Genomic DNA, 57,671 nt, shown 5'->3' with positions numbered 1-57,671 from the left:
TTCAAGTATCTAGATATATTTAAAGATAAATATATAATTGGGTATCGTCCCGAGCTTATTGGTCGTACAAATGCCTTTAAAACAAAAGTCTTAAATGATATTTGTAGTGAAAGTTCTGAAAACTGGAATCGATGGGATGACACTGAATCAAAAATATTAGAACAAATATCTTTTGAAAACACAGAGGAATTTAACCATTCAATTATTCTTTGGACTAAGAGGTATCCCTGTCCAAGTTGTAGATGTGTTATTATCGAGTTTGAGAAAAAATATAACGTCGATATAACAGTCTATTATGAAAAGAGATATAATAATAATCCCTGCGATAAAGGTGGTGGCTGCGATGATAATTAATTTTTATGGTGATCGAGATCAAAATGATGAAGACTATCGAAAATTTAAATACTTGGTAGCTGATATTTATCAAGAATGTATCGACAGTGGCTATACTAGGGATGGTGCTGCAGGTAAAACGAAATATGAGGTTGAACCTATGGCAACTAAACCAGTTAGCAAAATAATACTCTATATAGAATTATGCTATTATTTTGCAGAACAAGACCTGCAGAACTCATTTGAAATTGTTTATGAAAAACTAAAGAATATTAATTCTAAAGTGAGTATTCGTGAACTACCTGTGAAGATCAATATAAGTGAAAAATATAGAGATGAAATGGATGTAAAAGTAAGATTAATTATCAAATATCTGAAAGCAAACTTTCATTATGATGATAGAGATTCTGCATAAGAAGTATTTACAATGTCTACTTCTTGGATATTATTGAACAAGAAAGAGTGAACCTAACAAACAGGTTCACTCTTTTTCCTTAACCAAGTTTTTGAATAGGATGCTGTGCTTCCATCCTACCCCTTATTTTACTAAGAACATATATAATAGAGGTCATTATAAAACAACTAAACCCCGGCGACCACCCATCCGGAATCCCCAAATAAATCACCATACCAATCACTAAAACGTACAACGCCTCCCGATTAAAATTCGACTGCCCACTCGCCAGCCGAACAAGCGCACTCTCAGAAATTCTTCCTTTCCGAATAACCAAATAATCAGCCACCACAATAGCCGATATCGGAATGATCAGGATCCCAAGATAAGAAATATACTCCTGCGCATTATAAACCAGCTGCGGAAACGAACTTAAAATGATTCCAGCAACACTGAACAATAGTGCACTTTGAATCCGTGAAAGGGAAGGCAGTGCATTAAGCAAACTATATCCCCCTGTATACGCATTACTAAGATTAATCGAAATCATCGAAACCATCGCACAAGCCGTTATCACCAATAGAAACAGGCTTGAATCAGTAAGCTGCCCAGCTGCCACGAATGGATTCAGATCTTTGAACAAGCTGGCACTCAATCCTCCAAGGAGGGCGGTCATCATGAATCCGACGACGTTTCCTCCGTATAGTCCCCAGAATCCGTGGCGGTCGCTTTTGCTGTAGCGGGTGATGTCGGATGACGCGCTGACGCCTGAGATGTATTGGACGAAGACGAGGCTTGAGTAGAATAGGAACGTACCGATGGAGAATGGTTCCTGGCCTTGGCTTAGTGTTGTAAGGGAATCGGCACCTTTTGTTAGGAACAGGTAAAGGATAATTCCCTGGCCGATCACGAGGATCGGGATGAATAGTTTGGTCGCTTTTTTGACGGCTTCGAAGCCGATGAGGGCTAGAAGGGTCATGATGATGGCGAGTCCGATGGCGACCGGGATGAATGGTATGGTGTAGGGTGTTACTTTTTCCACCATGGAGATGATGACGAAGGTTCCTCCGATAGTTTGGACGCTGAACCAGTAGAGGGACGTCAGTGACCGGATGGGGGATGCGATGAGCATCGACAGCCGGGTTCCGATGATGGACCGCAGGACGTATTGAGCGGGCAGGCCGTAGCGGGAGCCCGGTAGTGACAGGAATGATACGAATAGGAAGGCGACGCTTGCTCCGAGTACGGTGGCAAGGAACGCTGCCTGAAAGGATAGTCCGCCTTCAAGGACGGCCAGAGCCGGGATGAGGAAGTTTCCTGCGTTTACGGAGAAGGCGAGCTGTATGATGAAGTATTCGATCCATGTGGTGGATTTTAATTCAGCAGGGACCTTTTCAAGTCCGAGTCTTTCGATCATGGGTTGTTTCATGAAAAAGTCTCCTTTGGGTATACTAAGATGCATGGTTTCTATTTTAAAGAATTTTTGGAAAAAAGCGAAGAAATAATCATTATATTTTTTAAAGAAAAATAGAGATATTTCCTTATTTATTTGTTAGAATGTAAGTGCTTACAGGGGTGAGTAATTGCCCTTCGCTATTATATATGAATAGTGTTATATTTAGGAAGTAAATGCTCCAAGGAGCAATAGTGCATTTAGGAGGTTGGCTTAGTATGCGTATTGGTGTACCAACGGAAATTAAAAATAATGAAAATCGGGTGGCTATGACTCCCGCAGGTGTTGTGAATCTGGTTCTTTTTGGACATGAGGTTTACATCGAATCAGGAGCTGGATTAGGCTCAGGATTTACAGACGAAGATTACGTAGCAGCAGGTGGACACATCGTTGATTCTGCAGCGGAAGCATGGTCCATGGAAATGGTCATGAAAGTTAAAGAGCCACTTCCAAGTGAGTACTCTTATTTCCGTGAGGGACTTATCTTATTTACATATTTACATCTTGCTCCAGAACCTGAATTAACGAAAGCGTTAATCGATAATAAAGTGATCGGAATCGCGTACGAAACGGTTGAACTGAATCGTGCCCTTCCATTATTGACTCCGATGAGTGAAGTGGCTGGACGTATGGCGACTCAAATCGGTGCACAGTTCTTAGAGAAGATCCACGGTGGTAAAGGTGTATTACTTTCAGGTGTACCAGGGGTTCGCCGCAGTAAAGTAACGATCATCGGTGGAGGAGTTGCCGGTACGAACGCAGCGAAAATGGCTGTCGGACTTGGTGCCAACGTAACCATCCTTGATCTTAACCCGGATCGCCTTCGTCAGCTTGATGATATCTTCGGTAGCGACGTAACGACGCTTATGTCTAACCCGCTGAATATCGAACAAGCTGTAAGAGAAGCGGACCTTGTCATCGGAGCTGTTCTGATTCCGGGAGCGAAAGCACCTAAATTGGTAACAGAAGACATGATCAAAGCGATGACGCCTGGTTCAGTTGTAGTCGATATCGCCATCGACCAAGGTGGAATCTTCGAAACAACGGACCGCATCACGACTCATGACGATCCAACTTACGTGAAGCATGGCGTTGTACACTATGCCGTTGCCAACATGCCTGGTGCCGTACCTCGTACGTCTACCATCGCACTGACAAACGTAACAGTACCTTACGCGGTTCAAATCGCAAACAAAGGCTACAAAAAAGCGTGCTTAGACAACGAAGCTTTATTAAAAGGTATTAACACATTGAATGGATATGTTACTTACCAAGCAGTAGCTGAAGCACACGCTGTAGACTACTCAGATACAAGAACACAATTAGAGCAACAATAACACCACGAAGCCGACTGCATGCAGTCGGCTTTCTTATGTAAATATAGGAGAGATTATGAAGGCCTCCGTGTTATGTACTTATGGTGATTGGAGTGCAAAACTTTACATTAAAAATAGAAGTATACAGAAAAAGCCACATCCTAAAATGTGGCCTTTTCTGTATTTTTTATTCTATTCGAGATTAGCATGTTTCCCATACATTTTAGTAGAATCCAATCCCTTTTTCTCCATGAAGCGCAGAATGATGGCATCATAAAATAACAACATCGTTTGCTCAAAAAGAGAGCCCATTGGTTGGATCGTTTTGTAATCACCTTCGGACTGGTCTTTCGTTACTCCTGGTAATGTAACGGTCAGATCAGCTAATTCTCCAATGGTTGAATCAGAAGATATGGTTATTGCTGCGACGGTACCTCCCAAGCTTTTTGCTTTTTCAGCAATGGCCACTAACGTTTTGGTTTCTCCTGAGCCTGATCCAATGATTAATAGATCATCCTTTTCTAAGTTGGCTGTTACTGTTTCCCCAACGACATAGGCATCAATCCCCATGTGCATCATACGCATCACAAAAGATTTCCCCATCAATCCAGATCTGCCCGCACCAGCCACAAAGATTTTCTTGGATTCTAGAATCAGGTTTACTAATTTCTCTGCCTCTTCATCAGAGATTAAGTGCACTGTTTGTCTTAATTCTTCAACGACTTTGGCTAAATATTGAGTAGACTTCATCGTTTCATTACCCTTGGTGAATTAATTCCTGCATTTCACGTGCAGTCGCTCGTTTATCTTCTTTGCTTGTAATCCCGCCACCTACAATGATGAGGTCAGGCTGTTCTTTAATAACTTCAGGTAGTGTTTCTAATTTGATTCCACCGGCAATTGCCGTTTTGGCATTTTTCACAACGCTTTTGATCGTGTGTAGATCTTCAAAGGAATTTTTTCCTACAGCTTGCAGATCATAACCTGTGTGTACACAGATATAATCGGCACCAAGTTCGTCCAATTCCTTCGCACGGGCGGCAACGTCTTTCACGGCGATCATATCAACAAGGATTTGTTTACCTTGTTTTCGGGCTTCTTCTACTGCGCCTTTGATTGACTCGTCTTCTGCCGTTCCAAGAATCGTAATGATGTCAGCACCTGCAGCAGAGGCTTGGCTTACTTCATATCCAGCTGCATCCATAATTTTCAAGTCCGCTAATACGGTTAAGTCAGGGAATGCTGCTTTTACTTCTTTCACTGCTTTAAGGCCTTCATTGATCACCACAGGTGTACCAATTTCTACAACATCAATATACTCTTCTACCTCTTTTACTAATGCAATGGCTCCTGGAATATCCACAAGATCTAATGCTAATTGTAATTTCATTTATATTCGCTCCTTCTAGAGAATTTTATTGGTTGTGCTAAGTGGTTAGTTGTAAATGTTTCTATATTAAAAGTTATTTACTCACTAGCATGCTGTTTAGTATACTCAGTATGTAATTGAATTTAAAGTACGCACATTTACCGCATATAGTGATAAAAAGTATACTAATGGATGATTAAAGGAGAGTTGAGGCAAATGCCAAATTTAGGAGAAAAAAATTTCAACTGTGAAAAAGAATTAACCCTCGCCGTAATCGGTGGTAAATGGAAAATGTTGATTTTATGGCATCTAGGCAAGGAAGGAACAAAACGATTTGGAGAATTAAAATCTCTTATGCCGGGTATCACTCAAAGAATGCTTGTCAACCAATTAAGAGAACTTGAAGATCATTTAATCGTGCACCGGGAAGTGTATCCTGTCGTCCCGCCTAAAGTCGAATACTCACTCACCGAGCATGGGGAAAGACTGTTGCCAATCTTAGAGGGTATGTATGAATGGGGCAAAGATTATGTCGAGAATATACTGGAAAAGGAAACGGATGATCAATCAGCGGTAAAATAGATAGTCTTTCTAACCAAGGGTTAACCTTGGTTTTTTTTTACTGTTTTATATGAGTAGAGACAACAACTTAATTGCTACTACTCGCTTATTTTTATAAAATTAGGGTATAACATAAAATAGCATACGAGAGTAAGAAAAATAGATAAGTTTATTTGGAGGAGATGCAAAATGAAGATTTCATATCATGGACATTCAGTAGTGAAAATTGAAACAAACGGTAAAACGATCCTGATTGATCCGTTCATCAACGGAAACGAACTGACAGATCTTAAAGTCGATGACGAGAAACCTGATGTCATCATCCTTACACACGGTCACAATGATCACGTAGGTGACACCGTCGAGTTAGCGAAGAAAAACGATTCATTAGTTATCGCCAACCACGAACTGGCTACTTACCTAAGCTGGCAACTAGTGAAAACTCATCCGATGCATGTCGGAGGAGCTTATGAGTTTGACTTCGGGAAAGTGAAACTAACTCAGGCGTTCCACGGATCCGGTCTGATCACAGACGGCAATGAAATCATCTACATGGGTATGCCAGCAGGCGTTCTCTTAATGATTGAAGGAAAAACCATCTTCCATGCAGGGGATACCGGATTATTTTCCGACATGAAACTAATAGGGGAACGTCATCCGATTGACCTTGCCTTCCTTCCAATCGGGGATAACTTCACAATGGGACCAGAGGACGCGGCGACGGCAGCAAGCTTCTTAAAAGCGAAGAAAGTCGTGCCGATCCACTATGACACATTCCCGCCGATCAAGCAGGATCCGCATAAATTCATCGACATGCTCGAGGATTCTGAAGGACAGGTCATGAAGGCCGGAGACGTAATCGAATACTAATAAGAAAAGGATGGTGCATTTGCATCACCCTTTTTCTCATGTTTACACAATATCCTCCACTCCCTCGCATATACATGATACAAGCCCAGAGAGGAGGAAGAACGCATGAAACAACGATATATCCTATGCTTACTCGTAACAGGAGCACTCATCTACTACGGAGCTCCCCGCATGTCCATTTTCGCTGAAGGCCTTCAAGGCACCTTTGCCATAGGCTGGCTCATCCTCGCCACATTCGTCGCAGCAGGAAATCTCGCAGCCCTGCTTTATACACCTAAAGGAACAAGTAAGGGTAAGAAGTTGAAATCGAAGCCGGTACGGAAAGTGAGATCGAGATCATTTGGATAAGTTTTTATAAAGGTTAGTTTGTTAATGGTTCTTTAGAAGCGAACCGCTAAGTTGATTGGAGCGGAAATCAACCAGCACTTTCTACTTTAGAAGAGACAAAGTTCACTAAATTAACGGGGCTTACACCAAAGTAAGCCCCGATTAAATTGAAACACCACGCTTTTCACATTATAATAAACATATAAACCAGGACGTTATAAAGAAGGGTGAAAAGCATTGGCTACTAAACACGAACAAATACTAGACTACATAGATACCTTACCAGTCGGTGAAAAAATCTCCGTCCGCCAAATTGCAAAAGCATTGACAGTAAGCGAAGGAACGGCATACAGAGCGATCAAGGATGCCGAAACCAAAGGATACGTCAGCACCATCGAGCGCGTCGGGACGATCCGGATCGAACAAAAGAAGAAAGATAATATCGAAAAGCTCACCTATGCAGAAGTGGTCAACATCATTGATGGACAAGTATTGGGTGGAAGAACGGGATTACATAAAATGCTCAATAAGTTCGTCATTGGAGCAATGAAGCTTGAAGCCATGATGAGATACACGGAAGCGGGGAATCTGTTGATCATCGGGAACAGGACCCAGGCCCATGAACATGCACTGAGAGCCGGGGCTGCCGTACTGATCACCGGTGGATTCGATACAGAAGATCATGTCAAGAAGCTCGCAGACGAACTGGAACTTCCAATCATCTCCACTTCCTACGACACCTTTACAGTGGCCACCATGATCAACAGGGCCATCTATGATCAGCTCATCAAAAAGGAAATCATATTAGTAGAAGATATTTTAACAAAAGCGGATGACACGGCTTACCTGCATATCAATGATACGTTGGAAGAATGGTACGAAAAGAATCAGTATACGTTCCACAGCCGTTTCCCGGTTGTAGATAACAACCTGAAAGTGCATGGGATGGTCACCTCGAAAGACGTCATGGGGCAGGAGAAGTATACGGGGATCGATAAGATCATGACGAAGCAGCCGATCACCGTCAGCCCCAATACAAGCGTAGCCTCAGCCGCTCATATTATGATCTGGGAAGGGATCGAATTACTTCCCGTCGTCAATGAACAGAACAGGCTCCAGGGGATCATCAGCCGTCAGGACGTATTGAAGGCACTGCAAATGATCCAAAGGCAGCCACAGGTTGGGGAAACGATCGATGATCTGATCAGTAACGCAGTGGAAGCTGCAGCTGAAAAGAAGGGCGATAAAGAGGTCTACCAATTCGCCGTGACGCCTCAGATGACGACGGGTATCGGGACGATCTCATATGGGGTTTTCACTACATTAATGACCGAAGCGGCCAATAGAGCGTTGAAGCCCTACAAAAAAGGTGATATCGTCATCGAAAACATGACTATCTATTTCATCAAGCCCGTCCAAATGGAGAGCATGCTCGAAATTCACCCGAAAGTGCTCGACGTCGGAAGGAAATTTGGTAAAGTGGATGTAGAAGTATATTGTGAAGGCGTAATGGTCGGGAAATCCCTGATGATTTGCCAGCTGATTGATCGACATTAAGGGAGTTTTTGGATAAACAAAAGCTATGTAATCAAAAAAAAGACCGGATGAACATCCAGTCTTTTGTCGCATTATTGCTTATCCAATTCCTTCGCTTCCCTTTGAGCATAAGGAAGCACGTGCTTGTACAGCTTATACCCAGCCCAGCAGCTCCCAAGTCCAATCAGGATAAAAAGACCGCCGATGAAATACGTCAGCGTTCCAGGAAATAAAAATAGCTGATTGATCCCAAACAGGGCAACAAATAGCCCGAGTGCGATGCTTGCCTTAGCCGATAGCCATTTCTTTTCCATTGGTCGATTCGTCCGGACCTGTCTGATTTTATAAAAGACATAAAAGGTGAATGCTACGACAATCAGTAGTGCGAGAAAATACATAGTTTTGTCCTCCATCGTTGACTTCTCTCGCTACTATTTTACAGATATCAGGACAGAATGCCAAATAAAAAATCCACTACAAAGGAGATTCCCATGAAAGAACAAATACTGGACCTCATCAAACAATATGAAACGATCATTGTACAAAGACATGTCCGCCCGGATCCTGATGCATACGGATCCCAAGGGGGACTTGTGGAAATGCTGAAAACGTCCTTTCCGGATAAAAAGATCTATGCCGTCGGGAAAGAAGATGCAAGCCTTCATTATTTAAAACGCCTGGATGTCATTGATGACCATGTGTTCGAAGGAGCGTTAATCATCGTTTGCGATACGGCGAATGAAGAACGGATCTGTGACAGTCGTTATAAGTTAGGGGATAAGCTCGTGAAAATTGATCATCACCCCAATGAAGATGCATACGGAGACTATTTATGGATCGATACATCTGCAAGCTCAGTAAGCGAAATGATCTATGAATTTTACTTGTTCGGTAAGGATAAAGGATTAACACTGTCTGATGAAGGCGCAAGACTTTTATTTGCCGGGATTGTCGGAGATACAGGAAGATTCCTTTATCCAAGTACAACCCAGAATACGTTTGATATCGCAGGCGAATTGATTCGCTTCGATTTTGACCGTAATGAACTATTCAACAAAATGTACGAGATCGATGCCAATGTCATCAAGCTGCACGGATTCGTCCTTCAGAACTTTGAAATGGATGGGGACGGCTGTGCAAGCATGGTCATGACGAAAGAAATACTGGAAGAGCACCAGGTCATTCCTTCAGAAGCTTCTTTACTGGTCAGCACATTGGGGAACGTAAAAGGCATCAAAGCGTGGGTTTTCTTCATTGAAGAAAGTGATCAAATCAGGGTCCGTCTGCGTTCAAAAGGACCAGTCATCAACACCATCGCCAAAAAATACAACGGCGGCGGGCATCCACTGGCAGCAGGAGCTTCGATTTATTCATGGGAAGAGAAAGAAAAAGTGATGAGCGATTTGAGAGACGTGTGCAGAAATCATAGGTAAGTTTTGGTGGAGCCGGCGGATGCCGGCTTCTTCTGTTTTGGGTAAATGAGTTAGTTTGATGTATATTGAAATCATGACCACCACATAGCTTGAATGTTTACGAAGAGGAGAGTGACAGATGGAACATAACGTATTTGAAGAGATGGCTAAAAGATACGATACAGAAGATAGAATTGAATTAGCTAAAGTAATCGTTAAGGAAGTAAAACAGGAATTACAAGATAGTAAATCAAAATCTCTGATCGACTACGGAAGTGGTACCGGGCTAGTCAGCTTAGCATTGCCAGACTATGTTGGATGTTGCGAAAGCGAAAATCTCTCAAAAAGGGATCACCAACGCTGATGTCCTTTATTCCGATTTTACACAAGGAACTCATGAACTTAAGGTAGACATCGTGTTAATGTCACTCGTCCTTCTTCATATTCCAGATATAAAAAACATCTTACAAGAGCTGTACAACATCCTGAATGATGGCGGCAAGCTCATTATTGTTGATTTTGACAAAAACGACCGTGTCTACCATCCGAAGGTTCACAACGGGTTTGACCATGAAGAACTGAAAGAGAGACTATCTGATGCGGGATTTAAGTCGACTGAAATCAAGACATTCCATCATGGACATCGCATCTTTATGAATGAGGATGCCTCGATGTTTTTATCGAGTAGTATAAAATAATTCAACATCTTTATATAAGGGAACGAACATCAGGTGAACGGAAGATGTCCCGTAGATTGTAATACCTGAATAAATAAGTAGTAAGAGCCGGCGGATGCCGGCTCTTTTTCATTCACTGAATCGAGCAGATAGGAAACCTCCATCTGAAAATAGGCTTATGCATCAGTAACAATACCCAGCAAAATGACATAAATTGTTTGGGAGTGTTCACATTTATAGTGAATGAACCTATATGACAGAAATTTTTCTTAGAGAGCTCAATTGTTTTTAGTCGGGAGAGACTGTGGGTAACTTTTTTAGGAGGTAATGAAGAAGATGAATAATTTTCATAATGAACTTCAACATTTGAATGTAGGTGATTTCCAGGCGACACAGCCCGTTTCCTGGGATCAAAACATGTATGATCCGAATGACGAACGGCTTTTCCTAGGATTTGGAGGCTGTTTTGGCTTTGGTTTCTCATGTTTCTTTAGCTGTTTTGGCTGCGGCGGATGCTTCCGTTGCGGAGGCTGCGGAAGATGTGGCGGATGTGGCCGGTGTGGCGGTTGCGGCAGATGTGGACGCTGCGGTCGTTAATCAGCTTTTAGAATATCGTTTTCAAAATGGATCCCTGTATGAGTTCATGCAGGGTTCTTTCTTTTATACATAAGGGACAAATTGAGACTCATACGATGGTAATGACAGCCAAAATACAAGAGATTAGCGGGGGTAAGGAGGAGCACTATGGGAAAATTGGACCCTTCTATGCGTTTAAAAGTGAAAAGGGATACGTTTTACCTCCCCGAACCGAACAGCGGTGTTTACTTCAGGAATAATCTATGCTCTTTCCGTATGGAAGGAAACGGGATTGATCAATGGGTTGAGAAGCTGCTGCCGATGTTCAACGGGGAGTACTCCCTTGAGTATTTAACGAATGGGTTGCCTGGACCTTATCAAAACAGGGTCATGGAAATAGCAGAGGTACTGCATGGGAATGGATTTGTCCGGGATGTAAGCAGGGATCTGCCACACCAGCTGCCCCGGCATGCAGTGGACAAATTCGCCTCACAAATCGAATTTGTCGATAGCTTGGTTGATTCAGGGGCTGCGAGGTTTGAAACGTACCGCGGGGCCAATGTCCTGGCGGTGGGATCTGGTCCTTTTCTGACTTCTTTGGTTTCATCCCTCATCGAATCGGGATTGGCAAAGCTGCAGGTACTCGTGACCGACGAGGTACCTACGAACAGACGCCGGCTGATCGAGCTTGTGGACCATGCCCGTAAAACGGATCCGGAATTAGAGCTCACGGAAGTCCGATTCAGTGAAGGCGGGTGGCGGGAGACCGTGGAGCCTTTCGAATCGATTTTATATGTAAGTGAAAAAGAAAACCATGAGGAACTCGACCTCCTCCATGCGATTTGCAGGACGGATCACAAGCTGTTTATTCCGGCCATTTGTCACAAGGAGAAAGGAATGGCCGGACCCATCATCCATCCTGATACTGAGGCAGGGTGGGAATCTGCATGGAGGCGCATCCACACAACGGCCTTGCGGAAAGATGAAGGGTTATTTGCAGAGTCGGCGATCCCAGGAGCCATGCTTGCGAACATGATCGTCTTTGAATTATTCAAAGAGATAACAGGAGTGGCAAAAGCCGATCAGCGAAATCGGGTCTTTCTCCTGGATAAAGAGACTCTCGAAGGAAGCTGGCATTCCTTTTTACCACATCCGCTGGAGACAGGACGTTTAGCAGCTGAAGCTGTTCATGGCCTGGAGACGCGGCTGGAACAGGGGTCGGAAAGGTCTGATCCTGAAAAAATGCTGTATTTCTTCAGTCTGCTGACTTCAAAAGAGACTGGGGTTTTTCATGTGTGGGAGGAAGGGGATACGAAGCAGCTGCCACTCGCTCAATGCCGTGTCCAGCCCGTCGATGGACTGTCTGAGGGTCCGGCAGAAAGGCTTGATGAGGTGATCTGCAGTGGCTTGACCCATGCAGATGCACGTCGCGAAGCCGGACTAAAAGGAATTGAGGCATACGCTTCAAGGCTTGGCAGTTTGATCGTTCCTCAGACAGGTGATTATATGGGCATCGGAGCTGGAGCGACGTTTGCAGAATGTGTGGGACGCGGGCTTCATCAGTGCCTGAATGATGTGCTGCGAAAAAGAGAATCGGTTCAAAAAAGCACCATTACCCGTCTTGCATTAGATACGATGGAAGATGAAACATGCCGTTTTTATGTAAAAGCATTGACCACCATGGAAGGACAACCGGAAATCGGTGTAGGGGAGGATGTGGCTGGATTTCCCGTCGTCTATGTCCGGGGTAAGAAAGGCTGGTATGGGAATACCGGTTTTACCATCACCATGGCGCTGAGGAACTCTCTGCAACATGCACTCTTTCAAGCTCAGAACGGTACGGATGCTGTGGACGCAAACCCAGTTTTAGTTACTTTAGATGAACATAATGTGCAAAGAATAACGATCCCAGCCGGTGAAGACAGGATCCAGCCTGAAAACCTGAAAGAAGCAATCAACACCTTAAAGCGGAATCAAAAGCAGATAGTAGTGTACGAACTGAGTATGGAACTTGCTTTTAAACAGGAGCTCGCAGGTGTGTTTGGTGTGCTGCTGCGAGAGGAGGAAGTGCAATGAGTTCGTTCGTGGTCATTGTGGGGGAGGGAATGCTTTCGGACCGTGTATGTGCGCAAATTTCAGCCCGGTACCCCGTTTTCAGGCAAAAAAACGTAGAAAAAAGCATCCCCGCCAATACCGATTTGGTGCTGACACTGGATGATACATGGAATCCAGGCGTTCACCAGATGGCAGAAGAAGTAATGAGGGGGGCTCAGGTTCCGTGGCTGAGAGGCTTCGTTTCCTTTGGAGAAGGAGTCATCGGACCACTGGTACAGCCCGATACACCGGGATGCTCACAATGTGTAGATGTGAGACGTCTCCTTGGCGGAAAGGAACGACATGAGATGCGTGAAGTCCAAAGGAAACTCGCGGAAGACGGTGGAATGACGAAAGATCCGTGGGCTTCGAAAACCGGTATCTTGCACATGGCTCACATCATCACGTCAGAAGCTGTCAGGATCCTTGAGGGTGGCGAGGCACATTCAAAAGGACGGGTATGTCATACCGATTTGAGAACGTTGAACAGCTCCTGGCACTCCTTCGTTCCAGACTCGTTATGCCCGGTTTGCAGCGAGATCCCAGACGATTCGCCGGAGTTAGCTCATGTTTCCCTCAGGCCCAGCCCGAAAATCCGTGCAGACAGTTTCCGCTGTACACCCCTGGATGAGCTGAAAAATGTGCTGATAAACGATTATCTAGATAATCGGACCGGACTTTTTAACAGTAAAATGTATGACTTGGTGACGCCATTTGCCGATGCGAGCGTCAATATGCCAATGTTCTCCGGTGATGAGGGGACGGCGGGAAGGACCCAAGTCTATTCAGACAGCGAGCTGACCGCGATTCTTGAAGGCTTGGAGCGCCACTGCGGGTTGGAGCCCCGGGGCAAACGGACCGTCATCCATGACTGCTACCGGAACGTGGAGGATCATGCACTTGATCCCCTAAAGGTCGGCGTGCACACCGACGAACAGTACGCAACGCCAGGTTTCCCATTTGAAAAGTTCGACCCTGACAGGGAGATTGACTGGGTGTGGGGATATTCACTCATGGAAGAGCGGCCGATTCTCGTACCTGAGCTCCTTGCCTATTACAGTCTTGGTTGCGGCTCATCCGGTTTTGTTTATGAAACGTCCAATGGCTGTGCCCTTGGCGGGAGCAGGGAGGAAGCGATTTTCTACGGAATCATGGAGGTAGTCGAACGGGATTCATTCCTTATGACCTGGTATGCAGAGCTCAACCTGCCTCGTCTTGATCTCCCTACATCAGGGGACGAAGAGCTGCAGTTAATGATCGAACGGATGCGGGCGGTCGCAGGATATGATCTCTATTTGTATAACTCCACCATGGAGCACGGCATTCCAAGCGTCTTTGCGATGGCAAAGAACCGAAAGGATGAAGGATTGAACCTGATCCTCGCTGCAGGTGCCCATCTGGATCCGGTGAGAGCGGCGAAAAGCGCGATTCAGGAGCTAGCCGGGATGATGCTGAATCTCGATGAGAAATTGGAGAAGAACAAGGGGAAATATGAAAAAATGCTTTACGATGATTCCCTTGTAAGGCAGATGGATGATCACGGCATGCTGTACGGATTACCACAGGCTGAAGAACGATTCACATTTTTACAGGATGACAGCCGGTCCCTGCGAAGTTTCCAGGAAGAATTCGATTGGAGATCTGAACACAGCGATCTGACGGATGACCTGAAGGACATCCTTGAAAGATTCCGAAGCCGGGACCTTGACGTCATTGTCGTCGATCAAACCGCACCAGAACTTGAAAAGAACGGACTACACTGCGTAAAAGTCCTGATTCCGGGCATGCTTCCCATGACATTCGGGCATCACCTTACCCGACTGACAGGATTGGAAAGGGTCCTGAACGTCCCGGCGGAACTGGGATATAGGGACCGGCCATTGACATTTGATGAGCTCAATCAAAAACCGCATCCGTTTCCTTAAGGTACGAGGAGGTGAGGAGGATGAGTCTGGAAGAGTTTCTGCACAATCTGCAATTTGATATCAATCGGGCCAATCAGCCTAGCTGGGAAGTGGACTGGGACGATGCCCCCCTTCCCTATAAGTTGTACCGGGGATTGCAGGCGGTACCATTGTCTACAGAAGTACCGCTGTCACTCCCCGAGGGACAGCCGCCCTTACAACCCCCTTTGGAAAGGATCGGTCATTTTCTCTGGTACGTCTACGGCATCACCGGGGTAAGTCAGTCGGTACATCCCGATGAATATCAGGAAGAGGAGGATTACCCCATCCACTCGTATCGGCGGTTTGCTCCATCCGGAGGGGCATTGTATCCGAATGAATTATATCTCTATTTAAAGCTCAACGATTTGCCCCATGGAATCTACCATTATGACGCCGCCCACCACCGCCTCGTCCTACTCCGGGAAGGGAATTTCGATTCGTACTTAGAACGGGCACTCGGCAATCGCTGCGATATCTCATCATGTTTTGCTACGGCCTTCGTCTCCACAAGGTTTTGGAAAAACTTTTTTAAATACAACAACTTTTCCTACCGGCTGCAGGGACTGGATGCCGGTGTCGTAACGGGGCAGCTCTTGGAAACGGCCAAACGGTTCGGATTCGAGTCTGGGGTGTATGTTCAATTCCTCGATTCAGCAGTCAACCGTTTGCTTGGACTGAGTGAGGAAGAGGAAAACGTCTATGCCGTCATCCCGCTTTCCGTTACAGCAACGAATTGGGCTGGAACCGGGATGGGAAGGACAGTCACCGATGAGGAATTATGCGGCGAGCTGCCCGCACTACCTGTAGAACACTACGAAAGATCTGAAAAGGTTAGGGAGTTTCCTAGGTTACTAGCAGTGAATGAAGCTTCCAAAATACATTCAACAGGTGATTTTCATGTACTTGGAAAACAACCGGATTTTAGAACCGGTGAAAAAGAAATCCATCTGCCGGAGATCGAGTCCTATACGTATGATTTTGTTGAAGCATGCAAAAATCGCCATTCACCTGAAATGGATTTTGTCATGGAGAGAGTCAGTCAGGAACGGTTATCTACCTTACTCAAACTGGCTACCCATTCATACGCATTCAGAAGTGACATAGAGAACGTCTATGTCGGCAAAGAAAACCGTGTTTCGATTTATGGCTGTTTGTATAATGTAGAAGGCATTCCAAATGGGGCATACGCCTATGACAGTGACCGTCATTCCTTGCGGGAAATCGGAACAGGGGATTATCGCCTCCAGCTGCAATCAGGGCTGTCACTGGATAACGTCAATCTGCTTCAGGTGCCCCTATGCCTTCACATCATCGGAAACAAAAATCACTATCAGGACGCCCTTGGATACAGAGGCTACAGGATCATGCAAATGGAAGCGGGAATGCTTGTACAGCGCCTGCTATTGGCAACGTCAGCCGCCGGGTTTGGCGGACATCCCCTGCTTGGGTTTGATACGAAATTGACGGATGAAATTTACAAACTGGATTCAGAGGACAGGACTACCTTGATTCAGATCCCGATCGGACCTTATCGGGAGAAGGCTTGGATGAAGGGGAGTTTGTTGAGTTAAAAATGATTAAGGGCAGCCACGGGGACAGGTACATTGGCTCTTTAAATAGGAGCCGCGGTACCTGTCCCCGTGGTTCTTATGATAAGCAACTTTTTAGTTGCGTATATTTGACGTGCAACCCCATAGTTGCATATAATCAATATATGAATTGGGACAAAGACGCAATATTTAAAGCACTTAGCGATTCTACCCGACGGCTTATATTGGACGAGCTATCCGAACGTAACGAGCTGACGTTATATGAGCTTACGGCACGCCTCATTATGAAGCACAACCTCTCCATTTCACGACAAGCGATAGCTAAACACCTTTCTGCTTTGGAAGAGGCGGGGCTTGTCACATCAAAAAGAAAGGGGAAATATCGAGTACTTATCTTTCATAACGAACCACTGAGAAACTTACTGAAAGGTTGGGTAGAATAATTTTAAAGTACCTTAACCGGGATTAGAGATGGATGAAATGCTTTCTGATTGTTAGCAAAGCATGATGAGTTGCAGATAACATAGGAGGGGAAAATATGAGAATCATCGTTACAAGTATATTCGTAGAAGATCAAGATAAGGCATTAGAGTTTTATTCGGAAACGTTAGGTTTTGTGAAAAAGCATGACGTCCCTACAGGAGAACACAGATGGATAACGCTTGTTTCTCCAGATGAACAAGAGGGAACTGAGCTTTTACTCGAACCGAATGAACACCCGGCGGCAAAAGAGTATCAACAAAAGTTATTTGAGGACGGCATACCCGTCACAATGTTTGGCGTTTCGGATATTCACAAAGAGTATAAACGATTAGTTGAAAAAGACGTGCAGTTCACTATGGAACCAACAAAAATGGGCGAAATCACAATAGCCGTTTTCAACGATACTTGCGGCAACCTTATTCAGATCATTCAGCAGTAATATGGGCAACCATGCAACTGAAATGAAAGAGAAATTTGTTCGGTAAATGATCAATTGAGGTCTCTTCGCAAAGATATTCACGAAAAATATTCTTTATGTGACTCGTTAGGTGGGATGAAAATGGATAATCAAATCAAGTTGGAATTTGAAAAATCAAAATCAGGCGATAAAGATGAGCGTTATGAAGCTTATCAAAAGATTCTAGCTGTAACGGATCAAAAAGTGGATTGGGCCTATGAAGTATGGGATCAACTAGTAGAGGATTTAACCCATAAGGATAACCATCAACGTTCCCGGGCTGCACAATACTTGGCTAATCTAGCTAAAAGCGATCCAGAGATGAGAATGATGGAAGATTTCCCTAGGTTGTGGGAAGTAACAAAAGATGAAAAGTTTGTTACAGCCAGACACAGCCTCCAATCAATTTGGAAGGTGGGAGCTGCTGGTACACCGCAAAAAGAAATGGTGATGGAACATATGGCTGAACGTTTTAAAAATGGAACAGACGAAAAAAATTTCACTTTAATTCGTAATGACATCCTTCAAAACATGAAAAATTTATATGACCATTTTAATGCTGAGAGCATCAAACAAACGGCTTTAGAATTGATCGATACGGTTGATGACAAAAAGTACGAAAAAAAATATATGGCTATATGGAAGTAGTCAAACTATTTCAAGGTTTTGAAGCTGAAGATAGGAGTGTCTTCAGCTTTTAATTTATTAATGTGTGATAGAGCGGGGACGGTTCCCGCTCTACTTTTTTATTTTTATTGGAAAACGGGGGCCAGGATGAGAACCGTACCCAGTATCCTGATTTAAACGTATATTACCGCTTTTCATTCTGCTCTCAATTTTTTTAAAGAGGTCAGCATATGGTTAATGTCTTCATGGGATACACGGAAAAATTCCGCTTAATTCGTCATTATAAGATTAAAAAGCTGAAATAGAAGGAAAAATTCCGCCTATTGATCCAAAAAATACAATAACGGATGATTTTTCTATGCTTAAGCGGAAAACCTCCGCTTATTTACCCTAAAACAACTTTCATTCTGAATGTAAGCGGAAAATCTCCGCTTATTTTACTTTTTCGAAACGGCTTGTACCTGTGCCCATAGCGTTTAGTTGATGATCAGTTTGTGGTTTGTAGCTTTCACGTCTTTACAAAACAATAACTTTCTATTAAAAATGGGTCAAAACTGCTGTGCTACCTTGAAGATGACAAAAGCACAGGGAGGTTTTCCATGTCTTTAAGTAAATTGATGTTGGCAGCAATTGCAGCTGGGGTTTTCTTCATCGGATCATCATTTGCGTCATCTTCCACCGACCCTGGAGAGTATATTTCTGTGCAGCTTCTGGGAGTCAATGATTTTCATGGCCAGCTGGAAACGGTTCGAACAAGGAATGGAAAGCAGGTAGGCGGTGCTGAATACTTGGCTGCCTATTTAAAAAAGCAACGGCAGGAAAACGAAAATACCCTGTTGGTCCATTCAGGTGACATGGTTGGTGCAAGCTCACCTGTGTCATCTCTTATGCAGGATGAACCTGCCGTCGAATGGATGAACGAAGTCGGATTTGACATCGGGACTTTAGGAAATCATGAGTTCGATGAAGGAACGGAGGAGATGTTCAGGCTCCTTGATGGCGGCAAACATGAGAAAACGGGCAACTTTGAAGGGGCGGCTTTTCCTTACACAGCTGCCAATGTCATCGATAAAAAGACAGGGAAATCCATTTTACCACCATATTTGATCAAAGAAGTCGATGGGGTGCCCATCGGGTTTATCGGAGTTGTTACGACAGAAACGAAAGATATCGTCCTGCCAAGCGGGATTGAAGGTATTAAATTCACGGATGAAGTCACTGCCATCAATCAAAGCGTAAAAGAATTGAAGGCAAAAGGAGTTCGGTCCATCGTCGTCCTCGGGCATGTTTCCGCCTCTTCAAACGAAGACGGAACAAATCCTGCCCAAGACGCCGCTGAATTTGCCCCCCGCATCGATGATGAAGTAGACATCATCTTCGGCGGACACAGTCACGGCTTTGCCAATGCGTCAGTTGATGGGAAATTGATTGTTCAATCGTACTCATATGGAACAGCCTTTTCTGACGTAGATCTCCTGATCGACCGTGAGACGAAGGAAATTGTCAATAAGCAAGCATCCATCCAATCCACATATCACGATGGAATCGAGCCAGATAAAAAAATTAAAAGGATGGTCGATTCTTATTCCGCAGACAAACAGATGATGCTGGGCCAGAAAATGGGTCAGGCTGAAGCCTCCATCACGAAGGAAAAAACCGCCAGCGGGGAGCGGTCGATTGGAAATCTTATCGCAGATTCACACCGGGAGAATATGAATGCCGACATCGCATTCATGAATCCGGGTGGAATCCGGGCGAACCTGGAAGAGGGTGAACTTACGTGGGGAGAACTATACACCATGCTTCCGTTTGGCACCAACCTGGTCAAACTATCATTGACCGGCGCCGAGATAAAAGAAGCACTGGAACAGCAGTGGACAGGGGATTTTCAAACCATCATGCAGACATCGGGGCTCGACTACACCTACGATAAAGACGCACCACCTGGCCAAAAAGTCGTTGCCATGACCGATAGAGATGGAAACGCCATTCAGCCGGACCAGACATATACCGTAGCCCTCACCAATTATCTTGCAACCGGCGGAGACGGGTTCACTGCTTTTAAAAAAGGCAAGGATTCTGTAGAAGGTCCGCCGACATTGGACTCCTTCATTACCTATATCATTGAATCTGGCGGAAGCATAGCACCGCCTGAGACAGATCGGATCAAGGTACAGTAGATGAAAAACAGTAGAGCGGGAACAGGTCGCGCTCTACTGTTTTTATTTTGGTGCCACGGGGACAGGTCCATTGGCTCCTTGAGTAGGAGTCGTTACCTGTACCCGTGGCTTTCATACATGAACCAGTGATACCCCTAATAAGATATAGTATGAGTACATTTCAGGGGGAGGTCACATGGAGAACACAATCATAAGGAATGTCAGAGTGTTTATCGCAAGTCCCTTTTTCAGTAAGGAACAAGTCGACCGGGTACAAAGGCTTGAACAATCTCTCATGCAGAATCCATATGTATCAGAAATCTTCTCCGCACGATTTCATCAATACGAACATCTTGAATTTGGATCAAAAGAATGGAGGCGGAAAGTGTTCCGAAACGATCTAAGAAATTTAAGGCGTTCCGATGTCCTGGTGGGAATCCGCGATTACGAAGGCAAGTATGTGGACAGCGGAACAGCATTTGAAATCGGGTACGCCTACTCCCTGCAAAAGCCGATCCTACTGATTAATGAAAAAAATTCAGTCATGAATTTAATGATGGCTGATAGTTTACACGCTTACTTTACGAAGGTGGAAGAACTGGCGACGTACGATTTCCATCGAATGCCGAAAGCTCCGTATGAGGGGCCGGTGATATGATAAAACCTTTTCCCGTCGCTCCTTTAATATGGAACGGAGCGATCTTCATTTGAAGAAATCCGGAGGAAAGTCCTTGTTTTAGATGTTATTCATTGTCAGTTTTTCACTGGCGTATATTATCCGGATAGTAAAATAGGAAACTCTCAGTGAATTTGTTAGTTGAGTTGATAGTAAATGAGCTTATCCAGAAGCGGATGGGCTTTTTTTATCTGAAGTTTTCCTTGAGTAAGTTTCGTGGATTTGAAATAATTGGAATTGAGACGGTGTTGAACCAATAAGAGGTCACGCAGACTATTTATAGTCAATGTTCAATTACTAAGAAAAAATGTAACTCTTATTCTATAAGGAGGCAAAAACTGTAGATCCAGCCGGGACAGTCCGACCAGCTATTTTTATTCAGCAATCGGGAATAGGAGTGATGCCAATGTACCCTAACAAACAAAATAAAAATCAACAGCTCAAAAAGGTGCAAGGAGTGTACAGAAAGAAGAGGCGCGAAAAAACAGAAGTTAAAGAATACAAGATTGGAACCATTGGAAGCATCGTTGTAACCATATGCCTTATTGTGTTCCTCATCTTTTTTATCATGAGTATGTTGTTTGATATGGGTGTGTCGGTACCAGAAATATTCGGGAGATGAAATCCCATTCACCTATCCCAGTAAAGGGGTAGGTTATTTGAAGAAGGGACCACGTGTGTAGTAATGGAGAACAGACTCATAAATGTAAATTAAAAGTGAGGTTTTAATGAATCGATTAAGGAGAAAATTTAATGATTACAAGAAAGATGTCAAAGTTACACTTAGTTCAGTTTGAAAAGAAAGACATCCCAGGTTTAATTGAACTGTCTAAATCAGTTGGATGGGATTATGATCTACACGAGATTGGTACAGTGATGTCTTCAGGCAAAGTATTCGGCCATAAGAATACTGAGGGTGAAATTGTTTCAAGTGCAGCCATAGTCCCTTATGAAACGAGTTTTGCCTCTATTGGTATGGTCATAGTCAAGGAAGAACATAGAGGATTGGGATTAGGAAAAGAAGCGACGCAACAATGTATGAATTCCCTTTCAAGCGACGTTGCGATCATGCTCATTTCGACTGAAGACGGAAAGCCTCTCTATGAAAAAATGGGGTTTCAAATTGTTGACCGTGTGCACAAGTACATATGCGATACTTATTCACCTTCTAATCTAACCAATACAACAGTTACCATTGAACATTTTAATGAAAGCGACTTACATAAGATAATTGAGTTGGATGAAGCGGCTTTTGGGGATAAAAGAAGCAATTTCCTTAAACATAGAATCAATCAATCCGAGGCATGTTTAGTCGTAAAAGATAAAATTGGGGATATCATAGGTTTTGGATTATCCATAGTAGGACCTGTCAATCTTATAATAGGTCCCATTGTGGCACCGGATGCTAGGGTTGCATCTATGATTTTAGATAAGCTGGCTATAGGACATCAAGGCAAATTAAGGATCGATATGCCATCAGGAAATGAAGTATTTATGGAAGCCGTTGAGAAATGCGGGTTTGTAAATGTGAGTAATCCACCCATTATGATGTTTAATTCCACTAAGATGCCCCAGAGAAATGGTGAATTATTTGGAATTGCTGCTCAGGTATTCGGGTAAGAGAAACGCTGTATGTAGTCAGCTTTTTTATTTTCGATTATCGTGCAGTTCAGCAGAAGAAGTAAGCTTATATTTGATAGTTGGCCGAATGAGGGGATAGATGAAATGATGAAAGAAATGTTAGTCCAAGTAAATGGTTGTAAACTATATGCGAAATTGGTGGGAGAAAATGATGGAAAACCAACTGTTGTAATGGATGCTGGATATGGTGATTATTCCAAGGCTTGGGATTCAGTAATCGAAGATCTTACAATGCTCTCTAATGTTCTCATTTATGATAGGGCGGGACTTGGGAAAAGTGAAACAAGTTCTAATCCCAGAACCAGCAGTGAGATGGTAAAAGAATTGAAGGAACTTCTTATTGAGGCCCAGATTAAACCTCCATATCTATTAGTAGGGCACTCATTTGGTGGAGTAAACTTGAGAATGTTTGCAACTGAATATCAGAATGAAGTGTGTGGACTTGTCTTGGTTGATTCTACGCCTGAAGATTATAGAGAAAGATTTCTCCCGACAATGTCAGAGGACTTTCAACAAGCATACAACAAGCAATTCATTCATGAAGGAAATTATGACGAATTTATGGAGAGTTTAAAGCAGTTGAAAGACACCAGACGTAAATTAAATGTCCCGCTAATGGTTCTTTCAGCTGGAAAAAAAGCTCATTATTCGGAGGAATCACAAGAATTATGGAATGATATGCAGAGAGAGATACTTGAAATATCCTCTATAGGTGAATTGGTGATAGCTGAAAACAGTGCTCACTACATACAAAATGATGAACCGGAAGTGGTAGTAGGTGCTGTGAAAAAATTGATAGACAGGGTTTGAAGTCAGGTTGTGAAAAATAACACTTTAATTAGCCGTGGCAATAGCTAGTAATGATCGATCCTTCAGCTTTATCGAAACGCCATTAACAGTTTATATAACAAAAGGAGAAATTGAATTCGATGGATATATCCTTGAGAAACAAGTTATTGGGCGAAAGTGAACTGAAGTCCATTTTAACTGAATATAAAAATGAAAGATGCAATTGGCAAGAGGTAGATAAAACGTTGGTATTACAATCTATGATGGAGCATATTGGTTCAACGGATGGTGAACTCCGTGATCAGTTGATTTATACCTCTTTTTATAGATTAATTGTTGAAAGCAATCAAATTGAAGCTGAACTCTTAACTGTACTCTTAGATGCTTGTATGAATGAACGAATGTTTAAAGGAATTGGTGAAAAGGATAGCGACACCGTATTTACAAGAGCGTTCACTACCCTGTTAATAGCATTAATATTATACAGAGATAATCAAGCGGATTTTCTACCCCAAAACCTAATTGATACGGTTAAAGAAAAGTTGATTACGTACATTGAGCTTGAGGAAGACTTAAGAGGGTACGTCCCTGGTAAAGGGTGGGCTCATAGTATCGCCCACGTAGCTGACACATTTGAAGAGTTGGTGAAAAATCCAAAGCTTGATAAAGAAGATTATCCAGTGATAGTAAGAGTATTGTGTAGCAAAGTCCTTATTTCCGATAGTGTGTATGTTCACGATGAGGATGAACGGTTATTAACCCCGATTCTTGAAATGATAGAAAGAGGGTTAAATGTAAAAGAAATAGAACAATTCCTCCAAGAGATACCTAATCAATTAAAAATCCAAAAGGCAAAAATCGAGAATGAAAAGTATTGGTTCCTGGTTTTTAATATTAAATCATTTTTAAAAAGTTTCCACTTTAAAATCAACGATCAACCTAAACTATTACCGCTTCAGAAGAAGATTGAAGAAACACTAGCGAAAGTCTTTTGAGTGAGCCTGTATATTTTTTGTATTTTCATAGACTAGTCAAAATCTAGGTAACGGGTGATTGCTTAAGATAGCAGTTTCCCGTAATTGTGCATGTAAGACTTCATACATATAAAAAAGGGGCTGTATAGGTTGGAACTCAAACTTGGTGACTTTTCCATTGTTCTCCCGCCTTTCCACATTACAATCATTGCAATGATTATTATTTTCTTTTTAGTAAGGTGGAGTAAGCAATTAGAAACACGTCGTTATACCGTTTTTATTTACTTTCTGATTAGCACCCACATCGGTCCAATCTTTTCCAGGGATACAAAGGAAGGTTTCTTCGAGCTATGGTTTCCTTTGGGATTTGTAGTTGTTTTCCTTTACTTGTTGCTAAGTAAGAGAAACCATCCATCCAAAATGAAAGCAAGTATTTTAGGACTTTGCATAGCATTATATCGGCTGGTTCTCCAATATGTTAGTTAGTTTATTGGTAAGGGGACAGGTCCATTGGCTCTTTGGATAGGGGCCGCGGTGCCTGTCCCCTTGGTTCCCTTGAACTTTTATATAATCTAATTGTGGAAGAGGTCAAAACATGAAAATCACCAGAATGGATCATATCAGTATAAACGTAAACGATCTACCAAAGGCTAAAGAGTTTTTTATTGATTTAGGACTTGAGGTGAAAGCTGAATGGGAAATGGATGGAGAACTGTTGGACAAGGTCGTTGGCCTTAAGGATGTGAAAACGTCATGTGTAGGGATGGGGGTGCCGGACGGTCAGACATGGATAGAACTCGTCAAGTACCGTACACCGTCTGATGAAAACGGTATTCAGCAAACATTTCCCAACACATTGGGTATCCGCCACATTTGCTTTGCTGTTGAGGATCTTGACACCATGGTTGCCCATTTGAAAAGGAAAGGTACGGTGCTCTTTAGTGAAATCCAGCAATATGAAGACAAATATAAGTTATGCTATGTCCGTGGTCCAGAGGGGATTATTTTAGAGCTGGCGGAGGAAATGAGATGAAACGATAGAGGTGAAATGAATTGAAAAGAAAGCTCCAGCCAACACCAGACATATTACAAGAATGGATAAAGACATATGTACCAGATAAAGACTTGTTTTTTATCCGAGGGACGGACCTTGCTCGTTTTAAAGAATACCTCACGAATGTCCTGGTCATCCCCCACGAAGAGTTCCAAAACCATTCATCTTATAAACAGTACAACTTGCGAACAGCTATGAGTATTGGAATCTGTCAAAGGATGTTGCCTTTGTACTTGTGACACCTTCCGGCTGGGTGAATCATCTACCAGTTGAAAAGAGAAACGAGCTTTTTTATATTCAAGTGGAAGTGGGAAGGGGCTTGATTCATCCCATCTCTGACTTTTCTGGAGACGCATCATCCCTTCGAAACAGTGTTGTCGAAGTGAAGGGAGAGGAGTATGCTGTCCTTCATAAAGCGATGTGGGAAGTACTTTCTTATCGATGCAAGGAAGACCTCATAACAGACATTGCCCAAGAATGGGAGGATTGGACTTGTTATGATCCTCCGACCTTAACCCCTCCGCACCTATTACCGTATGCCAACACCTTTCCAATCAGAGCGGGAAGTAATTGTTTATCGGCAACTCTCCTCGCCATCACCCAACAGGAGTGGATCGTCCATGAATGGGTCCACCCTCAAACGTTTCTTCAACGTTTAGCACTTGAAGATTATCATGTCATCCCGTCTAAAGGGTTGAGGGCAGGGGATGTGGTGACGTGGGGAAATGCAGACGGAATCATTCAACACGCTTCTTACTGCATAGACGGTCAGTTCTTCTTTAACAAACGTGGGCAGACCTTTTTTAATGCGTGGAGTGTTTTGCATGGTGATGATTTAAAAGGGGACTGGGGTCATTTAAGTATGAAGATCTATCGGAAAAAAAAAGAGTATGAGCTGTGATGGGAGACATTTTTCATTCCAAGAATCAGGGCAGAAAGGAAGGGATTGAGATCATATGGGCGGATTAAAAAAGATCGTCAATCTCCTTAATGGATTTAAGCAAGTTTTTTATCATTATGATGATGAAGGTTTTTCGAGTGCTGAGAAAGAATACATTGATACTATCAAGAAAGCCAATCCCTATGGAATTTTTGTACTGATCTTTGGTGGGATTTCATTTGCATTTGGACCCCAATATGTCATTTTCCCTGTCGTAACGTTGACAGTGGCTTTATTGACAATCTGGACCTTTGATAAGGAAACAGAAGACAACACTTGGACATTTCTCCTGGGGACGGTTCTATCTCTCACAGGATTGTATATGCATATTGTGGGAGCGGTTCACATTCTCATACTTTAAGGGAGGGAAAGGGTAAGGTGGAAATCATCAATAGCATACAAGAGGTTTTATCAATGGGGCTTGCATTTGTAGTTTACCTTGCCATACCAGCACTTATTATCTTTAAAGCTATTAGAAGAAAGAAACTCCCCAGTAATCATTACACCCCTTTAGACGATATCCTGGACGGCAAAGTGAGAGATCTTGAAGAAGAGAATGATAACAAGGATAGACTAAGAGATTAACATTTCATATTATACATTAACAACAATCTGGAATTATATTGGGAATTTGAAGGGGAAAAGTAGATAGAAAGCGAACTATTTGATAGACCAGTAAAAAGGAGAGAAGGATTTGAGTAAATCATTCATTGAACAAGTACACTATATTAGAATTCCTGTTAAAGATGTAGAACGTTCTGCACACTGGTACAGAGATGTATTAGGACTCCAGTTAGTAAACATGACAGAGGAACTTGCAGCTATCAAAGTAAATGACGGACCTTTCTTACTGATCCTAATCCCAACAGAAGATGAAACCTTTGCCCATTTTACAGTGAATCAGGAACAGGAATTCAGCATTGGTTTTACAAGTCCCGAGCTGGTTGAATTTCATCAACACTTAATGGATCACCGGGTAAAGGTCGATGAGATTAAAGAAGATCACGGACATGCATTTTTCCACTTTTATGATCCAGATGGCAATAAGCTGCAAGCACACTGGTAACAGGTCATGCAGAAAGAATACCTTTTTTTATAGCCTTATGTCGGTTGGGAGATCAGGTTGAGCTCGAGAGCTGATAAATAGCCGGAGAAATTCCGCTTAATTAGTCATTACGATTGAAAAAGGCTGAAATAGAGGGAAGAATTCCGCTTACTGACTCAATAGAGCCAATTATAAGCAATTTTTCTGTGCATAAGCGGAAAATCTCCCCTTATTTACCCTAAATACATGTTCCATTCTGAATGTAACCGGAAAATCTCCGCTTATTTTAATATTCCTAATAAAGAAACCCGCCAAATCTAACTACACGGCGGGTTCTTCTATTTAAAACGGTTTTCCAGAAGCCCTTTTCAACATTATGACTGGCTCGCTTTGACCATTTGTCGTATGGAGCCAAGATGATAGGCGGAGTGGGCGATCGCTCCAAGCATACCTGATAAAGTCTGTTCATCTAAAGAGGTCACGGAATCAATCGTTGTCAGCAGGGCGGTGTAATCTTGTTGAAGTTCAGAGGTGAATTGTGTCCAGGTATTGGTGTCTACGCTCGTGATCTTCCAGGAAGCTTCCCAGTCCTTGTCGGGTACTTCTCCATTCAAATAGGATCTTGCCACCCATATATAATAGCGTGTGTGATCGGTTTGAGCGGCGATGGTCGTTCCGTTGACCGGTGTCGAAGCATCTTCTGCCGATAATCTTTCGAGAGTTCCAAACAAGCCACTTCCAGGTTTCGATTCTGTGTACCAGCTTCCGTTTCCTTCAGGTCCTTCAAATGTTTCCTTCAACATCGTCTTAACAGCTGCCAACATCGGATTCTCCATTGTAGTACCTCCTGAAATTAGATTTAACCATCAAAATAAATTTAGGTGGTTATAAGTTTACTCCGGTTGTTTCTAACTGTCAATATGTATTATGATGGTTAGAGTAAAGGAGTCATGATCATGTCGGAAACAAACCCTTATATGATGGTCGGTGAACGGCTGTGTATGGATTTCATCAATACCGTCAGCTGGCGGGAAAGCGCTGAGAAAAGGCGGGATTGGTTTACGAGTTACCCTGAATTGGTTGACTGGTCCGTCCATGCCGAAGTGTTGACTGCCCAACAGTCACAGAATCTTCTTATTGAAGCAGGTGAAAACCCTTCTCAAGCAGAAGAGACCCTGAAGCAGGCAATCGAACTGCGGGAAGTCATGTATCGAATATTCAAGAGCATTTCCCAAAAAAACTCGCCGAACGAGGAGGATCTGAAACGCTTCAATGAATATGTGAGCACTTTCTATCGATCGTTGCAAGTCATCCCAGATGAGGATCAATTCACGTTGAAGTTCAACCACCCAGAGAAAAACCTGGACGCTATGCTGCCTCCCATTCTGCAATCCGCTGTGGATTTACTCGTTTCAAAAAATGAATTGGAACGGGTTAAGCAATGTGAAGGGGACCCTTGTGGCTGGTTATTCTTTGATACGAGCCGGAATCGAAGCAGGCGCTGGTGTTCCATGGCTGATTGCGGGAATCGGGCGAAGGTGCGGAGGTTTTATCAAAAAGAGAAGTGACTACATGGGATCAATTTCCCTCTGGGATCTAAAATCATGTTGTTCTCTTCTATAAAAAATCAAGACCAAGGAATCACCTTGGTCTTTTTTTACGTAGTGTTAAAAATTATTGAAGCCAAAACATGCACACGTCCGTCTAATACATAGTCATACACAAAGGAAAAGAAGGTGAGTTCAATTATTGAATTAGTTCACAAAGCCCAGGAAGGCGACGAAGAGGCTTTTCTGACAATGTTTCAAGAATACGAGAAAGATATCTATCGAATGGCATATGTCTACGTGAAAAATCAGGAGGATGCCCTTGATGTCGTTCAAGAAACGGCGTATCGCTCATTCAAAAAGATAGGCACACTAAGGAACCCTGCCTATTTCAAAACATGGTTAATAAAGATTACCATAACCTGCGCAACGGATATGCTGAGACATAAAAAGAAAATCATTCATTTGAATCCGGAGTATGCTCATCCTATCAATTTGGAAGACAATGATATTCCTCTTTCATTATCCCTGCATGATTTGATTAACACATTAAATGAAAGTGAAAAAAACATCATACTCTGGAAGTTTTATCACGGATATACCCTTAAGGAGATTTCAGAAATCGAGGAGTCACCATTGGGTACAGTAAAGTCTGTTTTATATCGGGCGCTGGCAAAACTCCGAAAACAGGTCAGGAGGGTTGATATGTATGAGTAACCATATTAGACGTGAACTAGAAAAAATTGATATTCCTGATGACTTACATAGTAGGGCAAGATTAGGCGTCGAGAAAGCAAAGGCGGAATTCAATGAGGAGAGTCATACCCCTGCAAAGGAGAACAAACTCAGTCCAGGACGCTCTCCATTGCGCAAAAAGTCCCTTTATAAAAGACTTTCTATCATTGCAGCTGCACTTTTACTAATTGCATCTACGTTAACATTCACACCAGTGATAGCGGCCATTCAAGAAGTATATGACAAAATATTCTCAAGTAAGCATATTGATGATTCAGGGGTGAGGAATGCCGTCATATCAGGAGATGGACAAATTCTTGATCAAACATATATTGATGAAGAACATGACATCACTGTCCATTTCGACCGTGTGTTGACGGATGATAAGGAAACAAAACTCCTTCTTACCTATCAAAGTGAAAAGACCGATTTAGAGGACTATTATATTGATCTATTCGAAGGTGTGAGCTCCATCAATTTAATCGTTGGAAATGAAAAAAGAAAATTGAAAAATGTAGGCTGGGGAAGCAGATATTATGACAGTAAGGAAAACAAAGTAGTATCAGCCCTTTCGTTTGAATCAATAAAGGATTATAAGGGAAAGGACATCCGGCTGGAAATTGATCGATTAACGATTTATAAAGATAGCGGTCGTGATAGCGTGGAAACAACCTGGCCATTACATTTCACCATCAAGCCGGCTGCGGTATCAGAAAGAAGAACCGTAGAGGTCAATAAAACATTCACTTACAAAAGGGAAACCTATACCGTTACCCGGGTAGAGTTCTCAAAGCTTGAAACAAGGGTAGTGGTTACGGGGTCCGACACAAGGAGCCTGACAGATGAAAATGGTATGGGATACGACGTGATGAGTAAACTGGAACGACAATTCCTCAATGCAAGGAAAAACAGTAAAGAATACGGGTATAGTGTCAACGAAAAGAAATCAGGAGTGTTTATAAAATCAGGCGGCAAAAAAGTGGAACCGATTTTTAGTAAAGGCGAAGTGGAAGGAGAAAATGACGAATACATTATGACGTTTGCCCCGGTTAAGAATCAAAAGGACTGTATTCTTGAAGTAGGTGACGCTGTAGAGATACCTCTGAATAAATCCGGAAAGGTCTTACAAAAAAAAGTAGAGGATGAACAATCTGAAATAAATGCATTGTTAGCTGAAAGTGGATATACATTAGTGCCACTGACAATAGAAGAAGAGAAAAAAATCAATCAATATCTGGAGGCATTTCCAAAAGAACTTTCCATTAAGAGAAAAGCTATTGGGAAGCTAAAAGGTCATGAAAACTCGAAAATTCTAGAAATCAGCATATCCGAACAATCTGGTGTGCTTAGTAGGAGTGAGGCTCAGGATTCAGAAACAGCTAAAAAAATAAGGGAAGAAAATGGATTCTCTTTCATTCCGATTTATTTGAATCAAAGATAAGATGGAGAGCAGTAGTCCCCTTTTGAGAGGGGGCTATTTTTTTATACTTTGTCATCTGAGAAAAAACGGAAATTCAAAGGATAATCTCCGTAATGCCCTCTTCAATTATCGGGCAAACAAGCAGCGTTTCTTCCTTAGGTAATGAATGCACCTAAATTATTTAATAGGGGATTGTACAACCTGAAGGAGTTTGAAATAATTGAAATAACAAATTTTTCTAAAAAAATAAAGGGGCTTACAATGAATCATTACGAAAATACGTACCTAACCATAGAAGAGCTCCTTTCATTCCCAACCTTATCAGACATACATATAAGTGATGACGGTAAAAACGCAGCATTTGTCAAACGGACAGCTGATTGGGAAGAGAATACATATCGGAATGACATATGGCTATATGAAAAAAATAAGGGAGGATGCTATGCATTAACAACCAGTGATATAGAGGGTTCATCTCCCTTATGGTCCCCTGATTCCCGACAGGTTGCATACCTTCGTTCAGTTGGTGACGGGGGTGAGAAGAAAAATCAGATCTTTGTTGAGTCATTGGATAGTTATAGTAGTTTTCAGATGACGGACGAGAAAGAAGGAATCAGTCAATTCAAGTGGGACCCTTCTGGCAAGGGCTTTTATTATGTTGCACCGTCAAAGGAACCTGAGGAAATCAAGAAACGTAAGGAGATTTATGGAAATTACCATCATATAGGCAAGGAATACCAGAATCATAGTTTATATTACATAGAAATAAACGATTCTAGCAGTGAGTGTCAGGAAAAAATCGAAAGCAGCATTACGTATCAACTAACTGACGATAAGGATTTTCATATCAGCGAATTTGATATCTCAAGTGATGGGGAAAAGGTTGTATTTATGGCTACACCAAGTCCGGACGGGGAAGATGATCAGAATAAAGATTTATACATACTAGATAAGAAATCTAGAAAGTTACATAAGGTGAGTGGAAATAAGTTATTGGGAGGGAGCGTTTGCTTTTCTCCTCACTGCACCAAAATAGTTTATACAGCAAGCACAAGAGAGAAGGCTCATTATAAGACACATATAAGAGACCATACACTGGAGATCTATGATCTTATTAGTGGAGAGCACAACCAGCCTTTAACCGATTTTGATAGTACGGTCATGCCCATTCGGTGGACAGCTAAAGGGATTCTCTTAAAATGGCAGGATAAAACGAATTACCTTATTGGGCTGTTATCTGAGGATGGTAAGCTAAGCATGGTTAGTGAAACAAAGGACTGCTTTATACAGGATGTTTCTATAACAGAGGATGGGGAACATCTCGCCTATAGTAAGGCCACAACCAATGAAACCTTTGAAATCTATTTCGACGATAAAAGAATAACAAATGAGAATTGTATGTTTAAGGGGAAACTCAAAAGTAACAGGGAAGTCATCTCATGGGAAAGTAGTGATAATCTGGAAATAGAAGGGGTGTTATCAACCCCGGCAGACTTTGATCCCCATAAACGATATCCCTTGCTGCTACTCATCCATGGTGGTCCTGGGTGGGCATCCTTCCCGATCCATTCAGGTTGTTTCAATGATAAATATCCTGTTGAGCAGTTTATTGAAAAGGGCTTTATCGTGTTAGAACCAAACTACAGAGGAAGTTCAGGATATGGGAATGACTTTCTAGTAGCAAACTATCGAAACCTGGGAATCGTTGACTACAAAGATGTGATATCCGGGGTGGATGCACTCGTAGAAAGAGGGATGGCGGATAAGGATTGTGTAGGGGTAATGGGATGGAGCCAAGGTGGATTTATATCAGCCTTCTGTTCGATATACAGTGATCGATTTAAGGCCGCTTCAGTCGGGGGAGGAATTACGAACTGGCGCAACCACTATGTGAATACAGATATACCTTCCTTTATTAAGATGTATTTAGGGGATAACCCGTGGAATGATCCAGAGATCTATGCGAAAACATCACCCATGACCTATATTCAATCAGCCTGTACGCCCACCTTGATCCAACATGGAGAAAAGGATGCGAGGGTCCCAACTCCAAATTCCTATGAGCTCCATCAAGGATTAAAGGACATGGAAGTAGATACAGAATTAATCATATTTAAAGGAATGGCTTATAGTGCTGACCAGCCAACTATGAATGCGGCCATTATGAAGCATAATTTGATGTGGTTTTCACATTATATTCTTGGAGAAAGCATGAAAGATTTTAGGGTTCTGTGATTAATAGATGGATATACTCACAGGATACATGCAGATGAAACAGTCATTCATCATATGCTGTTTATAAATAATAGGCATATAGTCAAACTCGTTGTGTCTATACAAACTTCATGAAATCTCTTATCAGCTGCTTTCTTAAGCTTTATCGGTATTTCATTATATGGAAAATTAATGGGATAATTCGAGCTTCAATTACTCTGTTATCGTCTAACAAAATATAATAAAAAGCTTTGTGTCATGTAGGGGGAGCTGAATTGAAAAACAAATTAAAAAAATCGCGAACAGATAAGTCCATAAGCGGTGTCTGTGGAGGGATAGCGGAATATTTCGGTATTTCTTCTTTCGGAGTAAGGCTACTATTTCTTTTCTTACCAGCTAATGTACTTATATATTTAATTCTTGTTAATACAATGCCTGACACTCCTCGGTCATTATGATACTTCAATTGATTTATTCATGTATTGGAGGCAATTGCTTAATAAGGGAAGTCACTTTTTTTCTAACGAGGAGATCGTTCTATTAGGTTTTCAAATTATTTACCAAGCTAAGGAGATGAGATGGAAGTGACTTGGAAAGGGTTTCTAGATCAAATATCTTTAAATCAAGATATCAGACAAAAAGCTGATTTAAAGGTATTGATAGAATTCCCATTAGCAGAACCAAAAACAGAATTGTTAATCAGCTTATTTGACTACATAACAAGTATTTATGGTTCCGAAAAATGCACTATTCTTTGGTGGTATGAACCAAACTGCATGAATGGGAAAAACATAAGTAAACCATATACAAAAACCATTAGCCAGAATGACTTGAAATATTTAAAGGATTTATGAGAAAGAATTGCAGGTGATTATCTATTGTTCTTGCCTGAAGAATTCAATTTGAAAGTTGAAACCAGTGATGAGGAAGAGTTTATTGGGGTATGTTTAACCAAATACAATCAATTGATACTAAAAACTCCTGATGCAAATGAAGTATTGCATTTACATATAAATGAATGAACTTTTTATTCAGCTAACGGACCAGATTGTTGAAGATGTAGTTTAGCCCTAGTAGCTTTTCGCGGCAAAATCCCTCCTTTATTGTTATGGTACAATATGTAATAAGTCTTATAACGGAAGTTAGTTACTGATATATACCGCCAAAATATATTATGAAACATGCTTGAACAAGGAGTGGTGTCAAATGACTAATAATAAAAGCACAGAAATAAAACGCTCATCAAAAGCAGAAAACATTCTATCTCAGATCAATAGTAATACGAAGCTAGGCGACATACGAAAAATCGCGAAGGACATTAAAAAAGATCACGAATTAGCTATGGAACTTTGGTCAACCGGAGAGTTCTTACCAAGACTATTGGCCATCTTAATTATGGACAAAAAGCTGCTTTCACAAGAGGTACTAAATGAGCTTGATAAGGATATGCAGACTCACACATTTGATGAACGAAATAAATTAATGGATTGGTTAATGGCTAATCAGCTGACTAAAAACAAGAAGAACATTGCATTGATGGAGTCATGGGGAAATAGCCCTTCTGCCCTTCAAAGACGAGCTTTCTGGTATTTTCAAGCGCGATTGAGATGGACTGGACAAACACCGCCTGATAACACCGCAGACTTACTATCCGCAATTGAAGCTACTATTACGCAGGAAGAACCGGAAGTGCAATGGGCTATGAATTTTACCGCAGGCTGGATAGGCGTTTATGATGAAAAGTATCGAGCACGTTGTATGAAGCTTGGTGAGAAAACGGGTCTTTACAAAGATGAAATGGTATCAAAAGGATGTACTCCCAATTACTTGCCGGAATTTATTACGATTGAAGTTAACAAGCGACTGAATAAATAGGTACCTCTGAAAAATTCATAAGGGTTCGATGGGAAAATAAAGCTCAATATGGACAGGATCTGAAAGTAAGCTCTCAGATCCTTTTTGCTTGGAGGGAAATTTCAAAAAATTATCATGAGTAATCACCTATGAAGGCGGTACGGTGAACTGTATCTAATTAGGGAGAATTAGATGAAGTAATTATTTTTGTGCTATAATTTGGAATATCATCTATGCGGAAGTGAGTGAGTTTTTTGAGATTTGTTTTTGACTTAGACGGAACAATTTGTTTTAAAGGACAACCAATCTCCAGAAAGATCCTTCATTCATTGTCGGAGTTGACAGAATCAGGTATAGAAGTCATTTTCGCCTCGGCAAGACCGATCCGAGATATGCTACCTGTCATAGACGAAGCATTTCACCATTATACAATGATTGGTGGGAATGGTTCTTTACTATCAAAAGAAGGAAAAGTAATTCATTCCAACTCGTTCTCGACAGATGAAATGAGAGAAATAAAAAAACTTATCCATGAATATAATGCTACTTATCTAGTAGACGGTCATTGGGACTATGCGTATACTGGGCCAGATTCACACCCTATACTTCAAAATGTAGACCCTGCAAAGTTAGCCAGAATGGTTAGTATGGATTCTCTTGATTCGATCGTTAAGATTCTGTTTCTTACCTCAAATAATATGGATGAACTATCAGTAAAACTCTCGAAACTCAATGTCTATGTAAATACACACGGTAACGAAAATGTACTGGATATCAGCCCAAGTGGAATCAATAAATGGAGTGCATTAAAGAAGCTTGGAATAGAAGAAAATACATATATTGCTTTTGGGAACGATGCGAATGATATCTCAATGTTCGAAAACGCATTACATACGGTTATGATTGGTCACCACAAACATTTAGCTCCTTTTGCAAAAGAAACGATATCAATGAATGCAAACTGCGAACAAGAAATTGTAGAAAAAATCATTACTCTTTCAAAAAAATTTAAACAAATTCATGCATAGATCTTACTTAATAAACGAAGGCTTATCCGGAACAGGATGAGCCTCTATTTAGTTTTCGATATCCCCTTGAGTAAGTTGCTGTATTTTGGAATAATTGGTATTAAGTTGAAGGTCGGAATGTAAAGATCAATATTTAGGGGGAGATTTTTGTATGGGGGAATATTTTTGGAAAGCGGTAACATCTGTTGAAGTCTTGAGTGTAATTGTTATTTTGTTTCTTGTTCACTTTTTGTTTACACAGTTTAAAAAAGTGGTAATCACTCCCTTCATCGTTATACTTCTCGGATACATCGCCTTTATTATAGGGATTGTGTATATCAGAGGGTGGACTGGAATGGGGTGGATGGTTTGGGGACATATCATAATGGCAGTGGGTATTCTTTTTTACCTTGGCTTGGGAATATATAGTATCTTCCGCAAACGGGTTTATAAATGGAAATCAGCTGACTGATTCCCATTAATAAACCATATCAGTTAACCCACTAGTAGAAGCTAAAAATTCCTATATAGGGCCCAATAATGGAATATGTGTTCAAGAATGAAGCAAAGAAAACGAAGCAGGTGAAGAAAAGTGAGTAAAGTTATAGAAAAACTTAAAGAAATAGATGTTGGAGAGGTAGGGATAACTATATTTTCCACTAAAGAAAACAAAGAAAATACCTCTCTAAATAGTGAACTTAAAATCCCCCTTGCATCAGCAGCAAAAGTAGCGATAGCATTTTGTGTAGCGAAATGGGTAGAGGATGATTTGGTTAATTGGGATGCCATTGTTGAAGGAGTATCATTTAATCCAGAAGAAGACAGCAAAGAACTTTATCCTCATCTGCAAAACAGACAAAGTCTTCCTCTGAGGGAGGCGGTTGAAGTAATGATTGCTTGTCACGATAGCTATATTGCTAGATGTATAGTTCATTTTTGTGGTGGCTGGAAAAAGTTAAATAAGTCCATCCAGTCTTATTATCCTACAATAAATGTTACTGAAAACCCAAGGGATCTTGAAAATAAGGCTCAGCTAAACGAAATGCTTGATTTGATGATACGTATCTATCAAGGGTACAAAACACATCCTCTCATATGGACACCAATCATTAACGGATTGGTTAGACAAAAGGGAGATATAAATCAAATACCAGCACACCATCTAAACCATATGACAGGTGGACTAGATAATGTTGCTGTTGATATCGGAATAATTGGTGACTTTAATGAAAACCCTTATATCTTTGCATTAGGGGCAATTCACTTACCTAATAGATTAAACAGTCAGGATGCTGACAGTAAGATTATTGAAGCAATGGAGTTGCTTTATGATGAATATTTAAAACAGTGAGCATCATTATTCAATTTTAGGGGCAATAACAGGAGGTCCAGTCAGAAAAAGTGACGGCTACCATTATTCAGCTATCGGTAGTTGAAAGCTGGGAATGATGAGGGAGGAGGGATATTCGTGCATCCAATAACAGGAATAGAAATGACAATGACAGCTGCTTTTATCATGATCATCTTTGCAGCCACATTGTTAATGCCTAAAAAGAGTAGAAAAAGGAGTTTAATTGCCGCGTCCTCTATAACTGTACTATTCCTTTCATTCTTCGTTATTCGACCCTATTGGGTTGATTATCAAGTATCCAAGAAGACAGAACAACTGAATCTTTTTCTTGAGGAAAAGTATCCCAATCAAGGGTGGGAAATTCGCCATCAAACTGGGACTGGGAGGCAATACAACCCTTATCAATTAAGTGTAGAGTTTGAAAACGAAAAAGGGTGGACGTATACTTACTCAGTGGTAGATAAAGAAAATATTTGCCAGAGCGTATGGACACCACCAGAGGGGAGTTTCCCGAGGGATGGGAAACATTTTGAACGTAACCATTGTGAATAAGTAAATTTTTTTATTCAACAAGGTGGTTTTTTCTTTTTGGTGCTTACCCCTTTTATCGGAAACTAGGTTACTAATAATGGATTTTCTATAACAAGGAATGAAAGAGGGAATTTTAATGAGAAATCCTACTAAAGACATTTATAATAAGTTAGCAGATACATATCAAAACGACGTCGATGAGAAAAGTCCCTATAACGCATATTATGAACGCCCTGCGATGATGAAGGCTTTGCCGCCACAATTAAAAGGGAAAAAAGTGCTTGATGCCGGTTGTGCAGCTGGATGGTATTCTTCGCAGTTATTGCTTCAAGGGGCGGAAGTTACGGGCATTGATATCAGCTCCGAAATGGTGAAAGCAGCGAAGCATCGTTTAGGTGAAGAAGCGACATTCCTATGCCATGATCTTCAAGAACCCCTTCCGTTTGAAGATGATTCCTTTGATGTGATCGTAAGCTCACTTACGCTTCATTATCTCAAGGATTGGACCCAACCATTTCAAGAATTCAACCGCATTCTAAAAGCTGGTGGAACCTTTTTATTTTCGGTTCATCACCCGTTCATGGACTATACAAGACATAATTGCAAGGATTATTTTGAAACCCAACTCCTCACAGAAACCTGGAACAAACCGAATATTACGATTGACGTAAGTTTTTACAGGAGACCCATGCAAAGTATCAATAATGAAACCACTCAATTTTTCAATCTCGATGAGTTGATTGAACCCCAACCGCATGAAAAGATGAAAGAAGTGAAAGAAAAGTCTTATCACTATCTCATGACCAGTCCTCACTTTCTTATAGTAAAGGCTATGTCAAAAAAACGGCTGGAAAATGAGTGATTGGATTGAGTTTTCTGGAGTCAGCTAATTTGAATAATACAATTGGTCGTGGGAGAAAGAGCATCAGCCTGACTGGATGGTTTGCCACTTTAGACGGCACGCAAACCGCACGGGGAAATCTAATGATGATTGCCAAGTTGCGTTGATTTTATATTGAGCAAGAGACTAAGTAGAATAGGGACGGATCACTCTACCCAGTCTCTTTTATATAAAATATGAATCAAAACAGCAAGAACTTGCTGCGGCTGCTAAAAGCCCCATTACAATCTATTTTCTTCATTTAGTTGTATGCTAAAGGTTGATCAACTGTTTTTCGTTTCCTATAGATGCTTAATATTAACCCTACGGCAATCATTTCAAGCAAAATATGTGAGCCACCAAAACTCATGAATGGCATGGCTACACCAGGCAGAACCGATAACCCCAGGTTTGTAAGGATGCTTAATATAAACTGAACTGTGAATGTAGCTGCCAAGCCTATTATAAGCAGTTTACCATACACATGTTTCACGCTTTTAGCCGTACTGGAGATTCTGTAAATGAAATATCCAATCAACACGAAAGCAATGGTGGCGGCCAACCAGCCAAATGAGTAGATGGTATAAGCAAAGATGAAATCTGTATGGACTTCAGAAATAAAACTAGGAGTGTCATGAAGGGTTTTTCCTATAAAATCTGCGTCTCCTAACTTTAGGTCAGCATAAGGACTTGTCAGTGTATACGTTTGAGCTTGAACGAACAGATGCACGATTGGCCATATGGTAGCTACTGTTGAAAACGTTATAGCTTGTTTGAGAGTGGCTTTCGACACAAGCATGATCACTGTGCAGACAATAATACTAATAAAAGTAGCTGCAAAGGCTCCTGTCGTTGCCAATAAAATGATAGGTATGGAAAGGATGCCTGTTCCTACCCAAGACTTTTGATTCTCTTTCCAATTCCATGAATGAAAGATTCCTGCAAAAGAAATGACCAGAAGAAATGGAGTGATTTCCGTGAAGTTAATACTGGCAACTCCTACATTTAAATATGGCACGCCATCGACTCTAACACCGATTAAAACGGTCAATAAAAGAATGAGGATAGTTCCTACATAAAAGTGATTGGAGTACTTTAGCAATCTTCTGTAATCAAAGGTAAACAGGCTTAGCATGAGCAGAAGGCCGATCAAGTAAAAAACAAGACTTTTATTAAATACATTCATTTGATGAAGCTCTATAATAGCTGAATGAAATTGTAAATAGTACATGACAAACAGCCCAAATAGGGATGCTGCCAGCACTGGAAGAATGGTTTTAGCATCCATTGGGGCTTTATGTGTCTTGTTTAACTGCTTCCCCAATACTTCTGCATCTCCCATATGGTTCAATGCTTTATCTATGGCTTCTTCTTCAGAGAGACCTCTCTGCATGGCATCCTCTTTAAGTGCATGAAGATGATCGTTTATTTCAAGCTTTATACTAGCATGTACATCCTTATTCCTGATCCGTTTACACAATTTTTCAATATACACTTCGAACTTCTTTTCTACTCCCATATGATTTTCTCTCCATTTAGTACTTCGTCAACTGCATTTTTGAAAACGGACCATTCTTCTTTTTTTTCCTGGATAAATTCTCTTCCGGAGTCATTTAACTTGTAATATTTTCTCTTTCTCTTTCCAGTCCCTTCTCCCCAGTAAGAGACAATCAACCCTTTTTCCTCGAGGGTGTGAAGGATAGGATAGATCGTTCCTTCTTTCAAGCTGAATATCCCGTCAGACTTCGACTCCAGTTCTTTAATGATTTCATACCCATACATTGGTTTAGCATGAAGCAAGCTTAAAATAAGAGTAGTGGTACTCCCTTTAAGCAACTCTTTACTTATCTTCATAGATACTCTACCTCCGGATGCATAGTAAATCTATGCATAGTTATTATATGTGTATCTTATACTGCATATATAAACCTGTCAATGCTTGTTATGCATTGTATATCATAAATATTTGTTGACACACCACACTACTTTGTCATACTATATACCAGTAGTAAGTGTTACTAAGTACAGGGTGGAAAATGACTGTGATGAGAGTACCGAAAGTATAATGAAATACAAATATGGGGGTGAATGTTTGGAAAACTTCACAGAAATGCTGAAAGGGGTGCTTGAGGGTTGTGTGCTTGAGATGATCAGCCGTGGTGAAACGTATGGCTATGAAATCACGCAACAGCTGAGAGATCTTGGTTTCACTGATGTGGTCGAAGGCACCGTGTATACGATCACCATGCGCCTTGAGAAAAACAATCTGGTGGACATTGAAAAAAAGCGATCTACTGTGGGGCCACCTAGAAAATTTTACACACTCAACGCAGCAGGTCGTGAGAAGCTCGAGGTTTTCTGGGGGAAATGGGATTTCGTCTCAAGCAAAATGAACGAACTCAAAACGAAAGAAATCAAAAGGAGAGGATAAAATGAAGTTTATTGAAAAAATCACCGGAAGTCTGGCTGATAAGCGGGAATGGAAGGAGATGGAGGCGCGTGCGAAGACTCTTCCAAATGAGTACCTCCACGCTTACAAAGCGATCCAAAAATATATGTGGACCACTAGTGGTCTCACCGACTGGAAGGACACCAGCCGTATCTTCAATGGCATTCTCGACCTGTTCGAGGAAGGTGCAGCGGAAGGCAGGAAAGTGACTGACCTCACAGGTGAGGACGTGGCTGCTTTCTGTGATGAACTGGTGAAGGGTTCGGAAACTTGGAGTGACAAGCATCGCGCTAAATTGAACGATTCGATTGGTCGTGACTAACTATCAGGTCCAGTGGGTTTTCGCCTCTTCTTAACGCTAGGACCTCTTTTGCAAAAGCAATTCAAAAAATAAATGCAATAGATAATGCCTACTGAATAGTTGGTTACAAATGAGGTATTTACGTCTTCACTATTCAGTCCTTTTTTTAACACGGTACTAAGTAATACAGAATATCGGTAATACTGAGTAGTGGGGTATAAGCCATCCAGCGTACTATATAAGAGGAAAAAATGAGTAATGCAGTGATTTCTTTAAAAGGGATGAAAGTTGATATAAAGTTAAGGGCGTTGATCTAAGAAGGGTTAACGCTTTTTTTGTTGAAATTATTATACCAATGGGCCAGTATGCTTTAATAAGTCAGTCACAAAAACTCAAACAACAACGATCAGGGGGACATATATTGGATATACATATGAGAGAAGCCACCAAGAATGATTATGATGCGGTTCATCAGCTACAAAGACAAGTTCACGAAATTCATGTAAAGAAAAGACCGGACCATTATCGGCTGGCTGATACCACGTTAGACAAAGAGTATTTCAACAATTTGATAGATGGAGAAGACACGAAGGTATTCTTGGTGGAAGAAGACCAACCCATCGCTTATACCATCCTTACGATAAAACATACAGCGGAAAGGCCCATTCTCATTCCAAAGAAAGTGGTCTATATGGACGATTTTGGTGTCGATCGTATGTGCAGAGGAAAAGGGCTGGGGAAACGATTCTTTGGGGAAATAGTGGAGTTCGCAAAGAAGATAGAAGCTGACTCATTAGAATTAGGCGTGTGGGAGTTTAACGAAGATGCTATAAAATTCTATGAATCTATGAATTTAAAGACAAAAATGAGGCGGATGGGAATAGATTTATAAACTCTCCTTTTGATAAAGAGGGCAATAGCCGCAGATCACCTTGATCTGCGGCTATTGCCCTTTACTATTCGTAAGTTAATGAAAGAAATCGAAACTTTCACTCTTTGAATAACGTCTAATAGGTAGTAAGTAAATGTCTTAGAAAAAAATCTTTTGTTGTATTCAGTTAACCGACCATGAAAAGAACGGGGGAGACATTATGTGGGTACAGAAACTAATTCAAACAGAACGAGGGGCTTTTGAAGTATTTGAAGCCGGGAATGGTGAACCATTATGTGTGACTCATCTATATAACGAATTTAACGAGCGTGGCTATCATTTTGCGGACAGGTTTGTGGACGATTTTAAGGTGTACCTTGTAAATCTTAAAGAAACCGGGAATTCCACAGAGGTTAGAGATGAAGGCGAGTTAAGTATGATTGAAACATGCAAGGATTTAGAAGCCGTCCGGGTTGCATTGGGGTATGATGATTGGAACTTTGCCGGCCACTCGACTGGAGGGATGCTCGGATTGGTTTATGCTGCACAGCATCCTGATTCTTTAAAACGGTTGGTTGTAGGTGGAGCATCAGCTACAAATGAATATGTGGAACATCAGGAGAGTATCTATTGTGACAAGCATCCCGAAAACAATAGATTGAAAGAGATCGTTTCCATACTTAAGTCTGAAGAATCAACAAAAGAAGAACGGGTACAAGCAAGCAGGGAATGGACCGAGATGTCCTTGTATGACCCGGGCAGATTCGAGGAGTACTTTTCTAAGCCAACCAGCGGTATAGTGGTTCAAAAGCGTTTGGATTATTACTCTTATTCCGAATTGCCAACATATGATATCAGGGAAGACCTTTCAACAATCCAAACCCCGACAATTATTTTTTGTGGAAAGCACGACTCTCGATGCCCATTTATTTATTCTGAAGAAATTTTTGATCTTGTTCCAAATTCATCATTCTATATTTTCGAGGATAGTGACCATTCGCCTCATTTAGAGGAAAAAGAAAAATTCAGCAGTATGGTGAAGGATTTTCATTGTTTGGTTTAAGCGAATCTTTAATGAAAGCACTCTAAAACGGCAACTGCCTTTATTATCATTCAAAAAATTATTCTATATAGGGAGATAAACATGATTATTATGATAAATGGAGCTTTTGGTGCAGGGAAAACCACTATTGCAAATGAGCTTCATAAAGAGTTGGAGAATAGTATGATTTATGATCCGGAGGTAGTGGGGTACATGTTACGACATGTGATCCCCGAGAAAGAGAAACGAATGGAAGCAGGAACTGGCGATTTTCAAGATCTTCAGTTATGGAGAGACTTAACTGTAGAGGTTGCAAAGCGCTTAGTAGGAAAATATAGAGTTGACTTGATCGTCCCCATGACGATCAGGAAAATGGACTATTTCGATGTTATTAAGAGTGGATTTGAAGAAATAGATGAAGATACTCACCACTTCTGCCTAACAGCCAGTAAGGAAACAATCTACAAAAGGTTGAAAGCACGCGGTGAGGAAGAAGGGAATTGGTGTTTTCAGCAAACAGATAAATGTTTGAAAGCATTTCAAGAAAATAACTTTGGGGAATACATAGATACTGAAAATGTCAGTGTTGGAGAAGTTGTAGGCAAGATAAAGGAGAAGTTAAACATTGATGAGATGGGTTTGTTGATGAATAGAAGTGAATGACAGATTAATGGGGGAGAAGCCATGCTGAGGAAACCAGGAACAGAAGAATATCCTGCATATTATAAAGATTATATCAATAATGTACCAGATGGGGATCTGCTCCAGATTCTAGATGTTCAACTAAAAGAAACTACGAGTCTATTAAAAGATCTAAGTGATGAACAAGCCCGGTTTCGCTATGCTCCGGAAAAGTGGACAATCAAGGAAGTCTTGGGCCACATAACTGATACCGAGCGGATTATGTGCTACCGACTACTCAGCATTGCCAGAGGGGAACAGGAGATGCTGCCTGGATATAACGATGATGAGTATGTGAAAAGGGGCCGATTCAATAGGTTTTCCTTACAGGAACTATTACACCATCAATCTCTTGTCCGCCAGAATACCATCCTTCTTCTGAACAGCATGGATGAAGAAGCCTTGCTCCAGCGTGGAAAGGCAAACGGGGGAGAAGTGACGGTCCGTGCCATTGCGTACATTATTGCCGGGCATGAGATTCATCATCGGAGGTTGATTAGGGAGCGGTATTTGAATACCGATAAGTAAAATAGTAAGAGATGGCTCTTTCGAGAAATAAAATTGGTCTTCTATCGTAATCGGGTTTGAAATCTAACGGAGGAACTTCAAATAATGAGGTTTCTCCTTTTTTTTATGGATGGAGAACAAACTTCCAATAAGCAAAACAGATAAACGTACAAATCCACGAAACAAACCCAAAAGCGGTGACAATAGTCGTTTCACCCCACCCATATTTTAAGCCATAGTGATAATGAATCGGAGTCATCCTGAAGATTCGCTTACCTGTCGATTTAAATGAAGCCACTTGTAATATGACTGAAAGCTGTTCCGCGAAATAGATAAAGAACAACACTGGAATGAGGATCTCCACTTTCTCAATAATGGCAAGGAAGGATAGGGATCCCCCAATCGCCAATGATCCTGTATCCCCCATAAAAGCTTTGGCTGGAAAGATATTATAAATAAGAAAGCCGAGTAAGCAGCCAATCATGATTAAACAAAAAAGCTGGACCTCACTACTGTTTGAAATCATGAAAAAGAAGAAATATGTAGGGATCGCCACCACGCCTAAAAGTCCGTCCAACCCGTCTGTAAAATTAATCGCATTGGCAGAACCCACCACAAATAAGGTGATCACAATGAAATATATCGAAGCTGGAAGATTGATAGAAAGATTTTGATAAACACCAATCGTAGTATCAATTCCGAGTTCATTCATTACGTAAAAAAGCAAAGCACCCGTAAATAGGAATTGGAAAATAAGCTTGGTTCTACTCGATACACCTCCAGGATCTTGGCGTGATGCTTTCCAAAAATCATCCAAAAAGCCGATGAAGCTGAATAGAATGTAGGTGGTGGCCAGGAAGTACATCAGTGGGGTAGGTGAGAAAACTAAGGCTACAATAATACCGATAAAAAGAATGATTCCAAACATTAACGGCGTCCCTTTTTTTATTTGATGGTTGGATGGAAGTTCTTTTCTTATCGGTTGCAGGAGCTTTAATTTTCTTAAGAGTGCAATGAATAATGGGGACAAAGCCGAGACTAATACAAAAGCGATGAATGCTGGTATGAGTTGATCGACCACTTCTTATCTTCTCCTCTTCTATTAACTATCTATAGATAAGTTCTATGAAGAGGGTGGATATCCTTTAATCTATTTGATGTTAATTGAGATTACGTTAAAATGAGTGTGTTTTCTGATTGGGTGGATTCGGCTGCTGAATTTATTAGAAAAATCAGCAGCTGATTCCAAGCGGATATTCAGCAGCTGAAAGAATACCAAAGATTCGATTTGTACCTGATACAAACATACAGGAACAAAGGTGAGATTATTTACCCCAACGAAACAAGAAGGTGCCTATCCAAAACAGGATAAGCACCTTCTTCATTATCACGCTCAGCACTGACATTCTTATGTCGTTACTGAGCTACTTTCTCTTCACTTGCCAATTGCTGAGCACGTTGCCGCTTCGATTTTTTGAAGTACAGCAATTCGTAGAACACAGGTACGACAACGAGGGTCAGCACGGTGGCACCGGCAAGACCACCGATGACGACAACAGCAAGGGATTTCGATACAAGACTTCCATCTTCCGTATGACCGAAAAGAAGGGGAAGCATGGCACATATGGTGGCAATCGCGGTCATGACGACAGGACGAAGGCGCGTGCCACAGGCTTCCAGGATGGCGTCACGAATGATCATCGTTTCTTCATTCTGCTTGACACGGTCGATCAAGACGATTGCGTTCGTGACAACGATACCGATCAGCATCAATGCTCCGATAAGAGCCGTTGCGTCTGCAGGGACACGTGCAATGAGCAGTCCGAGGACGGCACCGATTGAAGCGAGCGGCAGCGTAATCAAAATGGCCAGTGGTGCTTTCAACGTCTTAAAGGTCAGGACCATGATCAGATAGACGATCAGGATAGAAGCAAGCATGGTCATTCCAAGGTCTTTAAAGTCGTCGGCCTGCTGGGCAGCGGCGCCGCCGGTATCCAGGGATACGCCTTTTGGAAGTTCGATATCCTTGATTTCAGTATCGATATTTTTCGAAATGACCGAAAGTTCTTCAGGCTCTACCTCTGCCGTGATCCGGACATATAATTCTCCATCTTTGTGAAGGATGGTGCTTGGTTTCTCTTCTTCGGTGATGGTAGCCACTTCAGTAAGTGGCTGGATGCCCGAGCTTGTGGCGATCGTCAAGTCATTTAGATCTGACTTCGAATCAGGATTGACCCCGGCGTCCAGAAAGACTGGTGTCGTTACTTCATCCAGGTTGATTGCCCCGATTGGCTGCGGATTCAGTAATGATCGGATTTGCATGGCGGTTTGCTGGGCATTCGCTTTCTCCGTGTCGACCTTCACCGTGAAGACGGGTGACGTTTTCTCCTGATTGCTTGAAACTTTCTTCACTCCATCAACATTCTCGATCTTATCCATTATTGTTTTGGAAGTGGCCAGAAGTTCGTTGGTGTCATTTCCAACGACGTCATAGGTAATGCTGGAATTGGATGACCCTCCAAAGATGGACGATGGTGACGCAGTGATGGTCACGTTGTTTTCATCTTTTTTCGTTTCATTTACCTTTTCGATGAAGGATTCAGCATCGGCATCTTCCTTCATGATCACGGTATAGGAAACGGTGTCGGGATCACTCACGGCTCCGTATTGAGCGTTTTCTTCACTTGATCCGTACTGGGTAATTAAATAATCGTACCCTTCAAACTCCGATAATTTGTTTTCGAAATCTGCGCTCCGCTGCTTTATGGTGTCTTGCGGCGTATCACTCGGGAATTCCATCGTGACAGCTACAAAAGAGGCATCATTGGCACTTGTCGCTGCTTTCGGCAGAGTGATATAAAGGGCAATCGATCCCCCGAATACAAGAATGGCCAATAGAATCGGAACGACTTTATGATTGAGTGACCATCGCAACACATTTACGTAGCGTTGCGGCGTGTGATGAGTCGGCAGGATAGTATTTTTCAACATGCCACGGCTTAAGAGTGGCACGACCGTCACGGCTACAAGAAGAGAAGCGAGCAAGGAATATGTAACCGTCAGTCCAAAAGGAAGCAAGAACGCCTTTAACGATCCATTGACGAGTCCCATCGGCAAGAATACAGCCACAGTGATGAGAGTCGAAGACGTGATGGCACGGGAAACCTCCAAGGTGGCTTGTATAACAGTCTGTTTCGAAAGCTTCTCATTTTGGCTGCGCCGGAAAATATTCTCGACGACGACGATGCTGTCATCGACCAGTCGTCCGACCGCAACTGCCACCCCTCCCAGCGTAAGGATGTTCAAGGTGACTCCGGATAACCAGAGAAGGAAAAGCGTGATACAGAGAGATAATGGAATGGAAATGGCGGTAATCAGCGTCGGCTTGACCTTTCTTAAGAAGAGAAGGATGACGAGCGTTGCGAACAATGCACCTAGTGCCACTTCTCGGACCATCGTGTTTACCGAGTTTTTCACCATATCACCCGTAGTGAATAACGCCTTCGCTTCTACACCGTCATAATCCGTATTGATTTTATCGACTGTGTCCTTCACTTCTTCCCCAGCCGTAACGGCACTGGCATCGCTTTCCTTGAACAGGACGACTGCAAGGGCTTCTTTACCGTTTACCCGTGTGATGGTATTTTCATCTTTCACCGTCTCGACGGTTGCGATGTCTTTCAGTTTGACGACAGGAGCATTCGGGACTTGCAGCGGTACGGTCAAGTTCTTCAGTGCTTCCAGGGAAGTCAAATTGTCTGTGACATTGATGGTACTCTTTTGTCCGTCAATCGTGGTGCTTCCAGCAGAAGCAGAGACATTTTGTCCTTGCAGCACTCCCATCACCGCGTTGACCGGGATCTGTAACGTCTCCAGCTTATCATGGTCAAGGTTGATCTGGACCCGGGCGCTGTTTTCACCGACGACACTTGCCTGTGACAGTCCGGATTGATTCTCAAACAGCGGTTTGAATTCATCGTTGACGAGATCAAGGTTCTCTTTCGTCAGTCCGTCATCAAATGTCACCGATACTTGACCGATCGGGATCATCGAGGTATTCAGCTGAGAGACTTGCGGTTCTCCGACTCCTTCGGGAAGCCGGATTCCGTTGATGGCATCCTCGACTTTATTCTTGGCTTCCTTCATGTCGGTTTTGGAATCGAAGTTGATGGTCACCTGGGAATATCCCTCCCCGGTCGTGGAAAGGATCGATGTTTTTCCTGAAATGGATGTGACAGCCTGTTCCACGGGCTCTGTGATGTTCGTTGTCATGGAGCCTGCGTCATACCCCTGCCCCAGGGTGACCACTGTGACTTGTGGATTATCCGCTTCAGGCAAGAATTCCATAGGCAGACGGAAATAACTAATGACGCCGATAAGCAAAGTGATGATGACAAAAAGACCCATGGCCGCTTTATTGCGAAAACCCCAGTTTATTAAAGCTTGCATGTGTTTCCCCCCTAATACTGAATTGGATGAGTTTTCCTTTCTTTTTAAAGATACTTGATTGCGGACTGCATCACAGCCTCCTCCAGGCTAATTTTCAACTAGGTCTTGAGGCGTAGTTCATCTTTCTTTCCTAACTGTTGGCCACAAAATTCATTTTACTGTGGAGCAGGGCCAGGTATTCTTAAAAACGTGTAAAATTTATGTAAGATTCCCTACTGTACTACTTCCCTAGTGTGAAAGTATTCCTGTTACAATATAGTATTATAGTACGAGTGGTAAGAAGTGGAAATAGATAATTGCTAAATTTTTCTAAAATATAAAAAGAAGAAGGAAGCATTACATTATATGAGCTTACCGTTTGCGGTACAAGACATAATAAGATGAAAATATTACAAGCGGATTGCCTAATGAAAGAAATTTTGAAATAATTGGAATTGAGTGGTTAGCTGTGATCCAAGAAGAGTATCTAGAGGAATCGAAGCATATGTCTGAAACCGTACCAAGGATTAAGGCTTTAGGAGGGGAGAAATGAAGAAATTAATAGGATTAGCCATTTTAATGCTCTCGATTTTAAACGCATGTAACGCAGCCTCTTCAGATGATTCATCAACATTAAGTTTTAGTGAGATTAAAAACGTACCTCATTATGTACAAAACAAAATTGACCCGAATGTTAGACTTCAACTGATGGATGAAGGAGAAAAAGGTTCATATATAGTACTTCAATCAAGTGGAGAAATAGAAACGGATGTAGAAGCAATAGGCGATACGGTCACGATAAAGTTCAGTACCTCAGGTTTACAAGGTGATACTGTGGAACAAAAAGTATATTATCTGACAAGAGACCCGGGAACAGACGTAATCCATGTGCTGGTGGATGGGGAACCTGCACCTTTTGATATTGTTACAGGGTTATGAGCAGGTTTATATAGCAGTAGTCCGTTAAAATACTTGTGGCTATTTTGAGACGGGATACCATAAGAAATAGAATGTTTAAAAGATGCCGACTATATTGTGCACGAATTGTCGGATGGATGTACGCATTCTTTATTAATATTGTTGGTGAAAGGAGGTTATTTGATGGATTCTTTAAGCAGTATGAATGATGCACTTGCTTATATTGAAGAGCACCTGACGGAGGATATTGACTATAGCGAACTATCAAGAATTGCTTACTGTTCAGAGTATCATTTTAAACGGATGTTTTCTTTTTTATCAGGTATAAGCTTATCAGAATACATTCGAAGGAGAAGACTGACGCTTGCTGCCCTTGATTTGAAAGATAGCGATTTGAGAATAATCGATATTGCTGTTAAATACGGTTATCGTTCAGCTGATTCATTCACCCGTGCCTTTCATTCGATGCATGGCTTTCTCCCTTCTGAAGCAAGAAGTGAGAATACACCATTAAAAGCTTATCCTAAAATGACCTTCCAACTCACAATAAGAGGAGGATGCGAAATGAATTATCGTATTGTAGAAAAGGAACCGTTTAAGTTAGTGGGCTTTAAGAAGAGGGTTCCCATCATCTTCAATGGAGTGAATCCAGAGATTGCTAAAATGTATGAGTTATTAACGCCTGAGGTTATTAAACAATTAAAAGCACTTTCTAACGTAGAACCAACAGGCATGATCAGCGCTTCAACTAATTTCTCTGAAGGTAGAATGGAAGAGAAGGGAGAGGTAGATCATTACATCGGGGTGGCAACTTCAAGTGATGACATAGGAGAATTTAATGAACTAAAAATAAAAGCCAGTACCTGGGCGGTATTCGAATCGATTGGACCATTCCCGGAAACACTTCAAAATGTGTGGGGGAGGATCTACTCGGAATGGTTTCCGGCTTCAGGCTATGAAGCAGTTGAAGGTCCTGAAATTCTCTGGAATGAGAGCAACCAGACAGGGGATCCAAAGTATAGAAGTGAGATTTGGATTCCAGTGAAGAAAAAGTAATAGGAGGGACGGACCTTGTTTTTCAAGGTCCGTCCCTCATCTGTTTACCTATCTCAAATCATTTATTTAGATGAACCTTTTTAAATATTCGCCAAATATTTTGTTCATGACTTTGGGTGTGTTTTCTAAATAAACATTGATTTGTTCAATGTTTGATTCGAATTTATCAGAGTTTCTTTCATCTGTTGGGAAATCAGATATTCCTTTGATAATAATACATTCAACATCATTCTTCTTACAGATATAAGCAATGGCACCTGCTTCTGTATCGGCTATTGTTATTTCGTTTTCTTTAAGTTCTAGATAGTCATTCCACATTACTACTGCTTTATCAGCGGTGCCGATTGTTCCAGTATAAAAATCATCTCCATAGTTTGATAGATCAATATCGACTATGAAGGACTGTTTAATAAGAGGCTCGATCTCTTTTACTGTGCAATCATATTGAACGGCTTTATCGGGTACTAAAATATCCAAATTACTAAACGTATCATCTATTCCTGCACATGTTCCAGCAACGATTACTTTCGTTAAATGAAATGTAGAAATCATATACTGATTACCGCCAACGCCATTTACTTTTCTTACACCGGTACTATAAAAAACAAGTTCAGTATCATGAATGGTTCTTATGAAATACTCTCCATAAGGAAAAGCGAAACGTTCATGATCTTTTATGCCGAAATACTCCAACGTCGCTTCATATTCCCACTTCGTTGCTATACTTACTCCTATCATCGACTTATCACCTTATCATTCATTATTAATATGTAAATATACTAACCTGCTCCATTAATTGAAGATTCCCTTTACACGAATGGTCTTTTTTACAATCTCACGACTGTTCCAACATTTCCGATTTCAACCTGTCCAACCAGTTTTGCACCAAAGAATCGAAGACATCTTTCTGCTCAATCTGCACATTATGACCACCCATATCGAGCACGGCAAAGGTGGCTCGTGGATAGTTCTCTATCAGTCGCCACGCATCCTGATAACCGACTACATGGTCTTGCCGTCCTGTTATAATCAGCGTCGGATCGTCAAGTGTATGTGAGAGATCGAAGGTGAAGCCATATCCATTTTCCCGGATCCTGTTTGCGAACTCCTCATTCGTTTGAGTGGAAGGAAGCAGGATGTCGTCCCGGAACCTTTCCCATTCCCTCATACCTTGAACTACACCCATGGAGCCAAAAGCTTCGGCTTCCAGTGAAGAGAGGTTCGATAGCAAATGGGGATCCTTTTTCAATACAATCTGCTGCGGAAGTTCTCTATTTTCAGTATCGGGTATGACCATGGGTGCGAGGAGCATTAGCCCTCGGACCATCTCATGTCTTGCCTGAACGATTCCCCTCGCCATATATCCCCCATACGAATACCCGCAAACAATGAAGGGTTGGTCGGGAATCAACTTGTCCAATAAACCAACCAAGGTTTCTAACATATCGTCGGAATTCTTGATGGATGGTTGAGACTCCGACAACCCCATTCCCGGCAGGTCTATGTATATCCTTTTCCATCCAGTGCGGTTCTTGAAATTCGGTTCCATTGCATGCATCATCGCTTGATGGTCCAGCGTCCACCCATGGATCATCACGATGGGAAAGCCTTCTCCGATGATTTTATGGTAAATAGTCACGTCATTCCCTCCTTCTAATCTATTAAAAGTATATGTTATTTTCTGGATTATTCAAAGGATACTTCTATAGGTGTGTTGAAAGCAGTTAGAGGGAGTTTTTTAAAAAATTGAAACCAACCACTGATTGATTCGTCTTAGCACTAAAGGGGAATGAGGTGAGGCTTGTGTGAGAAAGGTTAACAACGAAGACCATTCAGACCGGGATGCGTGGCTTGAAACGATCATGGATGAATACGGCGAACGGTTGACGAAATTGGCTTACAACTATGTCAAAGATTGGAGTCAGGCGGAAGATATCGTGCAGGATGTGTTTGTCACCTGCTTCAGGCATTATGAAAAAATAGATGAGATTATTTCATTCAAAGCGTGGATCTATCGACTAGTCATTAATCGAGCGAAGGATGTCCTGAAGAGTTCCGCGTTTAAGAGAGTGGTAATGAATTCAAGCCTGTTATCTCTTTTCACTTCAAAGGAACCGTTACCTGAAATGAGCTTGTTGAAACGAAGTGAGGAAGAGTTTCTTTCAAGATGTGTCTTGGACCTGCCGGTGAAGTATCGGGAGGTCATCATTCTTTACTATTATGAGGAATGTTCCATTGAGGAAATCACGGAGTTGCTGAGGTTGAACTCGAATACGATTAAAACAAGGTTAAACAGAGGCCGGAGTAAGCTGAAAAATAGGATGGAAAGGTGGGAACGGGATGAAGAATAAGCTTAGTGATTTGAAGGGGGCAATGGATTCTACGACTCACAGAGGCCGTCACTTTACGGAGCTTCAAAGACATAAGATTCGGCAGGCCGTTCATAGTCCTGTGGAGACAAAACGACCTAATCCTTTAATCATTTTCATCATGACTTCTGTTGCCATTTGTTTAATGGGATTTTTCGTTTCAACAGAATTATTGGTAAAGGAGAACGGCACGATTAATGGGAGTCCGGACACATGGCATATCCAGCACGAATATAAGGAGAATGGTAAAGTCCTGTTCAGCATCTATCCAGACCCGGAATTGCATGCAGGTAAGCCATTTGGATATATAATCAGTTTCACAGAACCTTTTGACACATATGAAGGAAAAGAATTATCCATCTTAGCGGTTCATAAGAAATCAGGTCAGCGCATCGAAGTGCTGTCCCCTCAAAGAATAACGGAACCTTCACCGGGGTACTCTAGCTTGCAACGCTTTCCTACAAGCTTCCAGGTTCCGCACAGCGGAATATGGCGGTATGAAGTATACCTTGACGGTAAGCCTTACGGTGATGTCGTTGTGAGTGTGGGAGAAAAAGTAGAAGGAAATCCTGTTACATTACCTGAAGATATTCCCGTATACGTTCAAGAAAGTGATTTTGATACGATCGATTGGGATAGAAAGGCAGCCACATTTGATCGGGATATGATCGGAAATGAAAAGAAGTCAGGTATCATTGGTGCCGATATGCCAAGCCTGGCCGGCCAAAAATGGATGTGGCATTTGTGGGGGACGGAAGCTTCAGAGCTAACAGTGGTTGGTTATCACAGAGAGTCGGGGAGAGTGTATCCTTTATTAAATAACGGTGAGAGCTGGACCGTTCCTCTAGGCGGGGAGAACAATGGCGCGGATGTTCATGCTCCATCGTCTGTTACGGTTCCTGAACGTGGGCAGTGGGCACTTGTTCTTTATGCGGATGGAGAGTTGTTTGATGTGATAGTGTTGGAGATTACCAGTTGAGTGGGGCGAGATGATTATATCTTTTATCGGTTTGATTTGTATGTATAACTCATCTCCCTTTTTTAGCTTTAAGATTGTATGTTTTAGCCGAAAATGGGGTCCAGGAGAGACCACATGGCCGATTTTTGCGATGGTTTCCTCATCAGATTCCCTTCGCGGGAGAATCATGCGGGATGTCAAATTTTCTTTATATGAATACCTAATTGATCACAAAAAAAGAAACACATCCCGTGCATGATTCCACAGATTTATTGAACCGGTCAACCTGTGAAAAAAACAATCTCCTCTACATCACGCAGCCATTCAGTAGCCCCAGTCCCATCAGGATTCCCTATCCACAAATCCCTCTTCCTATCAGTAAGGGACGTCCCCCTTAACCAACCGAGCTTATGAATGGAAGGGATATACTGAGGGGCATAATCACCAAATCCTTTTGGAGGACTGGTAACCTTCATTTGTTTATTTGAATCAATATTCAAGGTGTATAGTACAGGCAGGGGATGCTTACTGAAGTCATTGGTCCACTCCTGTTCTTTGATTCTTGAAACGACCAGTGTTTTCTCTGTCATCCAATCAAAATCAAGGTCAGCGTAATTAGCCGGGGTGTAGGTTCCGGAAACAGGCATTTCCTTTATTTTCAAGTCTTTGTTTTTGAAGCCGAACACGATTCTCCCTCCGCCGGCGATATAGGCTAACGTATCTTTAGAAGGTGACCATTTGGGCTGGCCAACATCCAGGATCATCTCGTCCAGAACCTCGAAATTCTTTCCTTCCTTATCGATGACACATACCATATTACTGTCCATGGACCAAGAAGCGGTCGGGGACACCACAAATGATATCCATTTGCCGCTCGGAGAATAGGTCATCTGATCGGCATAAACGGCTATCAGTTTGTTTTGATTCGTTGTCCCGATTTCCCTTGGGAGTGTAAAGAAAGGCTTCACTCCGCCAAAAAGGACGATATCTTCATAGTTCTTTCCTACTTCTTTGATAAACAAAGAAGCGCTTGACCATCCATCAGGTTTGAGGGTGCCCGATGAAGATAGAAGGAACCCGCTGCCGTCCGGAAGCCATGTGAAATCACTGACCCCGGTTGCGATGTTGTAGAATCGGTTGAGGTCAGAGATATCTAAAATTCCATTATTAATATAGGCTAGATGGTTTTTATGGGGAGCCCATTCTGGTATATGGCCGTTATATGAAATTTTCTTTTTATCACGGGTGTTGAGATTGTATGTCCACAGCTCAGACTGCCCTTCAGTTGATGTTTCTACTTGATAGGCAATCAAAGTCCCATCGGTCGACCATTTGGGCTTGAAGTGGACTTTGCCGGTATTCGTTATTTTGGATTCCTGGCCATCAATGAAGGTCCATAAATTCCCTTCCCTGATGAAGGCAGCTTTCAATTGAAGCTTGGATGACACAGGTGCCAATGGAAATATAAGAGCAAGGATGATGGTAAAGAGGATGGCTCTTTTCATGGTTGATTCTCCTTTTATCCGTATGCTCTTACTATTTTCATGGATGACTTACTTTATGTGAAAAAGAGTGAGGGAATGGTAAAAGAAGGAGTTCTTCTCTTTATGATGAAGTACTAATTATATGAAACATCATTATCAAGGAGGAAGATGATCATGAATCGAACTGACTTGCTCTTAAGAATGCTTGATACTACGTACGACAAGGAAAGTTGGTATGCCCCACTCATGCCTGCAATAGAAGGACTCACCGCGGAACAGGCTATGTGGACACCGACAGGAGAGGCGACGAAAACCATATGGGAGAATGTTAATCACCTTATTTATTATAAAGAGAGGCTTACAGCCCAATTAGAAGGGCGTGAATGGACACGGAAACTTGATGGGAATGAAACCTTCTCCTTAACAGAACAATTAAATGATGATAAGGAATGGATCGCTGTCGTTGAACGTGTTGAGGCGGCTCAAAGCAGATTAAGAGAAGCGCTCAGTAAAACATCGGACGCAAAGATTGAAGAAGCTTCTCTTGAAGAAAAACTTCTGGACATCATGATGCACGAGGCTTACCATACTGGGCAGATTATTCTAATCAGGAAGATGCAGGGATCTTGGCCATCTCGTCGTTGATTCGAAGAAAACGTACCAGAACAAGGAGTGGAGCCATATTATTATTCAACCAATAGAATTTCATATTCGTAATCTAACCTATGCCATCAGATCAGCAAAAGTAGATGATGCTCAGAAACTGTCCGAAGTAAGGCTCCAGGCAGATGGGGAGACGGAATACATGGATAGGGCAAGAGGAGAGGCGTATATAGATGAAGAAGGCTTCATTCAAATCATCAATGAAGATTCAGAGAGTCCCCGGAATCTCTTCCTGGTTTGTGAAGTCGAGGACAGGATTGCCGGTTTCTCAAGGTGTGAAGGGAAATCATTAAAACGTGTCGCTCATAAAGTGGAGTTTGGAGTGTGCGTGTTACAGGAATTCTGGGGATACGGCATCGGGAAAAATCTATTGAAAGAGAGCATAGGCTGGGCAGATGACAACGACATTAAGAAAATCACTTTGAATGTGCTCGAAACTAATGAAAAAGCCATCAACCTTTATAAAAACAACGGCTTTGAAGTAGAAGGGGTATTGAAGAAGGATAAATTGTTATCGGATGGACGTTACTACGATACAGTGGTGATGGGACGGATTAACTTATAGACTCAAGGAAGCATATTAGTTCCAAGGGAGCGGAGTGAGATGAAGGAAGCCGTCATAATAAGCGAGTGTTGATACAAATAAAATTCGACAAGGATGTTCAATTATTTGGAATCAGGATTAATTATCGGAATTGCGGATTGAATTCTCTGAAAGGGGATTAAAAATCTCAAATCGGAATCAATAGTCGTTCAAACTGGATTAATTCGTGTACACGGCTTTTATTAACCATGGATATTGAATACAAAAGCTATATCACGTCATACATAAATCAATCGAATAGAGAATCCGAGGTGCAAGAATGAAGGCTTCAGACAGCATTTTAAAGACATGGAGTAAATTTAATGATTTTCCCATGGAAACGTTAACGAAGGTTTGGTTTTATCATCAGGGAAGTGTGAAAAAACAGCGGGATGTCTCTCTTATGCGGGAGCATCGGGAACAATTAGGCATGTCCGGGAATTGTTTCGATCTTGCACTCTGGTTACTGGATGAGTTTAAAAGGGATGGTGTCGAGGCGTATCCCGTCGGTCATCATCTGAATTCGGAAGAGGCTCATGCAGCTGTCATCGCATTGAATGAAA

At 41.8% G+C, this 57,671-nt stretch carries 63 protein-coding genes and 1 pseudogene (2 of these 64 cut by a window edge); 52 read left to right on the top strand and 12 right to left on the bottom strand.

Annotated elements, in window-relative coordinates:
• Together TV75_RS13745 and TV75_RS13740 are read left to right on the top strand one after the other, a co-directional pair.
• Positions 1-354, top strand: partial view of a deaminase domain-containing protein gene (locus TV75_RS13745; protein WP_044339363.1) — the 3' portion only. The gene continues 225 nt to the left of window position 1, outside the view; only the last 354 of its 579 coding nucleotides appear in the window; the start codon falls outside the window, past its left edge; its stop codon occupies positions 352-354.
• Positions 344-748: a hypothetical protein gene (locus TV75_RS13740; protein WP_044339362.1), complete on the top strand. Its 405-nt coding sequence runs from the start codon at positions 344-346 to the stop codon at positions 746-748. The genes TV75_RS13745 and TV75_RS13740 overlap by 11 nt, the downstream gene beginning before the upstream one ends.
• Positions 749-827: 79 nt before the next feature.
• Here TV75_RS13740 and TV75_RS13735 read toward each other — a convergent pair whose 3' ends face one another.
• Positions 828-2,156 (bottom strand): purine-cytosine permease family protein, encoded by a 1,329-nt coding sequence (locus TV75_RS13735; RefSeq protein ID WP_044339361.1) that lies wholly within the window; start codon positions 2,154-2,156, stop codon positions 828-830.
• Between the two features lie 242 nt (positions 2,157-2,398).
• On the opposite strand from TV75_RS13735, the gene ald reads away from it, so the two are divergent.
• Positions 2,399-3,517: an alanine dehydrogenase gene (gene ald / locus TV75_RS13730; RefSeq protein WP_044339360.1), complete on the top strand. Its 1,119-nt coding sequence runs from the start codon at positions 2,399-2,401 to the stop codon at positions 3,515-3,517.
• Between the two features lie 171 nt (positions 3,518-3,688).
• Here ald and hxlB read toward each other — a convergent pair whose 3' ends face one another.
• Positions 3,689-4,246 (bottom strand): 6-phospho-3-hexuloisomerase, encoded by a 558-nt coding sequence (gene hxlB / locus TV75_RS13725; RefSeq protein WP_044339359.1) that lies wholly within the window; start codon positions 4,244-4,246, stop codon positions 3,689-3,691.
• A 7-nt stretch (positions 4,247-4,253) separates the two neighbouring features.
• Positions 4,254-4,886 (bottom strand): 3-hexulose-6-phosphate synthase, encoded by a 633-nt coding sequence (gene hxlA, locus TV75_RS13720; RefSeq protein ID WP_044339358.1) that lies wholly within the window; start codon positions 4,884-4,886, stop codon positions 4,254-4,256.
• A gap of 195 nt (positions 4,887-5,081) precedes the next feature.
• On the opposite strand from hxlA, the gene TV75_RS13715 reads away from it, so the two are divergent.
• The 4 genes from TV75_RS13715 (at position 5,082) to TV75_RS13700 (ending at position 8,180) form a co-directional block, all read left to right on the top strand.
• On the top strand, positions 5,082-5,447 hold the full coding sequence (locus tag TV75_RS13715) for a winged helix-turn-helix transcriptional regulator (RefSeq protein WP_044339357.1): 366 nt from the start codon (positions 5,082-5,084) through the stop codon (positions 5,445-5,447).
• Positions 5,448-5,615: 168 nt separating this feature from the next.
• A complete protein-coding gene (locus TV75_RS13710; RefSeq protein ID WP_044339356.1) occupies positions 5,616-6,296 on the top strand; it encodes a metal-dependent hydrolase in 681 nt (226 codons plus the stop codon).
• 105 nt (positions 6,297-6,401) lie between these two features.
• On the top strand, positions 6,402-6,644 hold the full coding sequence (locus TV75_RS13705; protein ID WP_044339355.1) for a hypothetical protein: 243 nt from the start codon (positions 6,402-6,404) through the stop codon (positions 6,642-6,644).
• A 216-nt stretch (positions 6,645-6,860) separates the two neighbouring features.
• Positions 6,861-8,180 carry a DRTGG domain-containing protein gene (locus tag TV75_RS13700; RefSeq protein WP_044339354.1) on the top strand — a complete coding sequence of 440 codons (1,320 nt, stop codon included), beginning with the start codon at positions 6,861-6,863 and terminating at the stop codon, positions 8,178-8,180.
• 71 nt (positions 8,181-8,251) lie between these two features.
• Here TV75_RS13700 and TV75_RS13695 read toward each other — a convergent pair whose 3' ends face one another.
• Positions 8,252-8,557, bottom strand: a complete 306-nt coding sequence (locus TV75_RS13695; protein WP_044339353.1) for a YtpI family protein — start codon at positions 8,555-8,557, stop codon at positions 8,252-8,254.
• A 93-nt stretch (positions 8,558-8,650) separates the two neighbouring features.
• Here TV75_RS13695 and TV75_RS13690 point away from each other — a divergent pair, with 93 nt between their 5' ends.
• From TV75_RS13690 to TV75_RS13590, 20 genes and pseudogenes are all read left to right on the top strand, one after another.
• The gene (locus tag TV75_RS13690; RefSeq protein ID WP_044339352.1) at positions 8,651-9,592 is read left to right on the top strand and encodes a DHH family phosphoesterase; all 942 of its coding nucleotides are present in this window, start codon (positions 8,651-8,653) and stop codon (positions 9,590-9,592) included.
• 118 nt (positions 9,593-9,710) lie between these two features.
• Positions 9,711-10,269, top strand: a pseudogene (locus TV75_RS13685) (class I SAM-dependent methyltransferase).
• A gap of 306 nt (positions 10,270-10,575) precedes the next feature.
• Entirely contained in the window at positions 10,576-10,845 is a 270-nt protein-coding gene (locus TV75_RS21555; RefSeq protein WP_367379317.1) for a heterocycloanthracin/sonorensin family bacteriocin, read from the top strand.
• Between the two features lie 147 nt (positions 10,846-10,992).
• Positions 10,993-12,900, top strand: a complete 1,908-nt coding sequence (locus tag TV75_RS13675) for a putative thiazole-containing bacteriocin maturation protein (RefSeq protein ID WP_044339350.1) — start codon at positions 10,993-10,995, stop codon at positions 12,898-12,900.
• On the top strand, positions 12,897-14,843 hold the full coding sequence (locus tag TV75_RS13670) for a TOMM precursor leader peptide-binding protein (RefSeq protein WP_044339349.1): 1,947 nt from the start codon (positions 12,897-12,899) through the stop codon (positions 14,841-14,843). Before TV75_RS13675 ends, TV75_RS13670 begins: the two co-directional genes overlap by 4 nt.
• A 20-nt stretch (positions 14,844-14,863) precedes the next feature.
• Positions 14,864-16,435 (top strand): SagB family peptide dehydrogenase, encoded by a 1,572-nt coding sequence (locus tag TV75_RS13665; RefSeq protein WP_044339348.1) that lies wholly within the window; start codon positions 14,864-14,866, stop codon positions 16,433-16,435.
• 143 nt (positions 16,436-16,578) lie between these two features.
• Positions 16,579-16,857 (top strand): ArsR/SmtB family transcription factor, encoded by a 279-nt coding sequence (locus TV75_RS13660; RefSeq protein ID WP_044339464.1) that lies wholly within the window; start codon positions 16,579-16,581, stop codon positions 16,855-16,857.
• Positions 16,858-16,952: 95 nt separating this feature from the next.
• On the top strand, positions 16,953-17,336 hold the full coding sequence (locus TV75_RS13655; RefSeq protein ID WP_044339347.1) for a VOC family protein: 384 nt from the start codon (positions 16,953-16,955) through the stop codon (positions 17,334-17,336).
• A 120-nt stretch (positions 17,337-17,456) separates the two neighbouring features.
• Positions 17,457-18,002, top strand: coding sequence for a hypothetical protein (locus TV75_RS13650; protein ID WP_044339346.1), 546 nt, complete (start codon positions 17,457-17,459; stop codon positions 18,000-18,002).
• Positions 18,003-18,580: 578 nt separating this feature from the next.
• On the top strand, positions 18,581-20,161 hold the full coding sequence (locus tag TV75_RS13645) for a bifunctional metallophosphatase/5'-nucleotidase (RefSeq protein ID WP_044339345.1): 1,581 nt from the start codon (positions 18,581-18,583) through the stop codon (positions 20,159-20,161).
• A gap of 175 nt (positions 20,162-20,336) precedes the next feature.
• Entirely contained in the window at positions 20,337-20,798 is a 462-nt protein-coding gene (locus tag TV75_RS13640; protein ID WP_044339344.1) for a nucleoside 2-deoxyribosyltransferase, read from the top strand.
• A gap of 424 nt (positions 20,799-21,222) precedes the next feature.
• Positions 21,223-21,438, top strand: coding sequence for a hypothetical protein (locus TV75_RS13635; RefSeq protein WP_044339343.1), 216 nt, complete (start codon positions 21,223-21,225; stop codon positions 21,436-21,438).
• 131 nt (positions 21,439-21,569) lie between these two features.
• The gene (locus TV75_RS13630) at positions 21,570-22,436 is read left to right on the top strand and encodes a GNAT family N-acetyltransferase (RefSeq protein WP_172655768.1); all 867 of its coding nucleotides are present in this window, start codon (positions 21,570-21,572) and stop codon (positions 22,434-22,436) included.
• A gap of 105 nt (positions 22,437-22,541) precedes the next feature.
• Positions 22,542-23,267, top strand: a complete 726-nt coding sequence (locus TV75_RS13625; RefSeq protein ID WP_044339342.1) for an alpha/beta fold hydrolase — start codon at positions 22,542-22,544, stop codon at positions 23,265-23,267.
• Between the two features lie 119 nt (positions 23,268-23,386).
• On the top strand, positions 23,387-24,241 hold the full coding sequence (locus TV75_RS13620; protein WP_044339341.1) for a DUF2785 domain-containing protein: 855 nt from the start codon (positions 23,387-23,389) through the stop codon (positions 24,239-24,241).
• Positions 24,242-24,815: 574 nt separating this feature from the next.
• Positions 24,816-25,253 carry a VOC family protein gene (locus tag TV75_RS13610; RefSeq protein ID WP_044339339.1) on the top strand — a complete coding sequence of 146 codons (438 nt, stop codon included), beginning with the start codon at positions 24,816-24,818 and terminating at the stop codon, positions 25,251-25,253.
• 256 nt (positions 25,254-25,509) lie between these two features.
• Entirely contained in the window at positions 25,510-26,175 is a 666-nt protein-coding gene (locus TV75_RS13600; RefSeq protein ID WP_044339337.1) for a hypothetical protein, read from the top strand.
• Between the two features lie 55 nt (positions 26,176-26,230).
• The gene (locus tag TV75_RS13595) at positions 26,231-26,575 is read left to right on the top strand and encodes a hypothetical protein (RefSeq protein WP_044339336.1); all 345 of its coding nucleotides are present in this window, start codon (positions 26,231-26,233) and stop codon (positions 26,573-26,575) included.
• A gap of 17 nt (positions 26,576-26,592) precedes the next feature.
• Positions 26,593-26,799 (top strand): hypothetical protein, encoded by a 207-nt coding sequence (locus tag TV75_RS21885; protein ID WP_156142439.1) that lies wholly within the window; start codon positions 26,593-26,595, stop codon positions 26,797-26,799.
• 109 nt (positions 26,800-26,908) lie between these two features.
• Positions 26,909-27,280: a VOC family protein gene (locus TV75_RS13590; protein ID WP_044339335.1), complete on the top strand. Its 372-nt coding sequence runs from the start codon at positions 26,909-26,911 to the stop codon at positions 27,278-27,280.
• Positions 27,281-27,633: 353 nt separating this feature from the next.
• On the opposite strand, the gene TV75_RS13585 is transcribed toward TV75_RS13590, so the two are convergent.
• Positions 27,634-28,095, bottom strand: coding sequence for a hypothetical protein (locus tag TV75_RS13585; protein ID WP_044339334.1), 462 nt, complete (start codon positions 28,093-28,095; stop codon positions 27,634-27,636).
• Between the two features lie 120 nt (positions 28,096-28,215).
• On the opposite strand from TV75_RS13585, the gene TV75_RS13580 reads away from it, so the two are divergent.
• The 12 genes from TV75_RS13580 (at position 28,216) to TV75_RS13525 (ending at position 38,780) form a co-directional block, all read left to right on the top strand.
• Positions 28,216-28,827 (top strand): CGNR zinc finger domain-containing protein, encoded by a 612-nt coding sequence (locus TV75_RS13580; RefSeq protein WP_044339333.1) that lies wholly within the window; start codon positions 28,216-28,218, stop codon positions 28,825-28,827.
• Positions 28,828-28,995: 168 nt separating this feature from the next.
• Positions 28,996-29,523: a sigma-70 family RNA polymerase sigma factor gene (locus TV75_RS13575; RefSeq protein WP_156142437.1), complete on the top strand. Its 528-nt coding sequence runs from the start codon at positions 28,996-28,998 to the stop codon at positions 29,521-29,523.
• Positions 29,516-30,982 carry a DUF4179 domain-containing protein gene (locus TV75_RS13570; protein ID WP_044339332.1) on the top strand — a complete coding sequence of 489 codons (1,467 nt, stop codon included), beginning with the start codon at positions 29,516-29,518 and terminating at the stop codon, positions 30,980-30,982. Before TV75_RS13575 ends, TV75_RS13570 begins: the two co-directional genes overlap by 8 nt.
• A gap of 240 nt (positions 30,983-31,222) precedes the next feature.
• Positions 31,223-33,196, top strand: a complete 1,974-nt coding sequence (locus tag TV75_RS13565) for a S9 family peptidase (RefSeq protein ID WP_044339331.1) — start codon at positions 31,223-31,225, stop codon at positions 33,194-33,196.
• 254 nt (positions 33,197-33,450) lie between these two features.
• Positions 33,451-33,633: a PspC domain-containing protein gene (locus tag TV75_RS13560; RefSeq protein WP_044339330.1), complete on the top strand. Its 183-nt coding sequence runs from the start codon at positions 33,451-33,453 to the stop codon at positions 33,631-33,633.
• Between the two features lie 120 nt (positions 33,634-33,753).
• A complete protein-coding gene (locus tag TV75_RS13555; protein ID WP_044339329.1) occupies positions 33,754-34,029 on the top strand; it encodes a hypothetical protein in 276 nt (91 codons plus the stop codon).
• Positions 34,030-34,381: 352 nt separating this feature from the next.
• On the top strand, positions 34,382-35,050 hold the full coding sequence (locus tag TV75_RS13550) for a DNA alkylation repair protein (protein WP_044339328.1): 669 nt from the start codon (positions 34,382-34,384) through the stop codon (positions 35,048-35,050).
• A 233-nt stretch (positions 35,051-35,283) separates the two neighbouring features.
• The gene (locus TV75_RS13545; RefSeq protein WP_044339327.1) at positions 35,284-36,057 is read left to right on the top strand and encodes an HAD-IIB family hydrolase; all 774 of its coding nucleotides are present in this window, start codon (positions 35,284-35,286) and stop codon (positions 36,055-36,057) included.
• A 151-nt stretch (positions 36,058-36,208) separates the two neighbouring features.
• Entirely contained in the window at positions 36,209-36,508 is a 300-nt protein-coding gene (locus tag TV75_RS13540) for a hypothetical protein (RefSeq protein WP_044339326.1), read from the top strand.
• 120 nt (positions 36,509-36,628) lie between these two features.
• Positions 36,629-37,387 (top strand): serine hydrolase, encoded by a 759-nt coding sequence (locus TV75_RS13535; RefSeq protein ID WP_044339325.1) that lies wholly within the window; start codon positions 36,629-36,631, stop codon positions 37,385-37,387.
• 117 nt (positions 37,388-37,504) lie between these two features.
• On the top strand, positions 37,505-37,939 hold the full coding sequence (locus TV75_RS13530) for a hypothetical protein (RefSeq protein WP_052504564.1): 435 nt from the start codon (positions 37,505-37,507) through the stop codon (positions 37,937-37,939).
• A 115-nt stretch (positions 37,940-38,054) separates the two neighbouring features.
• A complete protein-coding gene (locus TV75_RS13525; RefSeq protein WP_044339324.1) occupies positions 38,055-38,780 on the top strand; it encodes a class I SAM-dependent methyltransferase in 726 nt (241 codons plus the stop codon).
• Positions 38,781-39,060: 280 nt separating this feature from the next.
• Here the strand turns inward: TV75_RS13525 and TV75_RS13520 are convergent, their stop codons facing one another.
• Positions 39,061-40,317 (bottom strand): FtsW/RodA/SpoVE family cell cycle protein, encoded by a 1,257-nt coding sequence (locus TV75_RS13520; protein WP_044339323.1) that lies wholly within the window; start codon positions 40,315-40,317, stop codon positions 39,061-39,063.
• Positions 40,308-40,652 carry a PadR family transcriptional regulator gene (locus tag TV75_RS13515; RefSeq protein WP_044339322.1) on the bottom strand — a complete coding sequence of 115 codons (345 nt, stop codon included), beginning with the start codon at positions 40,650-40,652 and terminating at the stop codon, positions 40,308-40,310. Before TV75_RS13515 ends, TV75_RS13520 begins: the two co-directional genes overlap by 10 nt.
• A gap of 238 nt (positions 40,653-40,890) precedes the next feature.
• On the opposite strand from TV75_RS13515, the gene TV75_RS13510 reads away from it, so the two are divergent.
• From TV75_RS13510 to TV75_RS13485, 6 genes are all read left to right on the top strand, one after another.
• A complete protein-coding gene (locus tag TV75_RS13510; protein ID WP_044339321.1) occupies positions 40,891-41,229 on the top strand; it encodes a PadR family transcriptional regulator in 339 nt (112 codons plus the stop codon).
• Between the two features lies 1 nt (position 41,230).
• Positions 41,231-41,569, top strand: a complete 339-nt coding sequence (locus TV75_RS13505; RefSeq protein WP_044339320.1) for a DUF1048 domain-containing protein — start codon at positions 41,231-41,233, stop codon at positions 41,567-41,569.
• 400 nt (positions 41,570-41,969) lie between these two features.
• Positions 41,970-42,440: a GNAT family N-acetyltransferase gene (locus tag TV75_RS13500; RefSeq protein ID WP_044339319.1), complete on the top strand. Its 471-nt coding sequence runs from the start codon at positions 41,970-41,972 to the stop codon at positions 42,438-42,440.
• Between the two features lie 199 nt (positions 42,441-42,639).
• A complete protein-coding gene (locus TV75_RS13495) occupies positions 42,640-43,482 on the top strand; it encodes an alpha/beta fold hydrolase (RefSeq protein ID WP_044339318.1) in 843 nt (280 codons plus the stop codon).
• 81 nt (positions 43,483-43,563) lie between these two features.
• Entirely contained in the window at positions 43,564-44,124 is a 561-nt protein-coding gene (locus TV75_RS13490; RefSeq protein WP_044339317.1) for an AAA family ATPase, read from the top strand.
• A gap of 21 nt (positions 44,125-44,145) precedes the next feature.
• Positions 44,146-44,670, top strand: coding sequence for a DinB family protein (locus tag TV75_RS13485; protein ID WP_044339316.1), 525 nt, complete (start codon positions 44,146-44,148; stop codon positions 44,668-44,670).
• Positions 44,671-44,773: 103 nt separating this feature from the next.
• On the opposite strand, the gene mraY is transcribed toward TV75_RS13485, so the two are convergent.
• Positions 44,774-45,730, bottom strand: coding sequence for a phospho-N-acetylmuramoyl-pentapeptide-transferase (gene mraY, locus TV75_RS13480; protein WP_044339315.1), 957 nt, complete (start codon positions 45,728-45,730; stop codon positions 44,774-44,776).
• A 335-nt stretch (positions 45,731-46,065) separates the two neighbouring features.
• A complete protein-coding gene (locus tag TV75_RS13475) occupies positions 46,066-49,098 on the bottom strand; it encodes an efflux RND transporter permease subunit (RefSeq protein WP_044339314.1) in 3,033 nt (1,010 codons plus the stop codon).
• A 528-nt stretch (positions 49,099-49,626) separates the two neighbouring features.
• Here TV75_RS13475 and TV75_RS13470 point away from each other — a divergent pair.
• Positions 49,627-50,016: a hypothetical protein gene (locus TV75_RS13470; RefSeq protein WP_044339313.1), complete on the top strand. Its 390-nt coding sequence runs from the start codon at positions 49,627-49,629 to the stop codon at positions 50,014-50,016.
• Positions 50,017-50,178: 162 nt separating this feature from the next.
• Positions 50,179-51,051 (top strand): AraC family transcriptional regulator, encoded by an 873-nt coding sequence (locus TV75_RS13465; RefSeq protein ID WP_044339312.1) that lies wholly within the window; start codon positions 50,179-50,181, stop codon positions 51,049-51,051.
• A gap of 66 nt (positions 51,052-51,117) precedes the next feature.
• On the opposite strand, the gene TV75_RS13460 is transcribed toward TV75_RS13465, so the two are convergent.
• Complete coding sequence (locus TV75_RS13460) at positions 51,118-51,789, bottom strand: 5'-methylthioadenosine/S-adenosylhomocysteine nucleosidase family protein (protein WP_044339311.1); 672 nt, start codon at positions 51,787-51,789, stop codon at positions 51,118-51,120.
• A gap of 97 nt (positions 51,790-51,886) precedes the next feature.
• Positions 51,887-52,690 carry an alpha/beta fold hydrolase gene (locus TV75_RS13455; protein WP_044339310.1) on the bottom strand — a complete coding sequence of 268 codons (804 nt, stop codon included), beginning with the start codon at positions 52,688-52,690 and terminating at the stop codon, positions 51,887-51,889.
• A gap of 166 nt (positions 52,691-52,856) precedes the next feature.
• On the opposite strand from TV75_RS13455, the gene TV75_RS13450 reads away from it, so the two are divergent.
• Positions 52,857-53,402, top strand: coding sequence for a sigma-70 family RNA polymerase sigma factor (locus TV75_RS13450; RefSeq protein WP_044339309.1), 546 nt, complete (start codon positions 52,857-52,859; stop codon positions 53,400-53,402).
• A complete protein-coding gene (locus TV75_RS13445) occupies positions 53,392-54,399 on the top strand; it encodes a hypothetical protein (protein ID WP_044339308.1) in 1,008 nt (335 codons plus the stop codon). Before TV75_RS13450 ends, TV75_RS13445 begins: the two co-directional genes overlap by 11 nt.
• A 260-nt stretch (positions 54,400-54,659) precedes the next feature.
• Here TV75_RS13445 and TV75_RS13440 read toward each other — a convergent pair whose 3' ends face one another.
• Complete coding sequence (locus TV75_RS13440) at positions 54,660-55,883, bottom strand: hypothetical protein (RefSeq protein WP_044339307.1); 1,224 nt, start codon at positions 55,881-55,883, stop codon at positions 54,660-54,662.
• 153 nt (positions 55,884-56,036) lie between these two features.
• Here TV75_RS13440 and TV75_RS13435 point away from each other — a divergent pair, with 153 nt between their 5' ends.
• The 3 genes from TV75_RS13435 to TV75_RS13425 all read left to right on the top strand — a co-directional run.
• Positions 56,037-56,507, top strand: coding sequence for a DinB family protein (locus TV75_RS13435; RefSeq protein WP_044339306.1), 471 nt, complete (start codon positions 56,037-56,039; stop codon positions 56,505-56,507).
• A gap of 37 nt (positions 56,508-56,544) precedes the next feature.
• Positions 56,545-57,090: a GNAT family N-acetyltransferase gene (locus TV75_RS13430; protein ID WP_044339305.1), complete on the top strand. Its 546-nt coding sequence runs from the start codon at positions 56,545-56,547 to the stop codon at positions 57,088-57,090.
• A 298-nt stretch (positions 57,091-57,388) separates the two neighbouring features.
• Positions 57,389-57,671: the start of a hypothetical protein gene (locus tag TV75_RS13425; RefSeq protein ID WP_044339304.1), read on the top strand. The gene runs 479 nt beyond the window's last position; only the first 283 of its 762 coding nucleotides appear in the window; the start codon lies at positions 57,389-57,391; its stop codon lies off the right edge, out of view.

The sequence above is a fragment of the Rossellomorea aquimaris genome (assembly GCF_000935355.1).
In the GTDB taxonomy this organism is placed as follows: Bacteria; Bacillota; Bacilli; order Bacillales; family Bacillaceae_B; genus Rossellomorea; species Rossellomorea aquimaris_B.
This window is presented reverse-complemented; position numbering and strand designations above follow the sequence as displayed.

Bases quoted from the DNA above. Each gene is read 5' to 3' on its own strand.
- TV75_RS13630 (WP_172655768.1), top strand. From the start codon at position 21,570: ATGATTACAAGAAAGATGTCAAAGTTACACTTAGTTCAGTTTGAAAAG.
- TV75_RS13735 (WP_044339361.1), bottom strand. From the start codon at position 2,156: ATGAAACAACCCATGATCGAAAGACTCGGACTTGAAAAGGTCCCTGCT.
- TV75_RS13650 (WP_044339346.1), top strand. From the start codon at position 17,457: ATGGATAATCAAATCAAGTTGGAATTTGAAAAATCAAAATCAGGCGAT.
- TV75_RS13620 (WP_044339341.1), top strand. From the start codon at position 23,387: ATGGATATATCCTTGAGAAACAAGTTATTGGGCGAAAGTGAACTGAAG.
- TV75_RS13540 (WP_044339326.1), top strand. From the start codon at position 36,209: ATGGGGGAATATTTTTGGAAAGCGGTAACATCTGTTGAAGTCTTGAGT.
- TV75_RS13520 (WP_044339323.1), bottom strand. From the start codon at position 40,317: ATGGGAGTAGAAAAGAAGTTCGAAGTGTATATTGAAAAATTGTGTAAA.
- TV75_RS13435 (WP_044339306.1), top strand. From the start codon at position 56,037: ATGAATCGAACTGACTTGCTCTTAAGAATGCTTGATACTACGTACGAC.
- TV75_RS13555 (WP_044339329.1), top strand. From the start codon at position 33,754: ATGGAAGTGACTTGGAAAGGGTTTCTAGATCAAATATCTTTAAATCAA.
- TV75_RS13635 (WP_044339343.1), top strand. From the start codon at position 21,223: ATGTACCCTAACAAACAAAATAAAAATCAACAGCTCAAAAAGGTGCAA.
- TV75_RS13705 (WP_044339355.1), top strand. From the start codon at position 6,402: ATGAAACAACGATATATCCTATGCTTACTCGTAACAGGAGCACTCATC.
- TV75_RS13515 (WP_044339322.1), bottom strand. From the start codon at position 40,652: ATGAAGATAAGTAAAGAGTTGCTTAAAGGGAGTACCACTACTCTTATT.
- TV75_RS13470 (WP_044339313.1), top strand. From the start codon at position 49,627: ATGAAGAAATTAATAGGATTAGCCATTTTAATGCTCTCGATTTTAAAC.
- TV75_RS13640 (WP_044339344.1), top strand. From the start codon at position 20,337: ATGGAGAACACAATCATAAGGAATGTCAGAGTGTTTATCGCAAGTCCC.
- TV75_RS13645 (WP_044339345.1), top strand. From the start codon at position 18,581: ATGTCTTTAAGTAAATTGATGTTGGCAGCAATTGCAGCTGGGGTTTTC.
- TV75_RS13490 (WP_044339317.1), top strand. From the start codon at position 43,564: ATGATTATTATGATAAATGGAGCTTTTGGTGCAGGGAAAACCACTATT.
- TV75_RS13440 (WP_044339307.1), bottom strand. From the start codon at position 55,883: ATGAAAAGAGCCATCCTCTTTACCATCATCCTTGCTCTTATATTTCCA.
- TV75_RS13460 (WP_044339311.1), bottom strand. From the start codon at position 51,789: ATGATAGGAGTAAGTATAGCAACGAAGTGGGAATATGAAGCGACGTTG.
- TV75_RS13570 (WP_044339332.1), top strand. From the start codon at position 29,516: ATGAGTAACCATATTAGACGTGAACTAGAAAAAATTGATATTCCTGAT.
- TV75_RS13740 (WP_044339362.1), top strand. From the start codon at position 344: ATGATAATTAATTTTTATGGTGATCGAGATCAAAATGATGAAGACTAT.
- TV75_RS13670 (WP_044339349.1), top strand. From the start codon at position 12,897: ATGAGTTCGTTCGTGGTCATTGTGGGGGAGGGAATGCTTTCGGACCGT.
- TV75_RS13655 (WP_044339347.1), top strand. From the start codon at position 16,953: ATGAGAATCATCGTTACAAGTATATTCGTAGAAGATCAAGATAAGGCA.
- TV75_RS13660 (WP_044339464.1), top strand. From the start codon at position 16,579: ATGAATTGGGACAAAGACGCAATATTTAAAGCACTTAGCGATTCTACC.
- ald (WP_044339360.1), top strand. From the start codon at position 2,399: ATGCGTATTGGTGTACCAACGGAAATTAAAAATAATGAAAATCGGGTG.
- TV75_RS13565 (WP_044339331.1), top strand. From the start codon at position 31,223: ATGAATCATTACGAAAATACGTACCTAACCATAGAAGAGCTCCTTTCA.
- TV75_RS13695 (WP_044339353.1), bottom strand. From the start codon at position 8,557: ATGTATTTTCTCGCACTACTGATTGTCGTAGCATTCACCTTTTATGTC.
- TV75_RS13665 (WP_044339348.1), top strand. From the start codon at position 14,864: ATGAGTCTGGAAGAGTTTCTGCACAATCTGCAATTTGATATCAATCGG.
- TV75_RS13710 (WP_044339356.1), top strand. From the start codon at position 5,616: ATGAAGATTTCATATCATGGACATTCAGTAGTGAAAATTGAAACAAAC.
- TV75_RS13675 (WP_044339350.1), top strand. From the start codon at position 10,993: ATGGGAAAATTGGACCCTTCTATGCGTTTAAAAGTGAAAAGGGATACG.
- TV75_RS13595 (WP_044339336.1), top strand. From the start codon at position 26,231: ATGGGCGGATTAAAAAAGATCGTCAATCTCCTTAATGGATTTAAGCAA.
- hxlB (WP_044339359.1), bottom strand. From the start codon at position 4,246: ATGAAGTCTACTCAATATTTAGCCAAAGTCGTTGAAGAATTAAGACAA.
- TV75_RS13525 (WP_044339324.1), top strand. From the start codon at position 38,055: ATGAGAAATCCTACTAAAGACATTTATAATAAGTTAGCAGATACATAT.
- TV75_RS13465 (WP_044339312.1), top strand. From the start codon at position 50,179: ATGGATTCTTTAAGCAGTATGAATGATGCACTTGCTTATATTGAAGAG.
- TV75_RS13550 (WP_044339328.1), top strand. From the start codon at position 34,382: ATGACTAATAATAAAAGCACAGAAATAAAACGCTCATCAAAAGCAGAA.
- TV75_RS13625 (WP_044339342.1), top strand. From the start codon at position 22,542: ATGATGAAAGAAATGTTAGTCCAAGTAAATGGTTGTAAACTATATGCG.
- TV75_RS21555 (WP_367379317.1), top strand. From the start codon at position 10,576: ATGAAGAAGATGAATAATTTTCATAATGAACTTCAACATTTGAATGTA.
- TV75_RS13580 (WP_044339333.1), top strand. From the start codon at position 28,216: ATGTCGGAAACAAACCCTTATATGATGGTCGGTGAACGGCTGTGTATG.
- hxlA (WP_044339358.1), bottom strand. From the start codon at position 4,886: ATGAAATTACAATTAGCATTAGATCTTGTGGATATTCCAGGAGCCATT.
- TV75_RS13445 (WP_044339308.1), top strand. From the start codon at position 53,392: ATGAAGAATAAGCTTAGTGATTTGAAGGGGGCAATGGATTCTACGACT.
- TV75_RS13690 (WP_044339352.1), top strand. From the start codon at position 8,651: ATGAAAGAACAAATACTGGACCTCATCAAACAATATGAAACGATCATT.
- TV75_RS13715 (WP_044339357.1), top strand. From the start codon at position 5,082: ATGCCAAATTTAGGAGAAAAAAATTTCAACTGTGAAAAAGAATTAACC.
- TV75_RS13505 (WP_044339320.1), top strand. From the start codon at position 41,231: ATGAAGTTTATTGAAAAAATCACCGGAAGTCTGGCTGATAAGCGGGAA.
- TV75_RS13475 (WP_044339314.1), bottom strand. From the start codon at position 49,098: ATGCAAGCTTTAATAAACTGGGGTTTTCGCAATAAAGCGGCCATGGGT.
- TV75_RS13610 (WP_044339339.1), top strand. From the start codon at position 24,816: ATGAAAATCACCAGAATGGATCATATCAGTATAAACGTAAACGATCTA.
- TV75_RS13485 (WP_044339316.1), top strand. From the start codon at position 44,146: ATGCTGAGGAAACCAGGAACAGAAGAATATCCTGCATATTATAAAGAT.
- TV75_RS13585 (WP_044339334.1), bottom strand. From the start codon at position 28,095: ATGGAGAATCCGATGTTGGCAGCTGTTAAGACGATGTTGAAGGAAACA.
- TV75_RS13495 (WP_044339318.1), top strand. From the start codon at position 42,640: ATGTGGGTACAGAAACTAATTCAAACAGAACGAGGGGCTTTTGAAGTA.